Raw genomic sequence first — 57,459 nt, 5'->3', positions numbered from 1 at the left:
TGATTTTTTACTGGAACATATGGCTCTGAAACCCCAGGAAATCCTGTATGTCGGGGATAGTTATGAAAAAGATGTCCTGGGGGCAAAACAGGAAGGCATGTATGCTTGCCTGCTAACTCGCTCGAGAAGAATTTTTCCAAAAGCAGATTTGGTTGTTCGTTCCTGGGAGGAATTTTCTTCCCTCGTGTTTTGATTTGATGGGAGGTCACTATGGAATTGTTATTGCCGGTCATACTCTTCATCCTGACACTGGTCATAATTTTCTCGCTTCGAGCGGAAGACAAGAGAAACCGTCGCTATGATTTGAGCAAGCAACGTCAACAACAATATGCAAGGGAGATTGAATCGGTGCAATCCCAGTTCAGGGAAACTTCTCAGCAGGCTGAGGAGAAGATTAACCACAAGATTCAAGAATCAACGCAACTTTTACATAAGATTGATGAACAAATCTATGATTTGCAGTCTCGAAGCGATGACCTGACCAAACTTCAGGAAGTACTCAATAGTTATCGGCAGGTCTTGACTCAGCTTGGGACCACTACAGAACAGGCAGAACAACGGATTGCCGAGGTTCATGACGAGATTGCACGTGTTGAACGATTCAGGATTACCCTGGAGACCTTCGATGGACATATTGATTCCTATAGACAGGAATTTTCGGATTCCCTTCTTCAGGCCAAGGCTACCTTATCTGCTTTTCGTGAAGATATTTCTGGTCTGGAATCCGCTTCCCTCGAAAAATTGCAGAATTATGAGCAAGAAGTACAGGAAACTGAACGAAGAAACCAAATGCGGGTTATTTCTCATTCCGAGGTATTGAAAGCAAATGAGGAAGCTTCCCTGGCAGTTGTATCCGAACGAAATGAACAGTTGGAAGAATTGCGTAAGGATGGCGTTCTCGCCGTTGCCGAACATGCTGAACAGATGAGGCAAATCCAGCAAAAGGCTTCCTTGGTAATGCAGGAACATCATGATGAGCTTGAGGATCTGCAGGCTCAAGCAGAGCAGGTGGTTGTCGAAATCAAGGAAAAATTGGAAAAACTTGAAACAAGTTCGGAAAAACAAGTGTCTACCTCCTTGGATTCTTTTGTTTTGACTTGTTCAAAGCAGATGGAAGAGCTATATGACCAAACCGTAGGACGTACCGATAAGGCTTTTCATTCCATGATGGCGATAGTACGACAATTCCTTGATGAACTGGCTTTACGATTGGAAGCGGCCAAAGAATTGGCTCCAGAGGAAAGTTTGGAATTTGAAAGGCTCACCGAAGCCATACAAGAATTCCCAGAGGCTGACGAGATCCTTGAGGCTGACGAGATCCTTGAGACTGACGAGATCCTTGAGACTGACGAGATCCCAGAGGCTGATGAGATCCCAGAGGCTGATGAGATCCCAGAGGCTGATGAGATCCCAGAGGCTGATGAGATCCCAGAGGCTGATGAGATCCTTGGGACTGAGGAAATCCCTGAGACCGAGGAAATCCCTGAGGAATTGACGGAAATCGAAGACCTTCTGGAAAGTCCACAGGTAGAGGAATCTTCATCTTGGGTTGAATTTATTCCCCAAGGAGATGAAGAAGTTATCAATCTCGATGAGGAAGACGAGAAAAATACTTGACGCTTCCAATCTTCCGTATGTATGTTATCGTCATGCCCGGGGTGGGCTACTCATTATTTTTTAATCAAGGTAAACAGTATTGGCCCGGGAATAGGGTATTCCTGTTTTCGGGCATACAAATATGCATGTGCTTTTGTTTGGTCAAATGCAATGCAAAATTGGGGAATTGAATGGATATGAAAGAAAAAAAGAAAGATGCAAAACAAGAAGAAGAGAAACTGATTGTAGATGATGTTTCCTCCGAAGAGACTGCATCTTCTTCGGATGCTGAACAAAATGATTTTCAGATTGCAGCCTTACAAGCCAAGGTCGATAGCGCAGAGGCTGAGTTGGCTTCAATGAAGGACCAGATGCTTCGTGATCGTGCTGAAATTGAGAATTTTCGTAAGCGTTTGATCAGGGATAAGGATGAAGCGGTGAAATACGCAAATTCAAATCTTATCAAGGATCTTCTACAACCGCTTGATGATTTTACCCGGGCTCTCGAGGCTGCTGAATCAACCAAGGATTTTCAAAAGGTTCATGATGGCGTACTGATGGTAAGTTCTCAATTGTACGGGATTCTCGAACGAAACTGGGGACTCGAGAAGATAGATGCGAAAGGAAAGGAGTTCAATCCTGAAGAGCATGAGGCTTGCATGGTCGTTGAAGACCCTTCCTTGTCGGCAGAGACTGTCTTGGAGGATTTTTCAACGGGGTACAAATTGCATGGACGTATTTTGCGGCCTGCAAAAGTGAAAGTTGGCAAGCCAAACGTTTGACGATTTGATTTAGTATGAGTACTTTAAGGGCAAAGGTTTAGAGATCTTGTTTAGATTGATGGATATTTAGGAGAGGAGATATATAAAATGGGAAGAATAATTGGTATTGACCTGGGCACTACTAACAGCTGCGTCGCAGTAATGGAAGGCAATGATCCCATGGTTATCGCAAACAGTGAAGGACAACGAACAACTCCTTCTGTTGTTGGTTATACCGCCAAAGGTGATCGCCTTGTTGGGCAGCCTGCAAAGAACCAGATGGTAACGAATGCTGAGAATACTGTGTATTCAATCAAGCGTTTTATGGGAAGAAAATATAGTGAGGTTCCTTCTGAATTGGGAAGAATCCCGTATAAGGTGTTTGCCGGACCCTCAGGGGAAATCAAGGTTGACATCAGGGGTGAGGCTCATTCACCACAGGAGATTTCTGCTGCCGTTCTTCAGAAGATGAAGAAAACAGCCGAAGATTACCTTGGAGAGGCTGTTACCGAGGCTGTTGTCACCGTTCCCGCATATTTTAATGATGCACAACGTCAGGCAACCAAGGATGCCGGTAAGATTGCTGGCCTTGATGTAAAGCGTATTGTCAATGAACCTACCGCTGCCGCTTTGGCTTATGGGTTTGGCAAGGATGCGAGCAAGGAAGAAAAGATTGCTGTCTACGACCTTGGTGGTGGTACCTTCGATATTTCCATCCTTGAACTGGGCGATGGAGTTTTTGAAGTAAAGTCTACCAATGGTGATACTCACCTTGGTGGTGATGATTTTGACCAGAGAATCATTGATTGGATGTCTTCTGAGTTCAAGAAGTCCAATGGTATTGACCTTACAAGTGATAAAATGGCTTTGCAGAGATTGAGGGAAGCAGCTGAGAAGGCAAAGATTGAGCTTTCGAATTCAACGAGCACCGATATCAACCTTCCGTTCATCACCGCAGATGCCTCAGGCCCAAAACACCTTCAGATGACTCTCTCCCGTTCTCATTTTGAACAATTGGTTGCTGACTTGATTGAAAGGACCAAGACTCCCGTACGCAACGCCCTTCGCGATGCCGGCCTTACCGCCGCAGACATTGATGAAGTCGTTCTGGTCGGTGGTTCCACTCGTATTCCCGCGGTTCAGACAACTGTCCGTGAGTTGTTCAAGAAAGAACCCCACAAGGGAGTAAACCCCGATGAAGTCGTTGCAATGGGTGCAGCCATCCAGGGTGGTATTCTTGGTGGAGATGTCAAGGACGTGCTGTTGCTTGATGTTACCCCGCTTTCTCTCGGAATCGAGACCCTTGGTAGCGTAAATACTCGTTTGATCGAACGCAATACCACCATTCCTACCCGCAAGAGCCAGATTTTCTCGACTGCAGCGGATGGGCAGACGGCTGTTAGCATCCATGTCCTTCAAGGTGAGCGTGAAATGGCTTCCCAGAACAGGACGTTGGGTAAATTTGATTTGATCGGCATTCCTTCCGCTCCACGTGGGGTACCTCAGATTGAGGTGACTTTCGATATCGATGCGAACGGCATCGTCCACGTTTCCGCAAAGGACTTGGGTACCGGTAAAGAGCAGAAGATTCGTATTGAGGCTTCTGCAGGGCTCAGTGATGCCGAAATTGACAAGATGGTCCGTGATGCCGAGGCTCATGCTGAGGAAGACAAGAAGGAACGCGAAAGGATTGACGCTCGTAACGAAGCAGACAGCCTTTCCTATTCAACTGAGAAGTCCCTCAAGGATTACGGGGATAAGATCAGTGCCGAAGACAAGTCCAAGATTGATGCATCCCTTGCTGAATTGAAGACTGTCCTTGCCAACCAGAGTGCTACGGCCGTGGAAATCAAGGCAAAGAGTGAAGCATTGCAACAGGCAGCCTATAAACTGGCCGAGGAAGTGTATAAGAATGCTTCTGCCGCCCAGGGCGCGGAGGGTGCACAACCTGAACAACCTTCTTCTGAACCCAAGGAAGAGCAACCGAAGAAGCATACCGGTAAAGACGGTGTCGAAGATGCTGATTACGAAGTCGTAGACTAACGTTTCGTAAACAGGTTACTATGGGTAAAAGGCTTTTCATCATGTCGGCTATAGGCCGACATGATGTTTCTAAAGTACATTAGTTCGAAGGAAGTCGCACCGTGGCGAAACGTGATTATTATGAAGTGCTTGGCATTGCAAAGACAGCAACACTGGATGAAATAAAAAAGGCTTACCGAAAGCTCGCTATTGCCAACCATCCGGACAGGAATCCAGGTAATAAGGAAGCAGAGGAACGTTTCAAGGAAGCTACCGAGGCCTATGAGGTGCTCAGTGATGAAAAGAAACGTCAGACCTACGACCAGTTTGGCTTTGCCGGAATTGATGGTGCAAATGGGTCCGGACACGATTACTCGAATGTCTACCGTGATTTCAGTGATATTTTCGGTGGTGGTGGCGGTGGTGGTTTCGAGGATATTTTCAGTTCTTTCTTTGGCGGGGGATCCTCGCGTTCCCAGTCTAGGGGACAAGGTGCCCCAGATGTGGGTTCTTCTTTGCGCTATGACATAGATGTTGATTTCAAGGATGCCGTATTTGGGACCAAGGTTGAAATTGCCTTCTCTCATCAGGTTGCCTGCGATACTTGTCATGGGTCCGGAGCCAAGGGCGGTTCGGGAACCAAAGTTTGTCCGACCTGCAATGGTGCCGGGCAAGTAAGGCGAAACAGTGGGTTCTTCTCTGTTGCCAGTACCTGTCCTACTTGTAATGGGACCGGAAGGGTCATTGAAAATCCTTGTATCGACTGCCATGGTACGGGTTTGAAGAGAAAGCAACAGAAGGTCAAGGTTACAATTCCTGCCGGTGTGGACAACGGAAGCCGTGTAGTCTTGCGTGGTATGGGCGATGCTGGTGCCAATGGTGGTGCAACCGGCGATTTGTATGTGTATGTCAGCGTGAAAGCCCACAAGTTTTTTGTCAGGCAGGATTATGATTTGTTTTGTCAGATTCCTATCTCGATTACCCAGGCTTCCCTTGGCAACGATATAGAAGTGCCTACGATCGATGGTCAGAATATCAAGGTAACCATTCCTGCCGGGGTCCAGAGCGGGAAGATGCTCAGGGTTCGGGGACGGGGTGTTACCAAATTGAATTCAACCGATCGTGGGGATATGTATATCAAGTTATTGGTTCAGGTTCCCAAACATCTAAGTTTGAAAGCGAAAAAGGTTATGCAGGAGTTGTCTGAGGCCCTTGGTGAAGACGTTGCTCCAAAACCCGTTCCTTTCGAGGATTGACAGGAAAGCTACTGCAGGATTCTGTGGTAGCTTTTTTTATAGTAATGAAGTAAGCTTCGAAAATCTGTAGTTAGGAGAAGAGAATGGGTGAGAAAATATTTGGCTTTCACGCAATTGAGGAAAGCTTGAAACAGGCCCCTGCAGGCTCGACACTTTATTTGTGTCGTGGCATGGGTGGCCATACATCTGCTTTGGAAAGACAAGCCATGCTTACCGGAAAGGTAGCAGTAAAGAAAATAGCAAGTGTTGAAATGGATCGCATGGCCCCTGATTGTGATCATAGAGGGGCTCTACTTGATCTTGGTGGGGCAAGGACCAACACTTCCAGGGCCAAGGCTCTTACTGTCAAGGAATTTTGCCAGGGACTTGGAGAGGATGACAATACTATCGTTCTTGTGCTCGACGAATTGACTGACCCCCAGAATCTTGGGGCAATACTTCGTTCTTGTGATCAGTTTTCCGTTGGTTTGGTCATTATACCTGAGAGAAGAAGCGTGCAGGTAAACGAAACCGTAATCAAGGTTTCTTCGGGAGCTGCCCAATATGTACCGATATCGGTAGTGACGAACATCAATAGGGAATTGGAATATTTGAAGGCCAATGGTTTCTGGGTATATGGTGCCGATATGGAAGGCAAAGTCATCCATAAGACGGTATTCCCCAAGAAGACAGTTCTGGTGATGGGGAGTGAAGGGAAAGGCATGAATAAGTTGACCCAGCAACTCTGTGATATGCTCGTATCGATTCCCATGACAGGGCATATTGACTCTTTGAACGTATCAGTAGCCACAGGTATTCTTTTGTATGAGGTACGAAGACAACAGGCAACCGCTACTTTATAGAAATCGGTATTGTTGTTATTTTTACTATACTAATGAGGGATTTGTTGTATGTTTTGCAACAGATCCCTCTTGTTTTGTTCAATATCCAATAAAATTGTTCCAATAATTCATTCTTTTCTTGCATGGTTCTTCTTTTGCATATCATAATGGAAGTTATCAAAAAAGAGAGGTGGATTATGAAAAAGACGCTTATTATGATGCTCTGTTTTGCCATGGTCAGTGGATTTGCCTTTGCAAATGGAAGCAAGGAAGCAACTCCCGGTACTACCCCCGTTGCAACGGCAGCAGCTCCTGCTTTTCATGTAGGAATCGTGACGGGAACTGTTTCCCAGTCAGAGGACGATCTTCGTGGTGCAGAACGTTTGATCAAGGAATATGGATCTGTTGCAGATGGTGGTATCATTCAGCATGTAACCTATCCCGATAACTTCATGGATGAGGCAGAGACGACGATCAGCGTTATTTCTGGCCTTGCCGATGATCCTTTGATGAAGGCTATCGTTGTAAATCAGGCTGTTCCCGGTACCACCGAGGCTTTTCGACGTGTCAAGGAAAAAAGATCCGATGTCCTTTGCATTGCTGGTGAAGCACATGAGGATCCTGGTGTAATCCAGAGTGCCGCTGACTTGGCAGTGAATAATGATTTTGTAGCCCGTGGGTACCTTATCATCCATACTGCACATGAACTTGGATGCGATACGTTTGTCCATATTTCCTTCCCACGACATCTCAGTTATGAAACCATGAGCCGTCGTGTTGCGATTATGAGAGCCACTTGTGAAGACTTGGGTATGAAGTTTGTCATGGAAACCGCACCCGATCCTACCAGTGATGTCGGCGTTGCCGGTGCCCAGCAGTACATCCTCGAGAAAGTTCCTGCTTGGATTGAGCAGTATGGCCAGAAAGCAGCCTTCTTCTGCACCAATGATGCCCATACTGAACCCTTGCTCAAGCAATTGCTTGCTTATGGTGGGTATTTCATTGAAGCCGATCTCCCCAGTCCGTTGATGGGCTATCCAGGAGCTCTTGGTCTTGATCTTTCTGCAGAGGCTGGTGATTTCACAGCTATCCTGAAGAAAGTTGAATCTGCGATTATTGCCAAGGGTGGTGCAGGTCGTTTTGGTACCTGGGCTTTCTCCTATGGTTATACCACTACTGCCGGTCTTGGCCAGCATGCCATCAACGTGCTCAAGGGCGAAAGTCAGTTGCTGAAGCTTTCGGATTTGATGAAGGCGTATAATAAATTCACTCCAGGAGCCAAATGGAATGGTTCTTTCTATTCTGATGTCAACACAGGTGTTCGTGCTAAAAATCATGTATTGATTTATCAGGATACCTACATCATGGGCAAAGGCTTTATGGGAAATGCAGATATCGTAGTTCCAGAAAAGTATTTTTCCATTAAATAATTCTACAAAAAATGTTTTTACGGGGGAGTGTAGTACGCTCCCCCTTTGTGGCGATTAAGAGGCTTTGCATAATTGGAAGGGTTGTCTGAAAAGAATGCAAGCTTCTTCGCCCGGAACGAAAGGAATTGTAACATGAATGAAACAGAAGCTCCCTTGCTAGAGATGAAGCATATAAGCAAGGACTTTTTTGGAAACCAAGTCTTGTGTGATGTCAATTTTACACTCAAGAAGGGTGAAATCCTCGGTCTGGTCGGGGAAAATGGTGCCGGAAAGTCAACGCTGATGAAAATTCTCTTTGGAATGGATGAAATCCATCAAACAGGTGGGTTTGGTGGTGATGTGCTGCTTTCGGGAGAGAAGGTGGTATTCCAGACCCCTATCGATGCCTTGGCGGCGGGAATTGGGATGGTTCATCAGGAATTTTCCCTGTTGCCTGATTTTACGGCGACAGAGAATATCTTGTTGAATCGTGAACCTCTGAAATATAACATTTTCTCGGAGTTGTTCGGAGATAGGATGAACACGCTTGATCGAGAGAAAATGGACACTATTTCCCGAAAGGCAATTGAGCGGCTTGGCGTAACACTCGACTCTGAAATGTTGGTTTCCCAGATGCCTGTAGGCCATAAGCAATTTACTGAGATAGCCCGAGAACTCAGCAAGGAAGCCTCGGGAGAGACGGAAGGTATCAAATTGCTTGTCCTGGATGAACCCACAGCCGTTCTTTCCGAGCAAGAGGCCGATAGTTTATTGAAGGCGATGCGCCTCTTATCCGAAGCAGGTATTGCCATTATTTTTATTACGCATCGGTTACAGGAAATTATCGATGTCTGCGATACCATCATGGTGATGCGGGATGGGAAGATCATCAAGACCGGACCTGCCAAGGGTGTTGCCATTTCCGAAATTGCCCGTTGGATGGTTGGACGGGAAGTCAATACTTCCTTGGCCCAGCATCGAAAATTTTCCTATGAGGACAAGGAAACAATTCTTTCCATCAAGAATCTTTGGGTCGATATGCCCGGAGAAGTAGTCAGGGATGTTTCGCTTGATGTCTTCAAGGGAGAAATAATTGGAATAGGAGGAATGGCAGGGCAAGGGAAACTGGGTATCCCAAACGGAACCATGGGCTTGTTTCCCGCAGGAGGACACGTTGAATTCGAGGGAAAGGAAATACTCCTTAACGATCCGCGCAGGTTCCTGGATGCAGGAATGGCTTTCGTGAGCGAGGATAGACGTGGGGTGGGTTTGCTACTTGATGAATCCCTGGAATGGAATGTTTCCTTTACTGCCATGCAGGTGCAGGAGAAATTCTTGCGAAAATACCTGGGAATAATCAAATGGCGAGATCAAAAGATGATCCAGGAAGAGACAGAGAAGTATGTGAAGCAACTTGAGATCAAGTGTACCGGTACGAAGCAAAAGGCAAAGGAACTCTCCGGAGGGAATCAACAGAAAATTTGTCTTGCGAAGGCTTTCGTAGTTGCTCCCAAATTATTATTTGTCTCCGAACCGACCAGGGGAATTGACATCGGTGCGAAATCCCTGGTGTTGCAAGCCCTGAGAAAATACAACGAGGAACAAGGGACCACGATAGTAATGATTTCTTCTGAATTGGAGGAATTGAGGACTATCTGTGACCGTATTGCCATCATCTCCGATGGAAAAGTGAATGGAATACTTCCTGCCACGATAGACAGTGCCGAGTTCGGCCTCCTGATGGTTGGACAGAAGAGTGAAAAAGCCAATGGAGGTGTCGTATGAGCAAAGAAGGTCTAATTTCTTCGGTGAAATCAGCAATAAAATCATTCGGGTTGCCCCGAATTATCATTGGATTATTTCTGTTGTTGCTTTTTATCCTGGCCCCTTTTGTCGGGGTAAAGATAAGTACCAGTCTTTCTGATACTCTCAATCGATTTGGCATGAATGCTGTTATGGTATTGGCCATGGTTCCCATGATCCATAGCGGTTGTGGCCTGAATTTTGGACTTCCGTTGGGAATTATCGCAGGGCTTTTGGGTGCTACGATTTCCATGCAATTGGGATTTACGGGAAGTGCTTCGTTTGCCATGGCCATCCTTCTTGCCACCCCTTTCGCAATCATTCTTGGAGGAGCCTACGGTAAACTGCTCAATCGGGTCAAAGGTGGCGAAATGATGATTGCCACCTATGTTGGCTTTTCCTCGGTTGCCTTTATGTGCATCATGTGGCTATTGCTTCCCTACAGTAATCCTACGATGGTCTGGGGTTATAGCGGTACAGGTTTGCGTACTACGATTTCCACTGAAGGTTACTATTTGCATGTACTCAACGATTTTCTTTCTGTCAAAGTAAACCAACACTTATCAATTCCCACCGGAATGCTATTGTTCTTTGCAATCCTTGCTTTCATGATGTGGGCTTTCTTGCATACCAAGACAGGGACTTCCATGACAGCCGTGGGGTCAAATCCTGTGTTTGCCAGGGCAAGCGGAATCAATGTGGATAAGGTGAGGTCCTTGAGCGTCATAATGTCTACCTGGCTGGGGGCTATTGGAATTTTAGTTTATCAACAGAGTTTTGGATTTATCCAGCTCTATATGGGACCTTTCTATATGGCCTTGCCTGCCGTTTCGGCAATTCTTATCGGAGGAGCTTCAGTAAATAAAGCTTCCATTACCAATGTCATCGTAGGAACATTTTTATTTCAGGGTATCCTTACGATGACGCCATCGGTTATGAACTCAATGATTCATACCGATATGTCGGAGGTAATCAGGATTGTCGTCTCAAATGGTATGATCCTATACGCCTTGACAAGAAAAACGGAGGCAACACGATGAAACTCCAAAGAACCAATACCCAAAAAGTCGTGCGATTCTTGGGAAATAACACAGTACCTATCCTGTTTCTGGTAATTTGTGCCTTTGGTATCCCACTCAGCGGATATTCCGCAAACTATTTGATAAGTGAAATCGTGGTTCGTATTGCCCGGAATTCTTTTTTGATTGTCAGTCTATTGATTCCTATATTGGCTGGCATGGGCTTGAATTTCGGAATGGTCCTTGGCGCCATGGCCGGACAGATCGGTTTGATCTTTATCAGTGACTGGGGAGTGGTAGGCATTCCTGGAATGATTCTTGCAATGATAATTTCCACCCCGATTTCCATATTGCTTGGAGTCTGGTGTGGCAAGATTCTCAATATGGCAAAGGGCCGTGAGATGGTTACCAGCTATATCATTGGATTTTTCATGAATGGTATCTACCAATTGGTTGTGCTTTATGGCATGGGAAAGGTCATTCCCATACGATCCGCTGCCTTGATCCTTCCCCGAGGCTATGGTGTTCGCAATACAGTAAACTTGATAGGAATCCGTAAATCCTTGGATGGTTTGGTAGCTGTGAAGATATTTGGGATACCTATTCCGTTGGCAACCATCGTTGTCATAACTGCACTCTGTTTCTTTGTTCTCTGGTTCAAGAAAACCAAGCTTGGCCAGGATATGAGAGCGGTGGGACAGGATATGGAAGTTGCCCGTGCCGCAGGTATCAGGGTTGAACATACCCGCATTGTTTCGATTGTCATCTCAACTGTTTTCGCAGGTTTTGGAATGATTATCTATTTGCAGAATATTGGTACGTTGAATACCTATAACAGCCATTCCCAGATTGGTATGTTCAGTGTTGCTGCCCTCTTGGTCGGAGGGGCTTCTGTAAGCAAAGCAAATATTCGAAATGTTTTCCTTGGTGTAATCCTATTTCATCTGATGTTCATTGTTTCTCCGATGGCAGGAAAAAACTTGATCGGACAGGCCCAACTTGGCGAGTATTTCAGGGTTTTTGTATCGTACGGTGTCATCACGGTATCATTGGTACTCTATGAAGTACGCAAAAAACGTGATTTGGGTTTTGCCGGACAGCAACTTGCTGCGGACCAGGAGGAAAACTGATGAAAATACAATTTAATAAACGTTTTCTGGTTCGTGGCATAGCCTTGACCGTTCTCCTTTTGTTTGGCATATTGATGTACTTTGTCGGCAGACAACATACCATATTGCTGGATAACAAGACGATTACCCTGGAAGGTCAGGAATTGAAGGCCCTGCCAATCGTGGAGGTTCAGGTGGACCGGCAGGAAGTCCTTGAGCTTGCGGCCCGCGACAGGGACAAGGTGCTTGCCACCAATCAAAAACATTCGATAACGATAAGTTATACAGATTCCGCTTGGAATGAGATTTCCTTTACAAGGAAGTTCAAGGTGCCTGTCGGAGAAGATATGGTCATGGTCTCCATTCCTGCTCTTGTGGCAAACCCTGAGTCGGACCAGAGCCTTTGGCTTGCTCATTATGAAGTTCCTAAAATGGCTGTTGCCGCTACTCCCGAGGAATCTGTGGTCGTACCTGATGAGCTTTCGCTTTTGGCTCCTCTATAAGGTGTTGCGATCAGGGAAAAAGAAATGAAAAGAAACTAGGTGAATTACTCCATACGCTATAGGCTGAAAGAAATAAAAAAGAAAAATCTTTCCCCATAGCGTATTTTTCTTGGCTTTTTCAAAAGAAAATAGGGGGAATATCTATCGAAATAAAAAATAAATGATATAGTACTCATGTAAATTTCATGTTTGTATAGAGAATGTGAATTTATATGTCTTCTACTGGTTTTATTCGGAGGTTCGTATGAAGTTGAGGCGTTGTTTTGTGGTTACCCTGTTATTGGTAGTGAGCTGTTCATTTTTGGTAGCTTCTCCCTATACAAACAAACAAAAGATATTCAGTTTGGATAGCGATGTGTATGAAGCGATTTCTGCCCTCTATGTGAATCAAGGAATGTCCCTGCCCTCCACGACAGGCCCTTACAGCGAAGCTGAATTGTTGCTGATGTTGGAAAAGATTGATACTGGCAAGCTTTCGGGGGCTACAAAAAATACCTATGCTTATATTGAAAAGCAATTGGATATCCAGCCAAAGATGCAGACAAAAGGAATGGGGTTGTCCTGGAATTTCGATGCAAATCTTGAAACCTATACTCACCAGAATACTACCGACTTTACCGGAAGGGAAAATTGGAACCGTGGATATATCAGCCAGAAGCCAATGCTCTCCATAGGTTTGGAAACTTGGCCTTCCGATAACTTTTATGGATATTCTGAGTTCACTGTCGGCAATTCCTATACCCTTGAGAATGGGTTTGGAGCAACAGCTTTCAGTACAAATTTGATACTTATGTCTCCTGCCACGCTAACAGACCTTGACTTCAATATGCCTTACCGGGCCTTCATTGCCATGGGAGGCGACTACTGGACCTTCCAGCTTGGCCGGGATCGCCTGAGTTGGGGTGCAGGAGAATCGGGGAATCTCTTTGTGGGGGATAACCTGAAATATCATAATATGGCCCGTTTTACTGCTTTCGGGGAAAAATACAAGTATACGTTCGTAACTTCGTTCTTCCCTCATCCGAGTTCGTATATTAGTGATTCTCCAACCAATGGTGTGATTTTAGGGACAGGTCAGGATGATCTTCTTGAAGGACTCTATATGTTCATGGCCCATAGGCTTGAATGGCGTATGTTCAATAACAAGGTAGGCTTGGTACTGACAGAAAGCATCATGTATCAGAGCGAAGAAAATCTCTTGGACCTTCGAATTCTTAATCCAGTCATGATTTTCCACGATTATTATATCAGGAAAAATGCAAACTCCCTGTTGGGGTTGGAATTGGATTATACCCCGTTCAGGGGTATCAACGTATATGGGCAAATGGTCGTGGATGAATTTGCACTTCCAGGAGAACCTGTGGCAAGCGACACAGTTTCTGGTTTGCCTACAGCCTATGGTTTTCTTGCCGGGGTGAAGGCAATTAAACCGATAGGGAATCTCATGGGGCATGCATCTTTTGAATTTGCCTATACGGATCCGTATCTGTATCTTCGGTATTCTTCGGATACTGATCCTGATTCAGCATCTGACAATGCTTATGGTTTGAACTATGTCGTTGCTATCAGGGAATTTACCAATCATAGCGGAACTCGGTATAATTCGCAGTACCTTGGTTATGCCTATGGCAATGATGCCATTGTCTTCAATCTCAATGGTGGGGTAAAGCAGTATGGCAAATGGAACGTGGAGGCAAATGGCTTCTTCATGCTTCATGGCGTATTCGATATGTTTACTATCTGGCATTGGGTTGGTGATGGGGTTCCCATTGCCGTTACCCCGACTTCTTCCGATAGCAGCCTCGGTAACTATGCAGGGGACGTCTCCGACCGTGATAGCGTTTCCCAGACCTTGGTCATTGGTGTGAATGGTTCCTATGAATTTACTCCTTGGCTCAAGGCCTTTGGCCAAGTGGATTATATCCATATCGGCAATTATGGCAATGTCTCCGGTACAACCGTACAGGATGTACAACTGACCTTGGGTGTGACGTATCATATCTAGGATATGAGAAGAACCTGGTTTCCTGGCCCTCAGGCTCTGGAACCAGGTTTTTTTATTCCCTGCTTTTTGTCTTTTTCGCTATTTCCCTGAGGAGAGCTTTTCATGAAACGAGTAATGTGTGTAGTTTTGCTGATTCTTTTACCTCTGGTTGGTATCCTAGCTGTCCAGGAACAACAAATAATTCCCCTTGGTTCACCTGTCTATGCAGATATGGATGACTTGTACTTGGTCCTGGGTATTGGGACTCCTTCTGATTCCAGGCCCTGGTCCATGAACGAGGCGCGGGCAATTCTCTCCATTGCCTCACGACAGCCACTCTCTGGTGTTACAAAACAATTGTACGACCAAATTGCTTCTAACCTCGAGGCTCCTGTGCGGTGGTCTTTTGGTGATGGTTTTTCCGGTGGGGTGTATCTTGATCTTGCCGGGGAGTTCTATGCACATTCCAATACCGACGTTTCCGATGGCTTTACCTCCTATGAAGACTGGGGATATGGATTCGTAGACAGGAAACCCTTGGCCAAACTTCGTCTCGATATGGCAGTTTCGGATTTTTTCTATACTTATTGTGATTTACAATATGGATACGGCATTGCCCGGTATGATGATGAACTCTCAACCTTGGGCGAGAGTGGACATTCTCTGGTCGGAGCCTTGACCGAGGATACTTCGCTTACCATTGTCGACGGTGATTCCATCCTTTCCCAATATACCAAGGCCTTCTCAAATAATTTGATTGGTCCCAGCCGGGATTTTGATTTCCAATGGCCCAAGCGGGCGATTATTTCAGTTGGAGGGAGTCAATGGAATTTTACCATGGGCAGGGACAAGCTCGAATGGGGGAATTCCCATATCGGGAATTTTGTCTATGATAACCATGTCGACTTCCAAGAATATGCCCGCTTCACGGTAGTCTCCGAGTATTTCAAATATGAAGCGGTCGATATGTTCTTTGACACTTCCTATAGCGATGATGAATTTTTTCGTATGATGATGTCCCATCGGTTGGAGTTCCGCCCACTTCATAAAATCACGATTGCCGTGAGCGAAAATGTCATGTACAAGGATACGGTTCTGGATTTCAGGTTCCTTAACCCTGCCTTCATATACCACAATCTCAATGAGCGAAGTAAATTCAATGCCTTGGCCCATCTTGAGGTAAGCTATACCGCAATGCCCGGGTTGAATGTGTATGGTCAATTTTGTCTGGACCAGGCAGTGGCTCCCAATGAGAACGATTCAGAATCGACGGCTTGGGGCGCTCTGGCCGGAATTGAATATGCAACCACTATAGGAAAAGGAATATATTCCACATATCTTGAAGGAGTCATGACGCTTCCCTGTCTTTATAGGAGAGATGGCATCGATTTCGTGATGAGCAGACGGTATGCAGGGCTTGAAGCCAGTGGAAATTCCCATTGGTATACTCAAAAATTTGATTATATAGGTTTCCCTTATGGTGGCGATACCCTTGTTTTTGAATGGGGGAATTCCTATAGGGTGCCGTCCCTGGGTAAAATCGGGTTTTCACTTTCAGCCCTTTTGCATGGGGAAGTCGATATGTATACTGTTGTCTGTACAACCGGAGGTTATGCAAATTATGGATCGACACTGTTCCTCGGTGATGTTATTTACCATACCTATACGGCAACCTTGACAGGGGAGCGGGAACTTAAGGATTTGGTATCCTGGCTTTCAGGGAAAGTATATGCCCAGATTGATTGGATTGTGAGATCTGATTACACCAAGGCAACCAAGACCTTTGATAATTTCCGCCAGGATCTTCAATGTAGCATGGGAGTGACTGTCTCCCTCTAGATTGTACGACAATGATCGATGAATGAATTGACGGCTATCTCAGTGAGGTAGCCGTCAATTTTATCAATGGCTTGAAAACTGAATGCAGGTAGGTTTGGGAACTTTCAGCAGTTCCTTTTCCTTTGACAGGGAAAAATCTTCTTGCAGATTGCAGGTTGTGATCAAATCAGAATTTTGGTAAGCAAGGAACAACCGGTTTTTCTCGAGGGCAAAGAATCGGGGGCCGTCACCACTGCAAGCATGCCAGGTATCCTGAATTGAAGTGTGTACCCAGAGTGTGTTGGCTTTTCTATTTGAAACAATGATTGCTTCCTTGTAAAGTTCCATATGAGCGGCAGTGGCACCTGAAACAGGATTTTCCAAGGTTGAAAAAGTATGTGAGATAGCTTCGCTTTCTTTTTCAAGGAAAGATACGGTATTCGCCAGTTCATTGACCACGTAGAGGCTTTTCCCATCAGGGGAAAACCTGATAAGACGAGGACCGGAACCAGAAGGCATGGCAATGTTTTCCATGGGGGTGCAAGGCAGGATTTCCTCTGGATTCCAGGCAATATGATGCAACTGGTCTGTTCCTAGATCAGCAACATAGAGCGAGGTCCCCTCCTTGTCAAATAGAATGCTGTGAGGATGGGAAACCAGCTGTCTGGTCGGATGGGGTCCACTTCCAGAGAATTGCAAGAGTTGCACGACCCTGTCAGGTATCCCTGACTCTGTCAGGCTATAGATTACGACCGTTCCGCTTGAGTAATTGGTGGCAAGCAAAAACTTTTTCTGGGGATCCAGTGTCAGGAAACAAGGGTCATCCCCGAAGGAAGAGATGCTTCCCAGTTCTTGCATCGGTAATCCTGGTTTAGGCAGACTGAAGGTTTTCACCAATCCGCTTGTTTGATGCATCGGTTGGTTTCGTTCATTGACTACATACAGGATGTCCTGGGTTCCAAAACAAAGGTAGGAAGGGTTTTTTCCTGCTTGTATGGAGTCCAGAAGCTTCCAGCAGTCTTTGTCTTCTGCTTGATACACGAAGACATTTTCCTTGTCAGTCTCTCCATATCCACCGATTGCCATTATTTCTTGATGCATGAAACGCTCCTCCTCCTGGTTTTAAATGGTAAGAAGTTTTTCCTCGTTCTTGAGGAGTTTTGTCAGTGGCTCACCCCAGAACAATACTTCTATACCCAAGTCCAGGAGTGTTTCGGTAACTCCAAGGTTCGCAGCACAGGCTTTGCAGGCACTGAAAACCACTCCTTCTTGTTTGCCTTGGATTATCAATTCCTGGATGGTCTTGTTTTCGGCGACGAGCTTTGCCGTTGCACCCCAGATAATCACGGTCACTTCTTGCCACCAGGCATGTTTCTTTGCATTGATGGCGTACATCATGACCATGTTTTCTGCAGTTATAAGATTGTCATTTGTCCAAAGGATATATAAATGATTGGTGGGCATCCTGCTATTCTCCCTTTCTTTTTCTTTCCAAGTATCATACATTCCTGGTTTTTATACACCACTGAAAACCTCGTATTACCTCCAAAAGGGATTTTTTTGAGATTTCTTTTATTGTTGTTTACAATAAGTAACGGCCACCCAAAAGGGTAGCCGTCCACTTATATGCAACATGAAATATCGTAAGTGAGCATTTATTTTGAAATATATTTAGTTTTCAAAGAAACTATTTCCGATATCAGGTCGGTACCAACTTCCAGGGAAGGAGATGAATTTTACTCCCGAGTAGGCGTTTTTATTAGCATCCATGATATTTTTTCCGATTCCGACTACCGTAACACATCTTCCTCCGGTCGTCAGTAATTTCCCGTTCAAGTTGTTTACACCCCCAAAGAAATAGAAGGGTTGTCCCTGGAAGGCATTGAGCATCAAGGCCGCAGGAATTGGTTCGAGTTCCTTGCCCACCAAAGGTTCCTCAGGATAGCCTTGTGAGGCCACTACCAAGGCAACGGAGGATTTTGTCGATACCTCCAAGGTAATCTCGGAAAGCGTATTGTTCTTCATTGCCGCAAGGATGTCCATGATATCTGTTCGGATAAGTGGGACTATTGCCTGGGCAGCGGGGTCATTGAAACGCACGTGGTAGTCAACCAGGATAGGGCCTTTCTTCGTAATGATGATGCTGATGGTCAATACTCCCTTGTAAGCCATTCTTTCTACTTTCAGGCCATACAAGGTTGGTTCGATGATAGTCTCGATAATGGAATGCAGGACGTCTTCTTGCAAGGGGACAGGGCAAATCGAACCCATTCCTCCTGTTGGAAGTCCTCCGATGCCGGCTTTCATGTAATCGCTCGAAGGAGGAAGCATCAAGTATCCGTTATTGTCCAAGAGAAGGGTCAATGTTGCAGGAAGGCCTCCAAGATGTTCTTCGAGCATCAAGGAACCGGTAGGAAGCAACGAATCGGCAAAGGCCATGAGAGAGTCATAGTCGGAAGAATCAAGCATGATTCTGCTAGGAGCAATGGTATTGCTTTTTACAACAAATCGTTCACCGACATGTCGTTTCAAATAATCAGAAAGAGGCGCTTTGCTGTCGAATACATGGTGGCTGGGAGTCGGAATGTTGTGGCGATCGGTAAAGGTTCTGGAGAAGTTTCGATCTCCCTCAAGCTTAAGGGCCCTGCTTGGAGCGCCGAACGTGTCGATGCCCCGCTCATTCAGGTAGTCGATTACCCCGGTAAACAAGGGAGCTTCCGTTCCGATAAAGACATAATCAATGGTGTTTTCCAAACAGGCTTGGTATACTTGTTCGGGAGATGAGGGATTGATTGTCAGATTGGTTGCGATTGATTCTGTCCCTACGTTTCCAGGGGCAACAAATAATCCATCTATCAAACGGCTCTGAGAGAACCACCATGCAATGGCATGATCCTTGGCACCTGAACCCAACACTAGTATTCTCATTGCATTTCCTTAGCGTGAATTTTACTATAGGTAAAAATACCATTTTAGTTGTTGAGAGGTCAACAAGTACCTCCAAGCATTTCAAGTGCCTGGCAGTAGTCTTGTTTTGAGGTTGCCTTTACGAAGGCTTGTTTTATTGGTCCAATGCCAGGAAGGCCCTTTAGGTAGGAGCAAGCATGTTTTCGCATCTGCATGCAAGCGCTTTTTTCTCCATAGTGGATGATCATCAGGTCAAGATGCTTGAGGATAATGGCCTTTTTCCTTTCGAGGGAAATAGGCTTCAAATCTTGTCCTGCCAATAATTCTTTGGTTTGGACGAAAATAAATGGATTACCAATTGCTCCCCTGGCGAACATTACTCCGTCAATACCCGTTTGCTCAAGCATCTTCTTGGCATCGGAAGCGGTAAAAAGATCTCCTGAGCCAAATACTGGAACCTGATATCCATGGGAAACGCAGTAATTCTTCAATTCCGTGAGTTTTTCCCAGTGTGCAAAAGGGGCATAACCTTGTGCTTTTGTCCTTGCATGCAAGGTCAATAGGGAAGCCCCTCCATCGAGGGCTGCCTGTGCAAAGGCGAGAAAGTTTTCACTGTCCGCGTCCCAGCCAGTCCTGAATTTTACAGATACCGGTATGGAAACGGTCTCGACAATGAGTCTGACCATTTTTGTAATCATTTCGGGGTTTCTCATGATGCTTGAACCGGCTCCCGTCTTGGTTACCTTGGGTACCGGACAACCACAGTTGATATCGATCAAGGTCGGGTTATAGGGAAGCAAACGCTCCAAGGCCTTTTCGAGGGGCTCTGGGGAACCCATGAACAACTGGATGGCATAGTGTTGCTCGTTTTGCGCACGCTTCATCAAGTCCATGGTTTTTTCCCCATCACGAGAGAGTCCTTCTGCACTTACCATCTCGGTGAAAGTCAGATCAGCCCCTTCGTCGATACAAAGGGAACGAAAAGGGACATCGGTAAAACCAGCCATGGGCGCAAGGAAAATATTTCCCTTGATGGTTGTGTCGCCTACTGTTGTGTTGTGATATAAAGAGTTCTCGTTCATACATCCTTTGGAAGGGAAAATGCCCTCAGGCTGTTAGCATAAAGGGTTTCGCAGAGCTCTTCAAGGTAGGTTTCCCTGATTTCGCTCAAGGCTTTTGCCGTCTCAAGGATATAGGCCAGTTTGTTTCTCTCTCCTTTGAAGGGGTAGGGAGTCATGAAGGGAGCTTCGCTTTCAATAACCAATCTGTCGGCAGGTAATTTTCTGGCTACCTCTTGGATTGACCTGCTGTTTTTGAACGTGACATTGCCGGCAAAAGAAAAGATAAGGTTCATATCCAAGGCCTTTTTTGCAAATTCCCAATCTTCCCCGAAGCAATGCAAAATGCCTCCCTTTGGGGGGAGTTTTTCCTTCAGGATGTTCAACAAGTCTTCACCTGCATTCCTGTTATGGATGATTACCGGTAGATCAAGGCGTTTTGCAATATCCAGATGTCGTAGAAACAGTTCAATCTGTATTGATTTATCTCCACCAAACATATGAAAGTAATCGAGACCTGTCTCCCCTATTGCGACAACCCTGGGCAAAGAAGCAAATTCCAGGACTTTTTCTTCCCAGTTCCTGCCTGGATTGGCAACTTCCGTCGGAGATACTCCCACTGCATGGAATATTTCTGCGGCGCTTTCCAGATTGGCATAGGTCTTTTCAAAATCAGTAAGGCTGTTACAAATACTGACGATGTGTTTGACCGACTTGAGTTTTGCAAGTTGGACAGCCAACAGTTGTTCCATTTTTTCATTATGGAGCAACCCGAGATGAGCGTGCGTATCAAACAGTTGCATACTGGCTCCTTGAGGTTGATTCCCACATGTGCGATTGTAAAGCTAAATATACCATGGGGTTTTGTAATCGTCAAACGTAATTCAATCAGATAGAAATACTTATATGTTATTGAATACGGTTTGACAATTTTGGTTACTCGTGGTAGCGTAATCACAACACAAAATTGCCCGGACCTTGCGAGCAAAGGATTTGCATGAAAAAAGATCGTTTAAGGGCATCAGAAAGTGCACCTGTGCAAAACAGGCCTGCTTTTGCCTATATATATTTGGTCAAGAACCCCAGCTCCAATGAAATTTCGATATGTGCCTGGGATTCTGTATTATATCCAGGGACCTCTGTGGTAGCTCCTACCAGATATGGTTTGGACCTTGGGGTTGTTGTTGCGAATGCGGATAAGATCGGGAAACCTTATGAGAAGGGGAATGATCAATGTCAGGGTGCATGCCTGCAGAGCGGTTGCTGTGCTTCCCCTGTTGCTGAGGAGGAGGTTTCGGTAACTGGTGATTTGGATGAAAATGGCCAGGTAGTCCTTGTGGAGCAGGATACAACAATCCAATGGAGTGAAGATCCTGATGAAGATGAATGCAGTTCCTGCCCGGGTTGTTCGGCCCATGCCCCTTCGGATATGGTCGCGCTTTCAGGCGATACCGTCTGGATTGATAGATTGGCGACTCCCTCTGACTTGAGCCGGTATCAGGAATTTGCCACCAAGGAAAATGAGGCAATGAAAATTTGCCGTGAAAAAATAAAACTCCATAAACTTGACATGAAACTTGTAACTTCCCATTTTTTGCTCGGGGAAGCAAAAATAATATTTTTCTTTACTGCTGATGTTAGGGTCGATTTCAGGGAATTGGTCAAGGATTTGGTATCAGTTTTCAGGATCAGGATTGAGCTTCGCCAGATAGGAGTTCGCGATGAAAGTCGAGTTCTTGGTGGGCTGGCTGTTTGTGGGAGGGATTATTGTTGCCATAGTGTTACTGATAAATTGAACCCGGTATCAATCAAAATGGCGAAGGAACAGAACCTTTCTCTTAATTCCATGAAGATTTCAGGCCCCTGTGGTCGATTGCTTTGCTGTCTTTCCTATGAATTTGATTTTTATGTAGAGGAAAAGCAGAAATATCCGTCAGAAGGAAGTAAACTGAAAGTTGGCTATGATATGATGAAGATAACCGAAGTAAATATTCTGTCGAAAAAATTATCGCTTTTAGGCTCGGAGGGAAGGATGCTTTCCATCCCGTGCAGTGCTGTTTTTTTCAATGAAGAAAACAGTAGGTGGGAGATAACGGAGGAGTATGCAAGCGAATTTTTGTCAAATTGATATAAAGCATTGTATTGACCGATTTTAGAGTCTGTGATATTTTGTTAGACCGTCGGCTATGACTGACAACATTATAATTCAAGAATGAAAATACGTATTCAAGGTAATATGTTTGGAGGTGCTACGTGATTAATAAGTCTGCTGAAAAAAGAGAGCGGCAAAATAGCGTTCGTAGAATGAGGAACCGTGCTGCAAAGAGTACTATGCGCACTGCAATCAAAAAGTTTGATGCTGCCATTGTTGCCGGTGACAAGGACGCTGCCACTTCTGCAATGGCATTGAGCTTCAAGTTGCTCGATTCCACTGCAAGCAAGGGCATCATCCATAGCAACACTGCCAGCCGGAAGAAAGCTAGGCTTCATGCCCAGTTTAACAAGCTGAACAAGGACCAGACCCCCGCTCAGGCGTAATCAAGTTTCCTGGGAATTATTTGCCGGTATGGTATTGCCGGCATTAACTTGTATTTTGTAAAGATGAGTTGAAGGAGTAACCATGGCAGAACCTAAGTTGACGAAGGCAGCGATAATCGAAAGTCTTCATGAAAAGCATGGGCTGAATAGGTCCGATATCCATATGATTATTGATGAGTTCTTTGAGGAAGTCAAAGAAGGATTAAAGCACGACCAAGTTATTGAGTTGCGTGGATTCGGTACTTTTGAAGTACGAACTCGTAAAGGACGTGAAAAAGCTAGAAATCCAAAGACTGGGGCAATTGTTGCAGTTGAAACCCATGGAGTAGCTATTTTCCGTCCAGGAAAGGAACTCAAGGATTATGTCTGGGACTTACGCGATAATAAACCAGTCAATGAATAATTATTTCTTGTTGTTTAGGAGAAATTCTCTTGATTGAATTGCAAAAAGAGCGGAGCCTCAGGACAGTATGTTCTGAGGTTCTTGTTTTGGTGGTAACCGCTTTTGTCTTTTCGCTTGCTTTTCCCGGTTTTGCCACAAAGAACGGATTGGGCTTCATTGCATTTTTTGCCTTGATTCCCATTTTCTCCATTATCAGGAATACGACCTGGAAATTAACTCCCTTGTATGGGTTCCTTTTCGGTTTCGTGTTCTATATATGTTTCAATTATTGGCTCAAGGCCTTCCATCCGTTGGCAATCTTGATAGCTCCGATTATCAAGGGCTTTGAATTGATGGTAGCTTTTCTCTGTCTGAAGGCCGCTGACAAACTGTTCAAACGGTATGGATATCTTGCCCAGTCAATAATTTGGGTTGCATATACCTACATCAGTCAATCTTGGTTTGCCGGGTACCCTTATGGAACTTTGGGATATGCCATTTATCAATACCTTCCCCTGATACAAATTGCTTCCATAACCGGGGTGTGGGGCATTACCTTCCTGATGATTCTCCCCCAGACTTTTATCGGCAACTGGCTTTGTACGTATTATCACAAGAGAGCTCCGTCCTTCACTGATTATATAAAAACCCATTTGGTAGATGTCCTGGTCTATGGAGTCCTTGTCCTTGCTTCCCTTATCTTTGGTTTTGCCAGCATTCATTACTGGAACAATCAGAAGCCCGATCGAACCTGGCGGGTAGCGACGGTCCAGCATAGTGCCGATACCTGGAAGGGTGGCTATACTACCTATAAGCAGAATTTCAATACCTTGAGAAAATTGAGCTTGGAGGCCTTGCAAGAAAAACCTGATATGATAATCTGGTCGGAGACCGCCTTCGTTCCGTCTGTTTCCTGGCATGAGAAATATCCCTCTGATCCGAAAACCTCCGCTTTGGTCGAAGAATTTGTCGATTTTGGGAAATCGCTTCCCATACCCTTGCTCACCGGTAATCCTGAAGGGGTTATTGATGATCCTTCCAAACCGGCACTCTTGACTGATGGCACGTGGAATCGCAAGGATTACAATACAGTCATTTTCTTTGAAAACGGTGAGATCAAGAACACCTATAGAAAACAACATCTAGTGCCCTTTACTGAACATTTTCCTTACAAGAAGGAATTGCCGTGGTTGTATAACCTTCTATTGGCAAATGACTACAACTGGTGGGAAACTGGCCATGACCCGGTTGTCTTTACGACCGACCAAGGAGTCAAGTTCTCTACGCCCATCTGTTTTGAGGATGTCTTTGGTGCCTTGAATGCAAGATTCGTACGCAATGGTGCCGATGTTATTCTCAACATGACCAATGATGGTTGGTCAAAAGCCGAGTCAGCAGAGATGCAACACCTAGCCATGGCTGTCTTCCGGTCTGTCGAGAACCGCAGGACTACCGTAAGGGGAACCAATAGCGGCATGACTTGCCTGGTCGACCCCAAGGGTAAGATCATCGATCCAATGGAACCGTTTACAGTAGGATGGCATATCTATGATGTCCCTGTTTATTCACAGGAATCCCAAGGCATGACGGTCTACACGAAATATGATGATTGGTTTGCCTATGTTTCTGTCTATCTCTCCTTGATCCTTCTTCTTGGAGGGCTCTTGTACAAGGTATTCTCTTTTATTGGAAAAAAGAAAAAGGACTGATCATGCTTTATAAAAGTGTTGCGGTATTTGTAATAGGGACAGAATTGACCCGTGGGGTCATTACGGATAAGCACTGCCAGGTCATTGCCTCGCAATTGACGCAATTGGGATATCGCATAGACCGTATGGTAATTGTTCCAGACGATGGAACGATTGATCTGGTCATCCGCGAATGCATCGATACTTGTGATGTCATATTGCTTACCGGCGGACTTGGTCCTACCAGTGATGATTTGACCCGAAGTATCGTGGCCTCCATTGCAGGAGTGCCTTTGGTGAGAAATCAAGAGTGTTTTGAAACACTTTACAAACGAATTGGCGAGCGAATCTGGGGCGCGAATGAACAGCAAACCATGATTCCCCAAGGATTTGAACCTGTTTCGAATCCAAACGGTACTGCTCCTGGGTTCAAGGGATTCTTCCCTGTAGGGGAACGTTTGGTAGCCTGTGCTGCCATGCCTGGACCTCCCCGGGAGATGGACCCGATGTTTTTCGATCAGATATTGCCTTGGCTTGCCGAATTGCGTGGGCATGATGATTTCTCCCGTGATGAATACTCAACTTTCATGATTGCAGAGGCAAAGCTTGAAGAGCTATGTCAAACTGTAGCCCAGGAAGGTATCCAATGGGGAACCCGTTTTCAGGACTTGAAGATCAGTTTGTACCTTGTTGGGGCAACCCATGAGGCCAGGGTTCAGATGATCGAACGTCTCCAAGCCTTGGTAGGTCCCTCCTTGATTGTTCCCGGTGATGTTTTGCCTGTTGATCTTCTCACTGACCTCTTGAAACAAAATCAGCTTTCTGTAAGTTGTGTAGAAAGTTGCACTGGTGGCTATGCAGCCAAGCTCTTGACAGACGAAAGTGGTAGCTCCTCCTGGTTCTGGGGTGGGGCGGTGACCTATGCCAATGCAGCAAAACAGGCTATTGTAAAGGTCAGGCAGGAAACCCTCGATTCTGTAGGACCGGTGAGCAGGGAATGCGTAATCGAGATGGCGGAAGGAATGCGTTTGCTTTCAGGAAGTGATATTGCCTTTTCCATAAGCGGAATTGCCGGACCGTCAGGAGGAACCGAGACGAACCCAATCGGTACCGTTTGGTTTGGGTTTTCTTCACAGAATAGGGAAAGTCAGGCAGTGAAAGTGCAACTTTCTTCTTGGGGAAGAGAATCGGTAAGACGTAAGGCAACAGTTATTTCCTTTATTCTTGCCTCTCTCTATACTAAGGGAGATGACTTGCTTGACACTGTGCGAAAGTGGCAATATATTTAAGATACTAACAAACAGCGGGAATTGCATTGTCAGAATATTCATTTAATATTCCCGCGCATTCTTAACAATATGTTTATGATTAGGAACAGGTGATGCTACTGTACCACGGCAATGTCGTCGGGTATTGATGCAAGCAGACTTTTCCGCTGGAGTTTATCCTATGTCTTCTGAAGAAATAATGAATGATCAAAATGATGCAAAGGCAGTTTCCGTCCAGGAAACAGTAAAAAAAACCATACGTCGCGTAACTCGAAAAAAGAGTGAAGTAATGGCCAAAAATTCTGAAACACCTCTGGTTAAGGAAGAGAAAGTGGAGCCTTTTGCCCCTGCTGCACAAGATCTTGAGCAAAAGAAGCGTAGGGGGCGTCCTCGAAAAGCTGTTGCTCCACCCCCCAAAAAGGAAACCAAGCAAGGGCGAGAAGTTGCCATGACAGAACAACCCCAACTTGATTTTGCAACGACGGAGATTCCTTCGGCTAAACGTGTTGCTTCTCGTTCCAAGCAAAGTGTTCCTGAAAATTCGACTCAGCAGACTTCCAACGAAAGAGAACGTGAACGAGAACCCCAACAATTTTCCAATCAGAGCCTTTCTGCCATGCAAAACAATTTTGGTAATGCAAATAGCACAAATAATGCAAGCAATCAGAACAATTCAAATTCCCAGAACAATAATCAAAACAGTAATCAAAATAACAGCCAGAACAATAATCAGAACAACAACCAGAACAATAGCGCAAATAATGCAAATAGCCTGAATAATCAAAGTAGTCAGCCCAGTACCCAAAGCAATCAAAATCAATATCGAAAGAATAATTCAACCTATGGCAATAACCGAAATACTGGACGACCTCAACAGAATCGTCAGCATCCACGTGCAAATTTCCAGAAGAACCAAGCCTATCAACCAAATCGCGGAATGAGACAAAACCAACAAGATGAATCCCTCAATGATTTGAATATTGAAGAACATCCAGAGGCTCCTGTTCTCAATGTAAATGATTATGCTTCCATGTGTATTGAAGACTTGCGGAAAGTTGGCATTGAAAAAGGCATGAATGCAGAGGGTATCCTGGATTTGCGTAAGCAAGAGATCGTTGCCGAGATACTTAGAGTCCATAGTGCCAAGGGTGGAGTGATCGTAGGTGTAGGTACTCTTGAAATCCTTCCTGATGGATTTGGTTTCCTTCGTTCTTCAAATAATAGTTATCTCTCTGGTTTGGAAGATATTTATGTTTCTCCTGCGCAGGTAAAATCCTTGAGTCTGAAAACTGGCGATGTCGTATACGGCCAGGTAAGAACCCCCCGTGACACCGAACGTTTTTTTGCCATCCTGAGAATTCTCAAGGTAAATGACGATGACCCGATCGTTGCCAAGATGAGGGCACCCTTCGATAGCCTTACCCCGCTTTTCCCGGATGAAAGACTTCGGTTGGAGACAACTGACGAAGACATGTCTACCAGAATCATCGACATGTTCTGTCCGATTGGAAAGGGCCAACGTTCCTTGATCGTTGCCCCTCCCCGTACCGGTAAGACTGTCCTCATGCAAAAGATGGCAAATTCCATTAGCACGAATTATCCTGATGTGGTTCTTATGGTCCTATTGGTAGATGAACGCCCTGAGGAAGTAACGGATATGCGTCGCCATGTAAAGGGAGAGGTCATTGCCTCCACCTTTGACGAACAGGCTTCACGACATGTCCAGGTTGCGGAAATGGTTATTGAGAAAGCCAAGCGATTGGTCGAACACAAGAAAGATGTAGTAATTCTCCTTGATTCGATTACCCGACTTGCCCGTGCCTATAACCAAACGGTGCCTGCCAGCGGAAAGATACTCAGTGGTGGTGTCGACTCCAACGCCTTGCATAAGCCCAAGAGATTTTTTGGAGCTGCAAGAAATATTGAATTTGGCGGAAGTCTTACTATTATTGCAACAGGTTTGATCGAAACCGGATCTAGAATGGATGAGGTTATCTTTGAGGAATTCAAGGGAACCGGAAATAATGAGATTATTCTTGATAGACGACTGGCTGATAAGCGTCAGTTTCCCGCAATCAATATCAAGAAAAGTGGTACCCGACGGGAAGACCTTTTGTTGCCAGCCGATGAGGCCGCCAGGATTTGGCTTTGCAGGAATGCAGTCAATGATATGGACGACCAGGAGATGACTCCTTTCCTCATTGACAAAATTAGGAAGACAAAGGATAATGAGGCGTTCTTGCGTTCAATAAATACAGGCATTCCTACGAATTCTGCAGGTTATTAGTACGGAGACGGCAAAAGAAACTTGTCTGCTGTATTATCAGCGGAAAATACATATTCCTGGAGGGAATCATTATGAAAAAGGGAATTCATCCCCGTTATGAGCTTGCTGAGATCCATTGCTCCTGTGGCAACGTAATTAAGACCAAGACGACATCAAAGAATCTTGAAGTCGAAATTTGTTCTGCTTGCCATCCGTTTTTTACCGGTACCCAGAAAATGGTTGATACCGCTGGACGTATTGAACGCTTCAAGAGAAGATACGGACTGGAGAAATAATCCATTGCAGAAATCTGAAAGCCACCGATATGGTGGCTTTCTGCTTATATAGTGCACTTGTATTGGTGCATGTATAGTTGTTGCGAAAAGATGTGTGGAAGGTTCATACGATGATGATTTCTACAATTAGTGGTTTTTAGTTGCATTCTGGCGGTAAGTATCCTAAAATTACTGCATAAAAACTAGGTTGGGGCATGGATAACGTAATCATTCAGCATAAAAATGAGTTCGGCGAAACACCATCGGTAGTAGTTGAAGTGCCCGGTGCCTGCACCTTGCTCGGGTGTTATGCAGACGCGTGCAAAGGCTGGGCCCTTGAGGGCACTGGAGAGTCTCTGCTATATGTTGCCATATCACTCAGGGATGACCAACTTGTTCGGCTTTCCAATGCTACCTTGAATGATCATAAACGCTTTGTCCTCGGGAATATCAAATTCCGTAAAGAGGATCGTTGGGGAAATTACATCAAGGGCGTGGTTGCAATTCTTTCCAATGAAGGAGTTTCTTTCTCTGGGTTGAATGTTACCGTAGAGGGCCCTCTTCTGCTAAGCGATAACCAAATGATCAGTACTTCCCTTGCCTTGGGAGTCTGCCTTGCCTTGGATACCCTTTTGGATCTTAAATTAAGCATTCCTTCCATTATCCGTATTGCCTATCAGGCAAATACCGTATTCAACAACGAGATCTGCAAAATCAGTGATCTTCTGACGATAATAAACGGAAGTCGTGGCAAAGTACTTTTCTTTGACCTGCAGCATGTTACCTTCCAGGAAATAGATTTTCCTTTTTCGGATACGAATGAAGAGTATATTGCCCTCATTGTCGATAGCAAGATATCCCCGAACGCAATGCGTGAGGAAATCAATTTGAAGCGGAAAGCCACGAACATAGCTTTTTCAAAGCTCAAGGAATTCAAACCAGGTGGATTTATCCGGGATTTCCCGGAAAGTGAATTATCGGCCAGGATCATCCCCTTGGATGAAGATTTCCGTCATATTTGTGAATATGTCTTGATGGAGTCACGCTTGACCAATGACGCAGCAACCCTCTTAAGCCAAAAAGAAGCGATTCTTTACGGAAAAACCATGAATAGGGTGCAGTCAGGGCTCCGTGACTTATTCGAGGTTACTTGTCCTGAAGTCGATTGGTTGACAAAGAGAGCCTCAGAAACTTCAGGCTGTTTGGGCTCGGTATTGATCTGCAATGGGTTCAGTGGCAATGTAATGGTCCTCTTGAGCAAACAGTCACTTCCAAGCTATATTAACCGTCTGGAGGAATACGAGCATATTTTCGGTTTCCATCCACGATGGTATATTTTCCAGAGTGGCGGTTGTGCGAAGGTTGTGTTCTCAGACAATACATGACAATATTACTGACAAATGACGATGGATATCAGAGCGAGGGAATTGCGGTCCTTGAATCGGTTTTGAAACGTGCAGGTCATGAGATATGGGTATGCGCCCCTTCCCATGAACGTAGTGCAAGCAGCCATTCCATGACGCTTCGTGGTGAAATTATTGTCACTGAATATTCTTCGATGCATTTTCATTGCAGTGGAACTCCTTCGGACTGCATCCTCTATGCCCGCAAGGGAAATTTATTCCCGAGGCTTCCTGATCTTGTGATCAGCGGCATAAACCATGGTTACAACATCTCCACAGATATCCTCTATTCCGGCACTGTAGGCGCTGCAAGCGAAGCTGCCTTGATGGACATGAAATCCATCGCCATCAGTTGCATGAAGGATTCTGAGGGCATTTTCCCCTTTGTAAAGACTGCCCAGTTCCTGGTTGACCACCTTTCAGCTTTTTTCCCCCTTTGCAACGTTGATACCATCATCAATATCAATGTGCCCCCAAATTGGAACGGAAATTGGAAGGCAAGCAGGATGAGCCATCTTGATTATCATGATGCCGTGGAGCAAAAAGAAAAAATCGACCAAAAGATATTCGATACCAAGGATGTTCGTTTTGGGACTTCCATTGTCCTGTCCCTGAAGGGGGGGATTTCTCCTGTGCAGAAATGCGAGACGGAAGGAACGGATTTCCAGGCTATTACCCAAGGCTTTGCCAGTGTTTCGGCGCTATCGGTACTTCCTCCCCTTAACCAGGCAATACAGGCTAAGCTGAATGCCATGGATATAGGATCTTCCCATGTGTAAAGCCTGCCAGACCCCATGGGAGCAGAAATGTTCTTGTTGCGGTCTCTGTTGTCATGAAAAAGCAGTCTATGGGCATGTCTTGGTCATTGATCTAGATTCTTGGTGCGAGTTTTTTGATCCTGAGACCAAACAATGCAAGGTATATGCCCAAAGATTTTCCCAAAGTACCCGTTGCAAGAAAGTAAACTATCTTCGTGCGATGTTTTCTGCCTATCTTCCTTCGAGCTGTTCCTATGTGCAATGGGCAGCCGAGAACCATATAAGATTTTCTCCTAACAGGATGCTTCGTCTTATTCACAGCAAAAATTGCCCTCCTGATGAGAATGACAAAGAGCTCTGCGATATCTTTGTAACATAAGAGGTAGGTTGCTTGACCCTAGGGTCAGGCATGAGTATTTTTGCAATGAGGTTATACTATAATGGATAATCAGATGATATATCTGGATAATAATGCGACGACCCGTATGGCGGACGAAGTCATACAGGCAGTCTGTGATGCTTTGGTATTGTTTGGAAATGCTTCGAGCATGCACGGTTATGGCCGTGATGCCGAAGCAGCGATAGAACAGGCACGGTCCCAAGTGGCTTCGCTTGTCGATTGCGATCCCAAGGAAATTATATTTACCAGTGGGGCAAGTGAATCAAATAATACAGTCTTTAATATTTTCAGGGATAAAATTGACTTGGGTGCCAAAAGAAATAGGATTGTTACGACAACCATAGAACATCCTTCCATCATCGAGACAGTAAAATTTCTCAAGGCCCGAGGGTATTTGATTGATGAAGTGCCTGTGGATAGCACAGGTTTGGTCGATGTAAAAAAACTTGAAGCCTATTTAGGGGATGACGTTGCCCTGGTTTCTGTAATGACCGGGAACAATGAAACAGGAACGATCCAACCGATCAAGGAAATAGCCGCCCTGGCCCATTCTGCCGGTGCCTATATGCACACCGACGCTACGCAGGCCATCGGGAAAATTCCCGTTTCCCTTAGGGATATGGATGTTGATTACATGAGTCTTTCTGGGCATAAGTTTTATGGTCCCAAGGGAGTTGGTGTCTTGGTCGTGAAGAACAAGTCTCCTTTCGAGGCGTTTGTTCATGGTGGTCATCAGGAAGGCGGGAAGCGTGCAGGCACCTATAACACTCCTTCCATCGTGGGACTTGGTGTAGCCGCTGAGTTGGCGCAGAAACACCTTGTAGACGAGAGGGAAAAACTTTGGCATCTGAGAGAGATGCTCCGAGTCGGGATACTTGAGAAGATTCCGAATGTCGTAATAAACGGAAACCCAGAACATTGTCTGCCAGGAACCCTGGATGTCTCTTTCCCGAGTGCAGAGGGAGAATCCATTCTTCTCTATCTCGATCTGGATGGAATAGAAGTCTCGACAGGAAGTGCATGTGCCAGCGGTTCTTTGGAACCCAGCTATGTATTGCTTGCTTCCGGACTGGATATTGAACTTGCCCATGGCTCGATCAGGTTCAGTTTCGGACATTACAATACAGAAGATGATGTCCGGTATGTATTGGAAAAATTGCCGCCGATTATCAAGAGATTAAGGGAGTTATCTACAAGATGAATAATTTTATGAGTCAATGGGTATATACCCCTATAGTGAAAGATCATTTCATGAATCCCAGGAATACCTGGAAAGAAGAAGAACACTTCGAATCAGATGGCGTCGGTGAGGTAGGTTCCCTTGCTTGTGGGGACCAGATGAGAGTGGCTATCAAGGTAAAGGATGATACTATCATTGATTTGCGTTGGTTGACCTATGGTTGTGCCTCTGCGATTGCCAGTACTTCAATGATGAGCGAGATTGCAATTGGAATGACTTTGGATGAAGCCTACCATATGACTCCCAATATGATCACCGAAGCTCTTGGAGGACTTCCTGAGCATAAATTCCATTGTTCTGTATTGGGGGATAAGGCCTTGCGGGCTGCCATTGATGATTATCTGGAAAAACAGGGAAGGGATAATCCTTTCAAAAAGAATGTTGCCAAGGTAATTTGTGAATGCATGAATGTCACTGATGTCAGGATAGAGGAATTGGTAAAGAGCGGGGAAGCCAAGACTCTGGAAGATTTGCAAAGATTGACGGACTATGGGACCCAATGCGGAAAGTGCAAGTCAAAGGTTTCTGATTTGTTTGACGAGTACAAACATATTTACAATACTTGAAATAGACGAAAAGGCGGCAATTTTGCCGCCTTTACTATATCTTGACTAATTTTTCATCTTTCAAATGACATTGTATTCGCTACCACCGATAAATTCCCTGAGCAGGGAGTCCTGGGGAACCAGGGTGCTTGCAATGGGATTTACATTGTCCAGGAATCGAAGAAGCCTTCTTGCTGTTTCGTAGGTCGCTTCCTGTGAAGGCTTGACCATCTTCAAAAGAGGTTGGGCAAAGGGTGCCAAAACGCCCAATTCATAATCGAGAGCTGAGTTTATCATGATATCCGCATTATTCTGGTAAGGGAAAATATTCCGGTTCTCACCCCTTTGCACCGACGGCCACATGGAAAGGGTTGCTTCTGCATTCGTTCCCCTCGTCCTGTTGTCCCTGACTATACGCCTGATCAATCGGTTATCAGTGGTACTTATCCTGTTGTGGTCATCCAGATTCAGCTGGGTCAAAGCAGAAATATATATCCTGTATACCATATCCTTGTCGATGTTGCTGATCAGCTTTGGATTCATTCCATGAATCCCTTCAATGACCAGAAGCGTCCGTTTATCCATGATTGCCTCGTCAGGTTCATAGACACGAGTTGTCGTCTTGAAATCAAAGAGGGGAAGATGAACCGGCTTGCTCGAGCCCAGGTCATTCAAGGTTTTTTGGAATTGCACTACATCAATGGCTTCCAGGGCTTCGAGGTCTGGTTTGCCTTCTTCATCCTTGGGCACAAGATCCGTATCCAGATAATAATTGTCGAGGGATATCTTGATGGTTTTCTTTCCCAGGACCTGTAACTGGGTACAGAGTTTATGGGCAAATGTAGTTTTCCCGGAGGACGAAGGTCCGGCGATGAAAATAAACTTTATATTTCCACGGTTGTTTATCTGATCGGCGATGTTCGCAATCTTTTTCTGTTGCAAGGCCTCGGCCAGCCTGATAAAGGATCCAATGGTATTTTGGTTACCCATCGTATTGAGTTGCCCCAAGGACCGGATGTCGAGGATGTTTCCCCAAGCCTTGTACTCCTTGAAAACCGAGAACAAAAGAGGATTGTCCTTGAAAGTATCCAATTGCTGGAAGTCATAGGATCGCGGATATCGCAAGAGCATGCCCTTTTCCTGATAGGGCCTGAGTTCCCAGACTTGCAAAAGTCCTGTTCTGCCCAGCAAGGGTTCATAGGAGATATCCAGATACCCAAGCAGTCGGTAGAGTTCAATCACCGGGTCATTGCGGGTTGATAACAAGGCTTCTGTCTGCTTGAATTGCCTTTCATTGAAATAGGATAGGGCCTCATTGTAAGGTAGGGTAACCAATTCAATGGGTAGGTTCTGGGAAACCAGGTTATGCATGGTGTTGGCTATCGTTTCAATATCGCTTGATTCCAAGGTGTATTCATCATCGAAACTAAAATAATAACCATCGCCCAGGGAGTGTCCGATTACCAGCTTCCTGTCAGGATAGAGCATTGATACGGCACTGCAGAGCAAATAGCAAAGGGTATGCCGATACATCCTCTTGCCCATATCGCCAAACAGTTTCACCGGCTCCAAGGTGCATTCGCTCATCAAGGGTTTTGAGCAGGAGTGCAATTCATGGTTGACCAAAGATCCTATGTAGGGGTTGTCGAAATAGGAACATTCCTTATCCCCATCGAGGAGTTTGGCCTTGCACAAGAGCCCTTCAACCGTGGTCCCGATGGGAACCTCAAAGGTTTCCCCATCAATTGTGACATTGATCGTTTTCATATAAGATATAATACTTCAAAGAAAAGCCAACTAACAAGGGAAAAGAGACAAGCCTTGAAGAGAGACAAACAACAGGTTATGAAAAATAGTCAAATGGTTATATCTGGCACCGATATATCATTTATTGGTAGGCGACATTGACAGGCCGAGTTTCAGTGGATACATTTTACTCCATGGAACATAAGCAACCAATTACGTTTCCTTATCGCCAACGTTACTTCTTGCTGGTAGATGTAAGCCAAGAGACCTGGCAAAAAGTTCCTTTGGGCGAAGAAGAATCCAAGTCTTTGCTTGGGGGTAGATTTCTTGCGCTCGGACTTTGGGACAAGTATGCCCATTATGATAACCTTGATAGTCAAGCCTATGAAAGTGGCAATCCCATTGTCATCGCCGCAGGCTCCGCTTGCGATACTTCCTTGGCTTGTTGTGATTCCTATACTCTTGTTACCCGTTCCTTGCTGACAAAAAGATTATCAGTCAATTTCTGTAATGGTGCCCTGGCAAAGGTTCTGTATGGTTGTGGCTATTCGGCTATAGTCATTATAGGACGCTTCAGGAGGTTGTCCGGATTATCGGTTGATTTCCAGTCGGTACTTTTTTCCAATGCAGAGAAGTTCCATGACTATACGACTTCGGATATGGCTTCGCAATTTCCGGGGAATACAAGCATTGCCCTTGGTCCTGCCGGAGAGCACCAGGTTCCCTATGCCTCAATTTGGATCGATGGTTCCAATACGGGACGAGGGGGAGTGGGCACCATTTTCGGTTTGAAGAACATCAAATACATTACTTTCTCTTCTTCAATCTCGGGAAGGGGCGCGTATGATCCCAAACGATTAGGAACGGCAATGCATCACTATCAAAGAGCCTTCAAACACAGCAAAGTAGCAAATATGATAGCCCAGGAAGGCTCAGTTACGCTTATAAACCAAGCAAATTCCCTTGGATGGGCAGCCGTTGATGATTTCTCCCTTCGATCTGATGGCAGGCTCTGGGCGCTCGCTTCCTATCCCCGTGATTATGATTTGGAACCAGTGGAGCAAGGATGTGCGCAATGTCCCCTCAAGACTGTTTCTTCGAAAAAGGGGCCTCTTCCTGATTTCTCCTTGGCTCTTGCCTTGGGGGCGAACCTTGAGTTATTTGATTACCGAAGTGTCTCAGATCTTATGCAACGGTGTTCTTTGCTGGGATTGGATTACTATTCTGTCGGGGCAATCTTTGCCTGGGCAAGGAAGACCAGGGGCTTGGGAACCCTTCCATTTCTTCCTGATCTTGGGAAAGCCACTTCGGCGCAGCCCTATCTGCATCTCCTCGACTCCATCGCTTATAAGAAGGGAACAGGGGAACAACTGGCAAATACGTTGGATGCACTGGTTCTCCAATATGGGGGACAGGAATATGCCTACCAGGTAAATGGACAGGCCTTGGCTCCCTTTGATGTACGGGCTTTGCCTGCACAGGCGCTTCTTACCTCCCTCGGTGATGATACCGTTGTCATCCCAGAATTACTGAAGGGGGTTCATTATCATCGAGGTCAAGAACGAAAGATTGCAAAATGGGCTGTCTTTTGCCAGGATTATCGATATGCGATGGAATCACTGGGGCTGTGTCCTTGGTTTTCTCTTCCTTTCTTTGATGGTCCTCTCTTTTTACAACCTTGCAAACTGTATACAGACAGGGCCTTTTCTTTCTTGGCAAGTCTTGCCTCGGCAACTGAAGGGTATGAGGTAACCGCCAAGCAGATGGCCGCGTGGGGGAAAAAAGCCTGGGCCCTTCAAATGAAAATAGACCAACTACTGGTAGAAGAAGAGCTTGTGGCAAATCTTCCTGAGCAGATGTTGGTAAATTCGACGAGTAACCATCCTCGTGCACGGGTCGTTCCGTTGGCCAGGCTCTTGGATGCCTATTATGTATTGCGTGGCTTGAAATAATAACGAAGGCCCTCAAGGGGGCTATCTGTTGAAAAATCCCTGATTTCCAATCGCTCATTATCGAGAAAGCCATAGGTTGCTCCCCATCTGCTTCTTGGATAGGTTGGGGAACCGGGATTTACCCTCAGTATGCCTTCTGCATTTACCGAAAGGGAAGGACAATGGGTATGCCCACTGATAAGGATATCATGTTCGTGCAAATCCAGTACGGTCGAAGGCATGTATACATCTCCATGGATGAGTACGATGGTACGCCCGGCAAAAGAAACTCTTCTGATAGCCGGGGGAAGGTTCAATCCTGCTGATTGAAATGTATATTGATTATCGCAATTTCCCCTTACCATGAGCAGAGGAATCGTACTGGTTTTCAGTATTTCGCTGAAGGTGCCACCCTCTGTCGGGCAAGTGTCTCCGGCAAGCAGAATTTTCTGTGCTTGAAAGGTACTGGCTTTTTCCAATAGGGATATAAGACTCGAAGTACCGCCATGTAAATCTGAGCTGAAAAGCAATCTATCCATGGCAAATACTCTATCATACTTTACATTTCATTTGTAATTTGATTTATGTATGAAAAAGCTTCTTGTCGGTGTAGTATATTACTGTTACTATGATACGGGAATTATATAAAATTGCAATCGTTTAGGAGGGCTGTCGATGTCTGACATCAGGGAATTGTCCTGTAGTGACGGGCACATGTTGTATTATCGTGTATGGTTGCCTCAAGGGGCTCCGAAAGCGGTATTGCATATTCTTCATGGAATGGCCGAATATAGCGAACGATATGATCGTTTTGCAGTGTATCTAAACACAAAAGGGATAGCTGTTTATGCACAGGACCATCGTGGACATGGTTTGACAGCTATGAAAGTCAAGGAACAACTTGGATGGTTTGCACAAAAAGATGGTTGGATGCGTATTGCAGAGGATGCTTTTGAACTTTCCAACATCATTGCCTCGGATTATCCCAATACCTCCTTGTTCTTGATGGGCCATAGCATGGGGTCATTTTTGGCAAGAACCTTGATGGTCCAGCATTCTGATATGTATGATGGGGTCATTGTCATGGGAACAGGTTGTTCCATGGGGGTGCTTGGCAAAATCGGCAAGATGATTGCACGACATCATGTAAAGAAGAATGGCATGTATTTCCAGGATACGATGATGGACAAGATGAGCTTTGGTTCCTATAACAAGAGAATTCCCGATGCCCGCACCTCCTTTGATTGGTTGAGCAGCGATCCTGAGGAAGTCAAAAAATATGTTGATGATCCTCTGTGTGGTTTTGTATGTACCTCAAAATTCTATGAGGATATGCTTGAGGGCATTGAATATGCGAATGATGTCAACAAAGCCCGGGAAATTCCCAAGGATCTTCCAATTCTTATCATCAGCGGGAGTATGGATCCTGTTGGCAATTATGGCAAGGGAGTTCAAAAAGTATACGATTTATACAAGGACATGGGCATTTCCGATATTACCCTGCATCTCGTGGAGAACGGAAGACACGAAATACTTAATGAAACTTCACGAAAAGAGACCATGCAATATTTGTATACTTGGTTGAAAAAGAGAATTTGATAGATGGCAATTATTAAAATCGTTAAAGCCAAGTTTATGTCCGCCGTGAATCTGGCTTCAGTGGCAATGAATCAGTCCTTGCATGATAATGTTTTTCAATCTGCTTCCAGTATGGTCTATTCGACCTTGATGGCTTTGGTTCCTGGTGTTACGTTTATTTTTACGTTTTTTGGTGCCTTTGGCGTACTGCAACCGGTCACTGATTTTCTTTCACAATGGTTTACGGAACTTTTTGGAGCTAATGCAGGAACTCAGTTGATTTCTCTGTTGGAAAAATATACGGCGAATGCAACCAGTCTTGGTGTTGTTGGCTTGATCTCCTTCCTTATTACCATGGTATTGTTGATCAACAAGGTCTGGTCGGTGATAAACCAGATTTTTCGTACCTCGCAGGACAAGAAACCACTTACTCGTCTCGCGGGATTCATTACGTTCCTTATCATTTCCTGTTTGCTTGCGGCAGCGTACATCAGTGTCCAATCCTTGATGAACTCCTGGTATTCCAAATTACTGGGTTTATCGGTCGAGGGTTGGTCAAGGGTCATCGGTATCGTAGTCCCCTTGTTGATAGTCTGGGCAATATTTTTTATGCTCTCCTATTTTGTCCCGAATATCAAAGTACATTTTTCCTCAGCTGCAATCGGGGCTCTTACTGGATTGATATTGATTAATATCTTCAGCAGGATTATGTCCAAGTTGACTGGAATGGCAACAAACTTCTCCGTGATATACGGATCTTTTGCTGTTATCTTTATTTTTCTTTTTTGGTGCTACTATTTTTGGACCGTGGTTTTCTATTGCGTAGAATTGACCTATGTCCATCAGTTTCGACCAGATAAACAAGTGTTCAAGGGATTACCGCAGAGCCCTGCCCTGCAATTGTCAGAAGGAATGAATATCATGATGCTCATCGGGAGCAATTTCCGTAAGGGATCTGGTTCGACGACCACCAAGGAAATCATCGAAAGGCTTGCCATTCCCGATAACCGGTTGTATGGCTTTCTGGATCTTCTTTCCCAGCTGGGCTTCATTACCCCAACCAACAATGGTCATACTGAATTCATTCCCAAGCAACCTTTGGAAAATATGCGGGTGCAAGACCTTGTATTTTCATTGTATGGATTGGACAATATCAATGCCAATGAAAAGAATACAGCAGGTGAAGCCATAGCCTTGCAAGTCAAGGACCATGGAATTGCTTCATTGGGAAATCTGACCATAGAGAATCTCTTGCAGAGAGTCTAGCCCAGGGCAACATCCAGTACCATCATTACGGTAAACCCTATCATGCATCCAATGGTAGCATAATGTGCGCCTTGATGGTTGTTGCCTTGTGACTCAGGGATCAATTCCTCAACGACGACATATATCATTGCCCCTGCGGCAAAGGCGAGGGCATAGGGAAGGATTGGTCTTACCTGGGTGACGAGCAAAGCTCCCAGAACTCCCGCAATCGGTTCAACGAACCCCGAGGCTTGGCCATAGAAAAAACATTTTGCACGACTGATATTCTCGCCACGCAACGGTATGGAGACTGCAGCTCCTTCAGGAAGATTCTGTATTCCGATTCCGATTGCCACTACGATGGCACTGGCAAGTGTCTGGGGATTTCCTGCTATTACGGCCCCGAAGGCAACCCCTACTGCAAGGCCTTCTGGAATGTTATGCAAGGTAATGGAAAAGACAAGAAGGATGCTTCGCTTGAGATGAGAGGGCAGTCCTTCTGTTTCACCTTTCTTTGCTCCAATATGGGCGTGAGGTAATAATTGATCGCTTACCCAGAGGAAAAATCCTCCGGCAAGGAATCCTATGGCCACGACCCAATGTGCACCAAGAGGTCCCTCCTGGGACATCTCTATTGCCGGTGCCAAAAGCGACCAGAAACTAGCAGCGATCATGACCCCGCTTGCAAAACCAAGCATACTGTTCAGTATATGTGGTTTTATGGTTTTGAAGAAAAAAACCAAAGCAGCCCCGAGGGCTGTCATTCCCCAGGTTCCCAAAGTTGCAATCAAGGCCATTCCTATTGGATTATTCATACGAATACGATAAGATACCAATCTTTCCCGGTCAATGAAAAAAAACTTGCAAAAAGGTAGGGTTCGAGAATACCCTATCCTTGGGAGCCCGATATGTTATTAGATGCTGTTACTGTTGAACCGATCGATACGTTGTCTTGGCATTCACTTCCTGATAATAAGGATGGTGTCATGAAAGGTGAAACCTGGAAATGTGGCGACTTGGTCTGTACCTTGTTGAACCATCCGCGTTGCCTGAGTGGAGAAGATTTGGTTTCCATTCCCTACGCAATGAGTGTAAAGAGAGGAAAGGACTTGATCTTCGTAGTCTCCCTGGAACAGGAGGATCTGCGCTCCTTGTCTTTGCAACTGGGATGTTCCCTGCGCGAGATGCAGGAAGACTATGAGACGAAAGCAATCTTCGGACCTTTGCATGGGTTTGTCTATGCCCAGGAACGAGAAGACCTCGGCCTGTATGACGAAGGTCTTGATATCCAGCATATAAGGTTGTTTTTCCTGGAAACAATTTGTGATACTTTTGATATCGTAGAGCCTCCGGTCCAGGTCCAGCCCTGAACAGGGAAGGACTGGGTCGGTAACGAGCAGAACTAAAATTTCAACTAACCGAGGTGTCGTATGATTCCAAACCAATGGTATGCAATTCTTCCCTCAAAATCTGTACAAAAAGGTGTTCTTTGTGCTGTGAAACGGTTGAATCTTGAATTGGTCCTCTTCAGGGATGAGGAGGGGAAACTCGGTTGTGTCGTGGATCAATGCCCCCACCGGGGTGCCGCCCTGAGTGCCGGCAAGTTGGTCGGATCCCATGTTCGCTGCCCCTTCCATGGCATTGAATTTGATATTGAAGGAACTTGCAAGGTAATTCCTGCCCTCGGAAGAACTACGAAGGAAGATCTTTTTCGGTATAATGTCAAACACTATGCAGTACAGGAAGAAATGGGAATTATTTATCTTTGGTATGGAAAAAGCGAGGAGGCTACGCCCTCTGTTCCGTTTTTCCATGACCAGCTTGATGATTCCTTTTCCTATAGTGAGTTTCCTGACCTCTGGAATGCCAATTATTCCAGGTGCATCGAAAATCAACTCGACGTAGTGCACGTTCCCATCGTGCACTACAATACGATTGGAAAGGGCAATAAGACCGTGGTCAACGGGCCAAAGGTTGAATTTGACGGAACTCTGCTCAAAACCAGTGCCAACAATGAGGTTGATGAAGGCCAGAAGCCCAAGCCTCCCGAAGATTGCACAGTCAAGCAGATATATCTTGGGTTCCTGTTTCCCAATATCTGGTTGAACCATATCTCGGACAAATTGATGATACTCATCTATTTTGCTCCTGTCGATGAAGAGAATACTATTCTCTATATCCGGTTTTATTGCAAATTGAGCCGTCTGCGGATAGTGAATAATTTCATTGCATTCTTTGGAAAATTTGCAAATAAGCGTATAGAGCGGCAGGATAAGCGAGTAGTCATCACACAAAAACCTTCATCTTCAAGTCTTAAATCCGGAGAAAGGTTGCTTGTCGGTGATGGTCCGATCATTACGTATCGAAGGCACCGGGAAGAGTTGATGACCAGACACGGAAAATAGAACACTAGAACAGCAAGTGCAGACGATGCAAGGATCAATGCCACTGTACTTGCCATTTCCTATTCATTATTCTCGATCTCTTTCAGGGTAAAGCCATTCTTATGATAGTCCAACAACCCCTCAAAGCGCATTTTGCTCAATTCATTGGACATGGCGCTTCTCTCGACACAAAGATAATCAGCGAGTTGTTGTCGGTCGAAGGGAATAACGAAGGATTGGTTGTTGGCTTTGATCGATTCCTCACTGAGATAGGACAATAGTTTTTCCCTGGTACTTCGCTTGGTTATATGGGCCATCTTTTTCATGAGCATTTGGTTTTTTTCTGCAAGGATCGTAACCATATTCTCGATGAGCTTAGTATGGAACACACAATTATTGCTGCATGAAGTAATGATCTTTTTCACGTCCAGAAACAATACCTGGAGGTCAACTTCTGCGATGGCCCTGATTTGGCTCGGTTCTCCTGAGCAGGCAAGGGTTTCTCCAAATAAATCTCCCACTGAAAATCGCGAAACCAAGGTTTTGTTTCCCCAGAAATCGTTACGCACTATTTGCAGGGAACCCGAGAGTATGATTCCCACTTCCTTGACGGTATCGCCTTCATGGATAAGTGTTGCATCCTTTGCAAAATTTGCTTTTCTGGGTTGCAGGCAGGATAGGAGCAAGGGTAGTTCCTTCTCCGATACTTGTTTGAACAGCAAGCAGTTGCCAGGTAGGGGAAAATATTCCATAAACTCCTCATTTGTTGGAAAAACAACATAATATATAGTTTGGGTATGGTAGCATGGGTGTAGAAAATAGACAATGGAGGATTGGTAATGATTAGGCAGATGATCAAGATAGACAAAGAGAAATGCAATGGCTGTGGTTTATGTGCTTCGGCCTGTCAGGAAGGAGCCATTGGTATGGTTGAAGGAAAGGCTACCTTGCTCCGTGAAGATTACTGTGATGGACTGGGAAATTGTCTTCCCGTATGCCCAACTGGGGCTATAACCTTTGAAAATCGTGAGGCGCCTGCCTTCGATCATGAAGCAGTAGGACAGGAAGAACCGACAGGTTTCAGTTGTCCGGGATCTCGCATGCAGGTGTTGAAGGAGCCTACACGGAAAAAAGAAATTGCCTCACCAAATGCGTCGGTACCAAGCCAACTTTCCCAATGGCCTGTCCAGATTCAGCTGGTCTCTCCAAAGGCCTCTTTTCTTCAGGGAAGTGACTTGCTCATAGCCGCCGATTGCGTTGCCTATGCCTATGGGGATTTCCATAGGAAATTTATCAAGGACAAGGTAACTCTCATAGGCTGCCCGAAACTTGACAGCCCTTCATATATCGAGAAATTCACCGAAATATTCCAGCAGAATGATATCAAGAGCATCACTGTCGTGCGGATGGAAGTTCCTTGTTGCGGGGGCTTGTCCTATGCAGTACAGGAAGCCCTGAAGGCTTGTGACAAGATTATTCCCCTTGCACTGGTAACTATTTCCACCAATGGGGAGATTCTTCGGTAGGCCATCATTCTTATTTACTGACCAATTTTCTAGAAAATCCAGGAAGCCCCTACGGAAAAGGTCAGGGCATACAAGGAATTCCAGACGAACAAATCTCCTGTGTCCCCTAGGTTGGTACTAAGATATCCGGCGAGTGTAAACCCTTCGAATACATTCCAGCTTGTTGCAAAGGTGGTCATGGCAGAGAGGTCCAGGGGCGAGAAGATCGACCGTAGGGAAAAGGAAACGGAAGAGGTTGCGGCATATACTATCTCTGGATAGATCAACAGGGCACAGGAGTTATCGTTTGCAACTGGGCCAAAAGCCCAAGTTCCCAAAGGCCTTGCAAGAAATTCCAGACGCACTGAGAGCGATTTGCTCTCTTGCAGATACTTAAGGTAAAACAATCCTCCGCTGATATCCCAGGTGGTATTGCCTGTCTGGGGTATGCTGAGGGAAGTTCCAAGATACCAATCGGCTCCCATATTGCCTTGCACGCTTACATAGGGTTTTTGGGTGCGTACGTTGGATCGTTCGATACTTGCATAGCCACCTTCAACCTTCAAACCCTCTATAGTGGTATAAAACCTGCCACCAAATGATGTTTTCTCCAGATTTCCATCACTTGGAGGCATCGTTACCACCTCAATAAAGGAAAAGGCATCGAGAGGAATGTTCACACTGACTAGCCAATCTGTCTTGGTCCTGAGTTCCTCTTGTGTGAGGTCAACGGCGATATCCGAACTTCCGAACAACACATCGCCTGCATTGAAGAGTGCCCCTTCTCCCCAGGAGAGTCGGGTTTTTCCCAGAGTCAGCCTGAATGACGGGAAACGAGCTTTCAGAAAAGCACGCTGAATATAGTCCTCCGCAGTTGCTGCAGGATAGGTAAGGGCAATCTCTCCCCTGACATTTCCTGAGTTCTTGGATTTGATGGACAAGGTACCTGAATTCGACATTCCCAGCAGCCAGGAATTGTTGGAGGGCGAATACGTACTTATGGGAAAAAAATTGAGCTTTACCACAGGATTTTCCGCTGCTCCGAGCAAAAACAGGGAACAGGTCATCAATAATAAAAGATATGCACCAAGTTTCTTTACCATGTGAGGTTCTCCAGGGAAAAGAGGTTTTTATCCAGGGGAATGTCAACTTCAAGGCTCTCGATTTTCATGATGGTCTCGGAGTCTTTTTTCATCTTGTCAGAGATCCTGGACTCTGAGGCAACGACCTTTTCTCCTACTTGCATGGTCTCAAGGGTTTCCATCTCCTTGAGCAATCGGCCTTCCTTGGTTGAATACTCTCCCTTCCAAGTCAGAAAAGTTTCGCTGTCGACCCAGATTTTCTGGATTGGATAGGCAACTGATCTGGTTTTTGCTTTCAGTGTGATAACATAACAAGGTCTTCCTTTGTAGATTTCATTGCCATTAAGGGTAGCTGTATAGCGTGATAGGGTATCTTTTTCCTCAGTCATATCCTCATAGGATACATCGGAACCGAGCAAGGATTGCCTGAGAGCCGAGCCCTGCATCCTGATCAATTGTTCGGCATCAGGATAAAACAGATACAGGCTATCATTGGTTTTCAATATTTTTTGGCCTTGTTCGGCTGTGCTGGTAAATTCGATCAAGGATTCAGCATTGCCTTGGGACCAAGCCTTGAAAGTGCTGGTCTTCAGTCCAAATCTGTCCTTTGTCTGGATGGAGCCTATCGAATAGCTGGTCTTGTATTGGGTATTGTAATCCATTTTTCCGATGATTTCTTCTGCTGTCAGGGCAAAGAGCGAAGTAGGGATACAGAGGAGCAAAAGAACGGTAATCAGAAAAATTGGCTTGGAAAAGCATTGGTTCCTACACATATCTGAGAGCCTCCACAGGTTCGATTTTTGAAGCACGACGGGATGGAATAAATGTTGCTGCCGAGGAAATGAGTACTGAATACAGATAAATCAAGATTATTTTGCCAAGGCTCAAGGAAGGATAGAGGATTGAGGAAATCTCCAGGTCTATGCCACTCATGGCATCGGTGAAATTCATTCCCACCACTCCAAGATATTGTACCAGTCCCGTTCCTATGAGCACTCCTATTCCTGCCCCGATTATGCTGATGAACAAACCTTCCAAAAAGAACAGCAAGGTGAGTTCGCTTCCTTTCATGCCCAAGGCAGAAAGGGTGCCTATCTCTCGCATCCGTTCAAAGATGATCATCATGGTAGTGTTGATGATGACCGTGCTGCCAAGGAACAAGAAAAAAGCCCCAATGAAATAATAAATGACATTGGCCATTTCAAATAGTCCATACATGGAGTTGATGTCCTTCCAGGCTTTCACCTCGGTTTGCACATTGGTTTTTGCAAGGATTTCTTTTTGTATCGTCAGCGCTTCCTGCCTTTCCTGTATTCCTTCCTTGACGTTGATGAGTATTTCCTGGGCAGAGGTATCCATCTTCAGAAAGTGCTGTATGCGGTCCAAGGGAGCCCATAGGGTGGTCGTATTGAGCGAAGCTACGGGAAAAGCTGCGATTCCGACAAGAGTCAGGGTTATTGCATTGCTTCCCCTGGCAGCCGTAGTCGAAAGGAGAGTCACCTTGTCTCCGATGGATAGGTTCAACTCCTTGGCCAGGGCGATGCCCATAAGCATTTCATTTTTTCCTGCTTCCGGCAATTTTCCTGCCTTCAGTACCGATGGGAAATCAATAAAGTCCGATTCCCGGGAAAAATCAACGCCGACTCCCTGTACCGCCTGGTTGTTTTCCCCAAGATACATGCTTGCCGGGAAATTGATCCTGGCGGTAGCCGCCTTTATCGAGGGGTTTTTGTCCAGTATGGGTTGTATTGTTTTCCAGTCGACTCCCAGGTGCAAGGGATTATATCGTTCATATTTTTCGAATTCAGTATTTCGTATCCTGATTTCCCCGGTGTAATAGGATTTCAGGTTGTTTGCCATATCGGTTTGCATACCTCCAAGCAGGGCGAAAAGCAGGATGATGCTCATTGATGAAACAGCAATTGCTGAGCCGGAGAGGATTGAACGTCGTATATTCCTGGAAATATTACGGAAAGCAATCTTTGTAAGTTTCATAGCCATGGAAGGAACCTCCTATTGGTGTCTCAGACAGGAAGGGATATCCATATGCAGGGCCCTTCTTGTCGGAATCCAGGCCACCATCATCGAGAGTACGATTCCCGAGACAAAGGCTACGATGATTGATCTGAAGCTCCAGGCTCCCCGAAGGATGTTCTGGATTCGGTATCCAACATCAATATCGCGAAGCATCGAACCATAATTTATACCTATGTTCACCAGATAGATATTTCCCAGTATCCCGAGCAAGACCCCGACAAGGGAGCCTATCAAACCGATGCCTCCGGCCTCAATGAGAAAAGCCCAGCGGATTTGCTTGTCTGACATCCCCAAGGCACGCATCATTCCCAATTCACGGATACGTTCATACATGGCCATGAGCATCGTATTGGAAATACCGACAGCTGCTATGAGGAATACCAGAAAGAGAATGGTGGAAGATCCTCCTCGTTTCGCCTCGGCAATGGCAAGATAGTCCTTGGCTAAATCTCTCCAACTATAGGTTTCCAATTGTCCATCAACTGAAGTGACTATTGTCCCTATGTCCTGGGTTGCCTTGTCTATCTCTTTATTGTCGGGAATAAATACATCCAGTTCCGTTACGCTGCCTTCCATGCCGAGATGTTCGTTCGCACTTTTGATGTCCATCATCAGCAGGGTACGGTTCACGTTCGGGTTCGGACAATTTAGGATGCCCACTACCTGCATGTCCATGGCCTCGTAGAATCCTCCGTTACCCCGGGTGACAAGCGTGACCCAGTAGCCTACCTTGGCCCCGATGTCCTCTGCAAGCCAGGAGCCGAGGAGTATCCCGTTCTCATCCCCTGGCTTGAGAAACCTGCCCTCTGCTAGAGTGTCGGCGAAATGGAAAACCTGGTTGTCTTTCTCTGGATCGATGGCCGTAACCAGCACCGGTAGGTTGCCATCCTCACCGAAGTCGTCACTATAGAGTATCATATCGGCGGAAAAGACGGTGCGAGGAGTAGCCTTCCATCCATTTTTTTCCAGAGAGGCAAGCACCTTGGAAGGATCCTTGATAGCCTTGTCCACAGGATACTGGAGTCGTTCGTCCCAGTATCCTTGCCGGTATATCCTGGCCGAGGAGGTCTCATACCATTTCAGGTTCCTGACCGATTCTTGTTCTGCTCCCATGAGCATGGAATCTACAATGATATACATCATCAATCCGACGGCAATGGCGAAAGCAGTGATGAGGGTACGTCGTTTGTATCTGAAAAGATTTTTTAGTGCGAGCGAGAAGATGAATTTCACCTACTTTCTCCTTTCATCACGTAGTATGTTACCGTCATGAAGCCAAACCAATCTATCGGCGTAGTCCATTACCATTTGGTCATGAGTGGAAAAAATGAAGGTTGTCTTGTATTTCTTGTTCATATCCTTCATGAGTTTGAGAATGTCCTCTCCTGTCTTTGAGTCGAGATTTGCCGTAGGTTCATCAGCAAGGATTATCTGTGGATGCTTTACCAAAGCCCGGGCAATGGCAATTCTCTGTTGCTGTCCCCCGGAAAGCCTGTTAGGTCTTCTGTTTTCCATTCCTTCCAGTCCAACCTCTTTGAGGATGGCGTAGGTTCTTTCCTTGATCTCCGGTTCAGCAATATTCAGTATTGAAAGTACAAAAGCCACATTCTCATAAGCCGAAAGTACGGGAATAAGGTTGTAGGTCTGGAAAATGAAACCAAGATTGGTCCTGCGAAAGATTGTCTTTTCATTTTTCCCCATGGCTGTGACTGGTTTTCCATCGATGTATATTTCTCCTTCATCCAGGGCATCGATGCAACCTATGAGGTTGAGTAGCGTTGTTTTTCCTGATCCTGAAGGTCCTGCAATGGAAAGAAACTCACCGTCGTTTATCTGGAGGGAAACCTGTTTCAATGCCTTGACTACGGTTTCTCCGGCCTTGTAATTTCTCGATACCTTCTCAACGCTGATCATTGGCAACTCCTTCGGCTTTCTTGTTTGATTGTTCTTTTGTCTCTTGGATCTTTTGCAAGGCCGCTGTGCCCAATACAGAACCCATATCCATATGGTCAAGAATGGAGGCGGGAATCAACATCATTGAATTATTTTCTCTGATTCCTTCATAGATCATGTTCATGGACCTGAGTTGCAAGGCAATCGGGTCATTGGCGTACACGGCAGCAGCTTCGGTAAATTTCTTGGCAATCTCCACTTCTGCAGCACCGAGGATGACCCTTGACTGTTTTTCCCGTTCCGCCTGAGCCTGTTTGCTCAAGGAATTCTCAAGTTCCTTGGGAATGATGATATCAGTTATCTCCACGGAAAGTATTGAGACTCCCCAGGGATTGATTTTCGTATCCAAGGCAGTCTGGATCTCTTTGCCCAGCTCCTCCCGTTCAGAGAGCAATGAAGATAGTTCATGCTTACCGATGGAATCGCGCAAGGCTGTCTGGGCGGAGAGTATGACTGCTTCCGTATAATCCTCTACCTCAAGGACAGCTTTTTTTGCATCCCAGATCATCCAGAAGGCAAGGGCATCGACATGAACAGGAACGGTATCGCTGGTAAGGGTTTTTTCGGCGCTGAAATCGGTTGCCCTGATTCTCATGTCAATGGATTCTGCAATCCTGTCAACTATCGGGATCAAGAAAAACAGGCCGGAGCCATGTACTTTCCTGAATTTGCCGAGACGCAGTACAATGACCTTATCCCATTGATAAATCAACTGAATGGAAGAAGAAAGCAGCAAACCCAGACTTGCACAGATAGCCATGGGATACAGGGCCAGACCAAAGGAACCCAATACATAGAGCCAGAGGAAGATAATGAGTATGATTGAGGTTGCCCACATGGGGAAAAAGGCCAGAATCAAGCCTGAGCAAATGATGGCAAGAGAAAATTGCAGGATGGCCTTGATTGCTATATAGGGAAATACAACAGACTGTAACCAAACCCCGAGAGCCATGCAAAGGGCAAGGAGCAAGAAAGACACGGCCCCATATCGGAAATCTGTTTTCAAGGTAAAAGCCGGTGAATTCATGATACGATTGATTTTTTTTCTATAGATGTTCATTTGGTTCCTTCTTTCAGTTTCAAATCTGTTCCCATTTCCTGGATATTTTGTTGGATTTCCTCAAGGGAAAAACCATAGGAGGCTGCTTTTGTAATATAGGTTCTGGTAAGTTGGGTGAGGATTTTTTCTCTTTCAATGGCATTGATATTGATCTCTCGCTCGCTGATGAATGTTCCTGAGCCTTGTTGCGTGACGACGATTTGCCGGATTTCCATCTCATTATAGGCCCGTGCCACCGTATTCGGGTTGATACTCAAGTCTACGGCAAGACTCCGTACCGTCGGCAATTGTTCCCCTTTGCTGAGCCGACCATCGGCAATTGCCATCTCGACTTGAAAAATGATTTGCTTATAGAAAGGAACCCCACTCTTGAAATCCAGGATAAAATCGAGTTTTGGTTCATTGATAGGTTTCACGTCCGTCTTCCTTTTGTACTATTGTATTATTTCATTAGTACAAATGTCAAGGAATTTTTTATCCCACCCATTCAGGGACCTGCAGGCCCGTCATTGATGATGCAGACAGGAGGGAATGTCTTTACGCAAAGCTTGCCTTACAGGAAGGATTGCTACGAACATAGAGAGGATGATTCCTGAAAGAAAGGCGAAAAGGAGGGTCCTGAAATTCCAGGTTCCCCGAAAAATGCTTTGTATTCTGTATCCGATATTGAAATCCCTCATCATCCAGCCAAAATCGATACCGACCTGTACCAGATAGATGTTGCCCAAAATACCGAGCAAGATCCCGAATAACGAGCCGATCAGGCCGATACCTCCGGCTTCAAAAAGAAAAGCTAAACGGATTTGTTGATCTGATACTCCCAAGGTACGCATCATTCCCAATTCACGAATTCGTTCCTGCATGGCCATGAGCATCGTATTGGAAATACCGACAGATGCTATGATGAAGACCAGAAAGAGAATGAGGTAGGAGCTTCCTTTATCAGCGGAAAGTGCAGCCAGATAATCCCTGGCAAGATCACTCCAACTATAGGTTTCCAATTGTCCATCAACTGAAGTGGCTATTGTCCCTATGTCCTGGATTGCCTTGCCTAGCTCTTTATTATCGGGAATAAATACATCCAGTTCCGTTACGCTGCCTTCCATACCGAGATGTTCGTTCGCACTTTTGATGTCCATCATCAGCAGGGTACGGTTCACGTTCGGGTTCGGACAATTTAGGATGCCCACTACCTGCATGTCCATAGCCTCGTAGAACCCTCCGTTACCCCGGGTGACAAGCGTGACCCAGTAGCCTACCTTGGCCCCGATGTCCTCTGCAAGCCAGGAGCCGAGGAGTATCCCGTTCTCATCCCTTGGCTTGAGAAACCTGCCCTCTGCTAGAGTGTCGGCGAAATGGAAAACCTGGTTGTCTTTCTCTGGATCGATGGCCGTAACCAGCACCGGTAGGTTGCCATCCTCACTGAAGTCGTCACTATAGAGTATCATATCGGCGGAAAAGACGGTGCGAGGAGTAGCCTTCCATCCATTTTTTTCCAGAGAGGCAAGCACCTTGGAAGGATCCTTGATAGCCTTGTCCAGAGGATACTGGAGGCGTTCGTCCCAGTACCCTTGCCGGTAGATCCTGGCCGAGGAGGTCTCGTACCATTTCAAGTTCCTGACCGACTCTTGTTCAGCTCCCACGAGCAAGGATTCAACCAGGATATAGGTCATCAAGCCGACTGCAATGGAAATGGCGGTAATAAGGGTACGTCGCTTGTACCTAAAAAGATTCTTGAAAGCAAGGGAGAGAATGAATTTCATGATTTCTCCCTATATAATTCTGCAAAGACAAAATAAGTGAGATTGTTGTTTTTATAGGGGAAGAGCATTCTTTTGGGAAGATCCCAGGTAGGTGTATACATTGTTTTCAAGGTAACCTCTTTCAATAGGATAGCAAGCCCTGTCAAGAAAACAATCCTTCTGTCTGGTTTCTTTTCATTGGAATTTTATAACGATTCCCGTCTTTCAAAGAAAAACCCCGTTTCAAATCTGAAACGGGGTGTATTCGTGATTATATGCTATATAACAAGCGTTGGTGGGGCATATACCCTGGCCTTGAGTTCTTGATCCAACAAATACAAAGCCTTGGCATCCGAACCATACATGTCATACTTCAAGATGTTGTCTTCGGAATTCTTCTCTTCCTCTCCCTGTTCCTTGATGAACCAATCCAGGAATTGGATGGTTCTGTAATCCTTGACCTGCATGGCTGCATCATAGATTGCATTGATCGATGATGTGATATATTGCTCATGTTTCAAAGATTCTACCAAGGGAGCCTTGAAGTTTTCATATTTCTTGGTTGGGTCCGCGATGGAACCGAATTCGACGGCATGTCCGTTGTTCAGTAGATAGGTCTTGAATAGCAAGGCATGGTCCCTTTCTTCCTGGGACTGGATGACGAACCAATTCTCATATCCTATCAAACCTTTTATGGCATAGAAATTGGCCATATCCAAGTATAAGTATGCAGAAAAGAATTCTTTGTTGATTTGTTCGTTTATCAGTTTCACAATTGTTTTATCTAACATGTAAAGTCTCCTTCTTTTGTCATGTCTTCAATATACTGCGAGAATCACCATAAGGCAAACAACAGTATTTCTATTCAATATCGAAAAAAAAGGGGTAGAGTTGCTGAATTTGGGTGCGTATGATAGAATCGTTGCCATTATGAGATTGGAACAAAAAAAATCGTTATTGCCGAACCAATACCTTATTATTGGATTCTGTTCAATTATAGCTTTTGGTTCTTTGTTGCTCTTCCTTCCTTTTTCTCATCGCCCTGGTATACACATACATTATCTTGATGCCTTGTTTACTTCCGTAAGCGCCGTATGCGTTACCGGTTTGGTTACTCTGGATGTAGCAGCGACCTTCAATTTGTTTGGTCGCACCGTCATTGCTTTATTGATCCTGCTAGGTGGTTTGGGATTTGCCTCTTTTGTCTTATCCTTTTCCATGTTGCTTGGATGGAATATAGGAATCTCCAAGCGAAGCGTGATTCGAGAAGCCTATAACCTGGGGTCCTTGAAGGGCACTACGCAGGTAGTGAGGACAGTAGCCTTTGGTTCCTTGATTTTTCAAGTCACGGGAACATTCATAGAATATTTTGTATTCAGGAAAAATTATCCTCCGTTGCAGGCTTTGGGGCATGCAGCTTTCAATGCCATCTCTGCATTCAACAATGCAGGGTTCGATTTGATGGGAGGGTACAAAAGCTTGACAGGCTACCGAGGGAATATTGTCATGAACCTCACGACAGCCTTCTTGATCATTATCGGTGGCACGGGCTTTTTTGTCCTTTCCGATGTTGCCAGGAATCGCAAATGGAAGAAATTATCCATGCATAGCAGGATAGTCCTGCTGATGAATACTGTCTTGATTGTCCTGGGAACCTTGGTGTTTCTTTTTCTTGAACATACTGATGTACTTTCCTCCTTCTTCCAGAGTGTGACAGCTCGTACTGCTGGCTTCAACACCATAGACATTGGCAAGATGTCTGAACCAGGGCAATTCTTCTTGATGATTTTGATGTTCATCGGGGCTTCCCCCGGTTCCACCGGTGGTGGTATCAAGACAACTACTGCCTTTGCCATACTTATCAGTCTCGGCAGTATGATTTTCCGTCGTGAGCCGTCCGCCTTCCAACGTAGGATCAGCAATGAAAGTATCATCAAGGCCTTCCAGGTATTTTTGCTTGCCTTGTTGGTTGTCATCCTGGGAGTCTTCTTGATTGCAATCGCAGAAGCCGGGCACTTTTCTTTCTTGCAGATTTCCTTTGAAGGGGTTTCCGCTTTTGCCACGGTTGGATTGTCTACGGGCATCACCCCTTTCCTTGGACCATTCTCAAAAGTGATTTTAATGTTTATTATGTTCATTGGAAGACTTGGACCTTTTACGATAGCCTCAAGTCTACGTGCCAAGGAATCAGTTCTGAAATATGTGGATGAACCGGTATTTATTGGTTGATTAAGGAGATATGATAATGAAGCCTGGATTTAATGCAGATTCCTATGGAATAATTGGATTGGGTAGGTTCGGTACGTCCCTTGCCCTTGAACTGGCCAAGGCTGGAAAAGAAGTCGTAGTCCTTGAAATTGAAACGGAAAAACTTGATGCCATCAAAGATCAGATATCCAATATTTATCCAGTCAAGAGCATAACCCGTGATGTCCTGAGGGAATCGGGGATCTCCCATTGCGGTACAGTTATTGTATGCATCGGCAAGGATGTCGAGTCAAATATCCTGGTAACCATGGGAGTCCTGGAATTGGGAGTTCCCAGGGTAATCGCGAAGGCAACAAGCATTGACCATGGAAAAGTCCTTGAAAGAATCGGCGCCGAAGCCGTATTTCCGGAGATAGAAATGGGAACCCGGCTGGCTCATTCCCTGACCTCCACGGGAACCTTGAACTTCCTTGAATTGTGTGAGGATTTTTCAATTGCCAATATCAATCTTGCAAGTAAATTTACTGAACAGACCATAGCCGATTTGAATCTCCGTAAGAAATATCACTTGAACATAATCGTAGTGATAAGGGACGAAAAGGCTATTTCCGAGGTAACTCCCGACATGGTTCTCAAATCAGGTGATGTTGCAGTCGTTGGTGGTTCCAATGAGGCAATAAAGGTATTTGAAAAAGCAAACGAAGCGTAATCTAGCAATTTTTCTGTGAGTCTAGCAAGAAAAGCGCCATTTTTTGGTAATGGCGTGTATTTTCATGCATTTCCTCGATTTCTTGATTGGTAAGCTCCCTGACAGCCTTGGCAGGGGAGCCGATTAAAAGACTTCTTTTGGGAAAAGTCTTGCCAGGGGAAACCAAGGCTCCTGCTCCTACCATGGTGTCCTCTTCAAGGACAACCCCATCAAGGACAATGGCTCCCATTCCAATAAGACAACCATCGGCAATCGTGCAGGAATGGAGAATTGCCCCATGCCCCACGGTGACATTGTTCCCGATGACCGTAGGAATAGCTTTTGATACATGAATGACGCAGTTGTCCTGAATATTTGTTCCCTGTCCTATTTGAATGGGAGCTACGTCGCCACGAAGCGTTGCGTGGTACCACACGGAAGCACCTTTTTTCAAGGTGACATCCCCTATGATATCTGCACTCGGGGCAATAAAGGTATCTGGTTCCAAGATTGGGTGTTTTTCAAAAAATGTCAGTATCATGGGCGAGGCCTCTCTTTTTACTCTCAGATGCATTCAATCATACATGCAAAAATAGGTAAATAAATAGAATTCCCTGAGAAACTGTTCTGTTTGGTTAGTTATAAGAATTCCCCAAGGTATTTTAGAATGGTAGGCAGGAAGTATCTTTTTTTGTATAAAAAATGCAAATGACTTGCAAATTTAAATCCGCGATTGTATAGTGTGTCTCACAAATCATTATTTTGGAGAATAGTCATGAAACAAAAAATTCGAATAGTACTTGCAATGAGCTTTTTCCTGGCAGTCCTTCCTGGGCTCTTTGCCAATGGAACGAAAGAAGTTGCCTCGGTTTCTGAAAAACCCATGATAGCCGTGAGCATCCTGCCCCAAAAATACTTTGTAGACCGTATAGCGGGCTCTTTGGTGGATGTTGTGGTTCTTGTCGGGGAAGGGCAGGACCCCCATTCCTATGAACCTACTCCTCTTCAGATGACCCAGTTGGCAAAGGCCAGTTGCTGGATTCTTTCAAAAACAGATTTTGAGCTATCCTTGCAACCCAAGATAGCCTCGCTCTATCCCAAGTTGGATATGATTGATGGTACCGAGGGAGTAAATCTTAGATATCTTGAGCACCATGTAGAGGAAAGCGGGGAGGATGTTCCCCAAGGTACGGAGATCGATCGCCATACCTGGCTTGGCTTGCAAGGTTCTTTAGTCCTTGCCGGCCATATCAAGGACTCCCTTGTTGCCCTGCTTCCCCAAGATAAAGCCCTTCTGGAAAAGAATTATGAAGAACTTGTTTCAGATATCCAAACGACCTTTACTGAGTTGAAAGCAAGTCTTGCTCCTTTGAAAGGCCGTACGGTATTTGTGTATCATCCTGCTTTCGGGTATCTACTCGATGATCTTGGAATGATTCAGGAAGCAGTTGAGACCGGAGGCAAGGAACCTACGGCAAAAGCCTTGGGACAACTCATTGCCCAGGCGAAAGCCGACAAGGCGGCGGTCATTTTTGTACAGGCACAGTTCCCTGTCAATGCCGCCGAGACCGTAGCGAAAGCTGTCGGTGCAAAAGTGGTTTCCCTCGATCCCCTGGCCGAGAACTGGTTGGATAATATTCACCTGATTGGCAATTCCTTGTTGACCGCATTGGAACCTACAAGGTAATGTATAGGCATGAATGAAAGGAATTTGGCTTCTCCTACCTCCTCTCAGGAGGTTTTGGAGAAAGCTGCGGTAGTACTTCGGTTTTCCCAGGTAGGTTTTTCCTATGGATCGCTGGCAGTCCTTGCGGATGTACATTTTCATATCCATGAAGGTGAATTCATTGCGATGGTTGGTCCCAATGGGTCAGGAAAGACCACCCTACTTAAATTGATTCTGGGTTTGGAACAACCCTCGGGGGGCACCGTTGAGCTTTTTGGCCAAAATCCTCGATATGCCCGAAACCAGATAGGCTATGTCCCCCAGCATGTTACCTACGATCCTACCTTTCCCATTACCGTGGGAGAGGTGGTCAGAATGGGAATGGTCCGTTCTACTTCCTTCAGAAAGAAACCAAAGGATGACCCCCAAACCCTCAGGGCCCTGGCACAGGTGGAACTCTCGGATTTGGTTGACAGACCCTATAGTGCTCTCTCCGGTGGCCAACGTAGGAGAGTCCTGGTTGCCAGGGCTTTGGTTGCAAATCCCAGAATGCTGATTCTCGATGAGCCGACTGCAAATATGGATAGCGAAAGTGAAACCCGTCTTTTCGCAACGCTCGGAGAACTGAAAAAGAAAACGACCATTCTTATTGTCACGCATGATATGAGTATGGTTTCCTCTCTTACCGATCGGGTGTTTTGCATTGGTGGCCACCATCTTTCAGGGACTTCGGCCCATACGGTTGTCCAGCATGTCCTGGAACCAGCGGATGCTCCCGAGGATTTATATGGAGGAAAAGTATTGCGTGTACTCCACCAAGTGGAGCTATCCGCCGATATGTGTGAGAACCCCCAAAAAGGAGCCCTCGATGACTAGTTTCCTTGGGTTTTTCACCGCGTTGGTCAATCCTGATTTCCCGTTTCTCAGAAATGCCTTGTTTGCCGGTTTGCTCTCCTCTGTTCTCTTTGGTGCCTTGGGAGCTATTGTAACCGTAAAGCGTATCGCCGGGCTTGCCGGGGCAATTTCCCATGCAGTGCTTGGTGGTATCGGGATAGCGTTGTATCTTTCGGTGACAGGTAAGGTTCCCGGTCTCCAACCCTTGGTGGGAGCTATCATCTTTGCAGTCCTTGCTGCCGGTATCATCGGTTTTGTCTCCTTGAAGGCCAAGCAGCGTGAGGATACGGTTATAAACGCAATCTGGGCAATCGGGATGAGCATAGGAGTTTTATTCATGGCGAAGACTCCGGGGTATACCGATCCATCAAGCTATTTATTTGGGAATATCCTGTTGATATCCAAACAAAATCTGGTCATGCTTGCCATTCTCGATTGTATCGTCGTGTTTCTGTCTTGGCGATTTTATCCCCAGATCGAAGCTTCTTCCTTTGATGAGGAATTTGCTCAGGTAAGAGGAATTCCTACGCAAACGGTATTTTTGCTTATCCTGAGTATTACGGCCATTGCCGTAGTCTTGCTACAGACTTTCGTTGGAATTGTCATGGTCATCGCCATGCTCACGCTTCCTGCAGGTACTGCCGGATACTCTGCTCGGAACCTGTCAGGCATGATGATTCTCGGGACGCTGTATGCCATGCTATTCTCTGTTGGTGGCCTTGCCACCGCCTGGGCGTTGGATGTGCCTGTTGGTGCCATGGTCGTGGTGTTTGCGGGTGCAATTTTTCTCGGGGTTGCCATAGGTAAATTCTTGGTGCAACGCAGAAAGAAATCTTGAAAGGAGGGGAATAGATGACCAAGGCGAGAAAAGCAGTACTTGCAATATTGGAACGGTCGACAGAACCACTTTC

Annotated in this window: 56 protein-coding genes (2 of these 56 only partly in view); 37 read left to right on the top strand and 19 right to left on the bottom strand. The window is 45.5% G+C overall.

The genetic code is table 11. The annotated features are described in order from the left end of the window. From ACHZBG_RS13585 to ACHZBG_RS13525, 13 genes are all read left to right on the top strand, one after another. Nucleotides 1-193, top strand: partial view of an HAD family hydrolase gene (locus ACHZBG_RS13585; protein WP_320130009.1) — the final stretch only. It extends 566 nt beyond the left edge of the window; only the last 193 of its 759 coding nucleotides appear in the window; the start codon falls outside the window, past its left edge; its stop codon occupies nt 191-193. 17 nt (nt 194-210) lie between these two features. After that, entirely contained in the window at nt 211-1,617 is a 1,407-nt protein-coding gene (locus ACHZBG_RS13580) for a SpiroCoCo family coiled-coil protein (RefSeq protein ID WP_320130008.1), read from the top strand. Between the two features lie 176 nt (nt 1,618-1,793). Continuing rightward, on the top strand, nt 1,794-2,378 hold the full coding sequence (gene grpE, locus ACHZBG_RS13575; protein ID WP_320130007.1) for a nucleotide exchange factor GrpE: 585 nt from the start codon (nt 1,794-1,796) through the stop codon (nt 2,376-2,378). An 87-nt stretch (nt 2,379-2,465) separates the two neighbouring features. Next, on the top strand, nt 2,466-4,400 hold the full coding sequence (gene dnaK, locus ACHZBG_RS13570; protein WP_320130006.1) for a molecular chaperone DnaK: 1,935 nt from the start codon (nt 2,466-2,468) through the stop codon (nt 4,398-4,400). A gap of 101 nt (nt 4,401-4,501) precedes the next feature. Beyond that, nucleotides 4,502-5,635, top strand: coding sequence for a molecular chaperone DnaJ (gene dnaJ / locus ACHZBG_RS13565; protein ID WP_320130005.1), 1,134 nt, complete (start codon nt 4,502-4,504; stop codon nt 5,633-5,635). An 83-nt stretch (nt 5,636-5,718) separates the two neighbouring features. After that, on the top strand, nt 5,719-6,477 hold the full coding sequence (gene rlmB, locus ACHZBG_RS13560) for a 23S rRNA (guanosine(2251)-2'-O)-methyltransferase RlmB (protein ID WP_320130004.1): 759 nt from the start codon (nt 5,719-5,721) through the stop codon (nt 6,475-6,477). A gap of 176 nt (nt 6,478-6,653) precedes the next feature. Beyond that, nucleotides 6,654-7,886, top strand: coding sequence for a DUF3798 domain-containing protein (locus tag ACHZBG_RS13555; protein ID WP_320130003.1), 1,233 nt, complete (start codon nt 6,654-6,656; stop codon nt 7,884-7,886). 132 nt (nt 7,887-8,018) lie between these two features. Further along, on the top strand, nt 8,019-9,650 hold the full coding sequence (locus ACHZBG_RS13550; protein WP_320130002.1) for a sugar ABC transporter ATP-binding protein: 1,632 nt from the start codon (nt 8,019-8,021) through the stop codon (nt 9,648-9,650). Then, nucleotides 9,647-10,708 (top strand): ABC transporter permease, encoded by a 1,062-nt coding sequence (locus ACHZBG_RS13545; RefSeq protein ID WP_320130001.1) that lies wholly within the window; start codon nt 9,647-9,649, stop codon nt 10,706-10,708. The genes ACHZBG_RS13550 and ACHZBG_RS13545 overlap by 4 nt, the downstream gene beginning before the upstream one ends. Beyond that, a complete protein-coding gene (locus ACHZBG_RS13540) occupies nt 10,705-11,817 on the top strand; it encodes an ABC transporter permease (protein WP_320130000.1) in 1,113 nt (370 codons plus the stop codon). Before ACHZBG_RS13545 ends, ACHZBG_RS13540 begins: the two co-directional genes overlap by 4 nt. Further along, entirely contained in the window at nt 11,817-12,299 is a 483-nt protein-coding gene (locus tag ACHZBG_RS13535) for a DUF6672 family protein (RefSeq protein WP_320129999.1), read from the top strand. The genes ACHZBG_RS13540 and ACHZBG_RS13535 overlap by 1 nt, the downstream gene beginning before the upstream one ends. Before the next feature lie 244 nt (nt 12,300-12,543). Further along, complete coding sequence (locus tag ACHZBG_RS13530; protein ID WP_320129998.1) at nt 12,544-14,304, top strand: hypothetical protein; 1,761 nt, start codon at nt 12,544-12,546, stop codon at nt 14,302-14,304. 102 nt (nt 14,305-14,406) lie between these two features. After that, entirely contained in the window at nt 14,407-16,122 is a 1,716-nt protein-coding gene (locus ACHZBG_RS13525) for a hypothetical protein (protein ID WP_320129997.1), read from the top strand. A gap of 63 nt (nt 16,123-16,185) precedes the next feature. On the opposite strand, the gene ACHZBG_RS13520 is transcribed toward ACHZBG_RS13525, so the two are convergent. From ACHZBG_RS13520 to ACHZBG_RS13500, 5 genes are all read right to left on the bottom strand, one after another. After that, nucleotides 16,186-17,202, bottom strand: a complete 1,017-nt coding sequence (locus tag ACHZBG_RS13520; RefSeq protein ID WP_320129996.1) for a beta-propeller fold lactonase family protein — start codon at nt 17,200-17,202, stop codon at nt 16,186-16,188. Between the two features lie 21 nt (nt 17,203-17,223). After that, nucleotides 17,224-17,565 (bottom strand): DsrE family protein, encoded by a 342-nt coding sequence (locus ACHZBG_RS13515; protein ID WP_320129995.1) that lies wholly within the window; start codon nt 17,563-17,565, stop codon nt 17,224-17,226. 207 nt (nt 17,566-17,772) lie between these two features. Continuing rightward, a complete protein-coding gene (gene purD / locus ACHZBG_RS13510; RefSeq protein ID WP_320129994.1) occupies nt 17,773-19,029 on the bottom strand; it encodes a phosphoribosylamine--glycine ligase in 1,257 nt (418 codons plus the stop codon). Between the two features lie 59 nt (nt 19,030-19,088). Next, nucleotides 19,089-20,090, bottom strand: coding sequence for a tRNA dihydrouridine synthase DusB (dusB, locus tag ACHZBG_RS13505; protein WP_320129993.1), 1,002 nt, complete (start codon nt 20,088-20,090; stop codon nt 19,089-19,091). Beyond that, entirely contained in the window at nt 20,087-20,869 is a 783-nt protein-coding gene (locus ACHZBG_RS13500) for a TatD family hydrolase (RefSeq protein WP_320129992.1), read from the bottom strand. The genes dusB and ACHZBG_RS13500 overlap by 4 nt, the downstream gene beginning before the upstream one ends. A 194-nt stretch (nt 20,870-21,063) precedes the next feature. On the opposite strand from ACHZBG_RS13500, the gene ACHZBG_RS13495 reads away from it, so the two are divergent. From ACHZBG_RS13495 to ACHZBG_RS13440, 12 genes are all read left to right on the top strand, one after another. Beyond that, the gene (locus ACHZBG_RS13495; RefSeq protein WP_320129991.1) at nt 21,064-22,194 is read left to right on the top strand and encodes a regulatory iron-sulfur-containing complex subunit RicT; all 1,131 of its coding nucleotides are present in this window, start codon (nt 21,064-21,066) and stop codon (nt 22,192-22,194) included. 125 nt (nt 22,195-22,319) lie between these two features. Then, nucleotides 22,320-22,604, top strand: a complete 285-nt coding sequence (gene rpsT / locus ACHZBG_RS13490; RefSeq protein WP_320129990.1) for a 30S ribosomal protein S20 — start codon at nt 22,320-22,322, stop codon at nt 22,602-22,604. An 82-nt stretch (nt 22,605-22,686) separates the two neighbouring features. After that, complete coding sequence (locus ACHZBG_RS13485; RefSeq protein ID WP_320129989.1) at nt 22,687-23,007, top strand: HU family DNA-binding protein; 321 nt, start codon at nt 22,687-22,689, stop codon at nt 23,005-23,007. A 29-nt stretch (nt 23,008-23,036) separates the two neighbouring features. Then, nucleotides 23,037-24,695: an apolipoprotein N-acyltransferase gene (gene lnt, locus ACHZBG_RS13480; protein ID WP_320129988.1), complete on the top strand. Its 1,659-nt coding sequence runs from the start codon at nt 23,037-23,039 to the stop codon at nt 24,693-24,695. 2 nt (nt 24,696-24,697) lie between these two features. Continuing rightward, on the top strand, nt 24,698-25,963 hold the full coding sequence (locus ACHZBG_RS13475) for a nicotinamide-nucleotide amidohydrolase family protein (protein ID WP_320129987.1): 1,266 nt from the start codon (nt 24,698-24,700) through the stop codon (nt 25,961-25,963). Nucleotides 25,964-26,123: 160 nt separating this feature from the next. Next, nucleotides 26,124-28,229: a transcription termination factor Rho gene (rho, locus tag ACHZBG_RS13470; protein WP_320129986.1), complete on the top strand. Its 2,106-nt coding sequence runs from the start codon at nt 26,124-26,126 to the stop codon at nt 28,227-28,229. Between the two features lie 71 nt (nt 28,230-28,300). Beyond that, on the top strand, nt 28,301-28,504 hold the full coding sequence (gene rpmE / locus ACHZBG_RS13465; RefSeq protein WP_320129985.1) for a 50S ribosomal protein L31: 204 nt from the start codon (nt 28,301-28,303) through the stop codon (nt 28,502-28,504). A gap of 194 nt (nt 28,505-28,698) precedes the next feature. Beyond that, entirely contained in the window at nt 28,699-29,868 is a 1,170-nt protein-coding gene (locus tag ACHZBG_RS13460; protein WP_320129984.1) for a galactokinase, read from the top strand. After that, nucleotides 29,865-30,665, top strand: a complete 801-nt coding sequence (gene surE, locus ACHZBG_RS13455; RefSeq protein ID WP_320129983.1) for a 5'/3'-nucleotidase SurE — start codon at nt 29,865-29,867, stop codon at nt 30,663-30,665. The genes ACHZBG_RS13460 and surE overlap by 4 nt, the downstream gene beginning before the upstream one ends. Further along, nucleotides 30,658-31,023 carry a hypothetical protein gene (locus tag ACHZBG_RS13450; protein ID WP_320129982.1) on the top strand — a complete coding sequence of 122 codons (366 nt, stop codon included), beginning with the start codon at nt 30,658-30,660 and terminating at the stop codon, nt 31,021-31,023. The genes surE and ACHZBG_RS13450 overlap by 8 nt, the downstream gene beginning before the upstream one ends. A 61-nt stretch (nt 31,024-31,084) precedes the next feature. Then, nucleotides 31,085-32,245 carry a cysteine desulfurase family protein gene (locus tag ACHZBG_RS13445; RefSeq protein WP_320129981.1) on the top strand — a complete coding sequence of 387 codons (1,161 nt, stop codon included), beginning with the start codon at nt 31,085-31,087 and terminating at the stop codon, nt 32,243-32,245. After that, nucleotides 32,242-32,850 carry an iron-sulfur cluster assembly scaffold protein gene (locus ACHZBG_RS13440; RefSeq protein WP_320129980.1) on the top strand — a complete coding sequence of 203 codons (609 nt, stop codon included), beginning with the start codon at nt 32,242-32,244 and terminating at the stop codon, nt 32,848-32,850. The genes ACHZBG_RS13445 and ACHZBG_RS13440 overlap by 4 nt, the downstream gene beginning before the upstream one ends. A 60-nt stretch (nt 32,851-32,910) precedes the next feature. Here the strand turns inward: ACHZBG_RS13440 and ACHZBG_RS13435 are convergent, their stop codons facing one another. Next, nucleotides 32,911-34,596 carry a nucleoside kinase gene (locus ACHZBG_RS13435; RefSeq protein ID WP_320129979.1) on the bottom strand — a complete coding sequence of 562 codons (1,686 nt, stop codon included), beginning with the start codon at nt 34,594-34,596 and terminating at the stop codon, nt 32,911-32,913. Nucleotides 34,597-34,769: 173 nt separating this feature from the next. Here ACHZBG_RS13435 and ACHZBG_RS13430 point away from each other — a divergent pair, with 173 nt between their 5' ends. Next, nucleotides 34,770-36,527: an aldehyde ferredoxin oxidoreductase C-terminal domain-containing protein gene (locus ACHZBG_RS13430; protein WP_320129978.1), complete on the top strand. Its 1,758-nt coding sequence runs from the start codon at nt 34,770-34,772 to the stop codon at nt 36,525-36,527. On the opposite strand, the gene ACHZBG_RS13425 is transcribed toward ACHZBG_RS13430, so the two are convergent. Further along, nucleotides 36,503-37,045 (bottom strand): YfcE family phosphodiesterase, encoded by a 543-nt coding sequence (locus tag ACHZBG_RS13425; protein ID WP_320129977.1) that lies wholly within the window; start codon nt 37,043-37,045, stop codon nt 36,503-36,505. The genes ACHZBG_RS13430 and ACHZBG_RS13425 overlap by 25 nt on opposite strands. Before the next feature lie 136 nt (nt 37,046-37,181). Here ACHZBG_RS13425 and ACHZBG_RS13420 point away from each other — a divergent pair, with 136 nt between their 5' ends. Both ACHZBG_RS13420 and ACHZBG_RS13415 read left to right on the top strand, forming a co-directional pair. Beyond that, nucleotides 37,182-38,105, top strand: a complete 924-nt coding sequence (locus ACHZBG_RS13420) for an alpha/beta hydrolase (protein WP_320129976.1) — start codon at nt 37,182-37,184, stop codon at nt 38,103-38,105. Nucleotides 38,106-38,108: 3 nt separating this feature from the next. Continuing rightward, nucleotides 38,109-39,350, top strand: coding sequence for a YihY/virulence factor BrkB family protein (locus tag ACHZBG_RS13415; RefSeq protein ID WP_320129975.1), 1,242 nt, complete (start codon nt 38,109-38,111; stop codon nt 39,348-39,350). On the opposite strand, the gene ACHZBG_RS13410 is transcribed toward ACHZBG_RS13415, so the two are convergent. Further along, nucleotides 39,347-40,144: a ZIP family metal transporter gene (locus ACHZBG_RS13410; RefSeq protein ID WP_320129974.1), complete on the bottom strand. Its 798-nt coding sequence runs from the start codon at nt 40,142-40,144 to the stop codon at nt 39,347-39,349. The genes ACHZBG_RS13415 and ACHZBG_RS13410 overlap by 4 nt on opposite strands. A 93-nt stretch (nt 40,145-40,237) precedes the next feature. Here ACHZBG_RS13410 and ACHZBG_RS13405 point away from each other — a divergent pair, with 93 nt between their 5' ends. Both ACHZBG_RS13405 and ACHZBG_RS13400 read left to right on the top strand, forming a co-directional pair. Then, entirely contained in the window at nt 40,238-40,699 is a 462-nt protein-coding gene (locus ACHZBG_RS13405; RefSeq protein ID WP_320129973.1) for a hypothetical protein, read from the top strand. A gap of 60 nt (nt 40,700-40,759) precedes the next feature. Then, on the top strand, nt 40,760-41,734 hold the full coding sequence (locus ACHZBG_RS13400; protein ID WP_320129972.1) for an aromatic ring-hydroxylating dioxygenase subunit alpha: 975 nt from the start codon (nt 40,760-40,762) through the stop codon (nt 41,732-41,734). A gap of 59 nt (nt 41,735-41,793) precedes the next feature. Here ACHZBG_RS13400 and ACHZBG_RS13395 read toward each other — a convergent pair whose 3' ends face one another. Next, on the bottom strand, nt 41,794-42,465 hold the full coding sequence (locus ACHZBG_RS13395) for a Crp/Fnr family transcriptional regulator (protein ID WP_320129971.1): 672 nt from the start codon (nt 42,463-42,465) through the stop codon (nt 41,794-41,796). Nucleotides 42,466-42,552: 87 nt separating this feature from the next. Between ACHZBG_RS13395 and ACHZBG_RS13390 the strand changes: the two genes are divergently transcribed. Further along, nucleotides 42,553-43,239 carry a 4Fe-4S binding protein gene (locus ACHZBG_RS13390; RefSeq protein ID WP_320129970.1) on the top strand — a complete coding sequence of 229 codons (687 nt, stop codon included), beginning with the start codon at nt 42,553-42,555 and terminating at the stop codon, nt 43,237-43,239. A 29-nt stretch (nt 43,240-43,268) separates the two neighbouring features. Here ACHZBG_RS13390 and ACHZBG_RS13385 read toward each other — a convergent pair whose 3' ends face one another. The 9 genes from ACHZBG_RS13385 to ACHZBG_RS13345 all read right to left on the bottom strand — a co-directional run bounded on the left by ACHZBG_RS13385 (nt 43,269) and on the right by ACHZBG_RS13345 (nt 51,883). After that, the gene (locus ACHZBG_RS13385) at nt 43,269-44,321 is read right to left on the bottom strand and encodes a hypothetical protein (protein ID WP_320129969.1); all 1,053 of its coding nucleotides are present in this window, start codon (nt 44,319-44,321) and stop codon (nt 43,269-43,271) included. After that, nucleotides 44,315-45,073 carry an outer membrane lipoprotein-sorting protein gene (locus ACHZBG_RS13380; RefSeq protein WP_320129968.1) on the bottom strand — a complete coding sequence of 253 codons (759 nt, stop codon included), beginning with the start codon at nt 45,071-45,073 and terminating at the stop codon, nt 44,315-44,317. Before ACHZBG_RS13380 ends, ACHZBG_RS13385 begins: the two co-directional genes overlap by 7 nt. Beyond that, a complete protein-coding gene (locus ACHZBG_RS13375; RefSeq protein WP_320129967.1) occupies nt 45,066-46,301 on the bottom strand; it encodes an FtsX-like permease family protein in 1,236 nt (411 codons plus the stop codon). Before ACHZBG_RS13375 ends, ACHZBG_RS13380 begins: the two co-directional genes overlap by 8 nt. Nucleotides 46,302-46,313: 12 nt before the next feature. Continuing rightward, nucleotides 46,314-47,570 (bottom strand): FtsX-like permease family protein, encoded by a 1,257-nt coding sequence (locus ACHZBG_RS13370; RefSeq protein WP_320129966.1) that lies wholly within the window; start codon nt 47,568-47,570, stop codon nt 46,314-46,316. Beyond that, complete coding sequence (locus ACHZBG_RS13365; protein WP_320129965.1) at nt 47,571-48,251, bottom strand: ABC transporter ATP-binding protein; 681 nt, start codon at nt 48,249-48,251, stop codon at nt 47,571-47,573. Then, the gene (locus tag ACHZBG_RS13360; RefSeq protein WP_320129964.1) at nt 48,238-49,350 is read right to left on the bottom strand and encodes a slipin family protein; all 1,113 of its coding nucleotides are present in this window, start codon (nt 49,348-49,350) and stop codon (nt 48,238-48,240) included. The genes ACHZBG_RS13365 and ACHZBG_RS13360 overlap by 14 nt, the downstream gene beginning before the upstream one ends. Continuing rightward, nucleotides 49,347-49,766, bottom strand: a complete 420-nt coding sequence (locus ACHZBG_RS13355) for a GntR family transcriptional regulator (protein WP_320129963.1) — start codon at nt 49,764-49,766, stop codon at nt 49,347-49,349. The genes ACHZBG_RS13360 and ACHZBG_RS13355 overlap by 4 nt, the downstream gene beginning before the upstream one ends. A gap of 90 nt (nt 49,767-49,856) precedes the next feature. Then, the gene (locus tag ACHZBG_RS13350; protein WP_320129962.1) at nt 49,857-51,113 is read right to left on the bottom strand and encodes an FtsX-like permease family protein; all 1,257 of its coding nucleotides are present in this window, start codon (nt 51,111-51,113) and stop codon (nt 49,857-49,859) included. Between the two features lie 257 nt (nt 51,114-51,370). Next, nucleotides 51,371-51,883 (bottom strand): ferritin, encoded by a 513-nt coding sequence (locus ACHZBG_RS13345; RefSeq protein ID WP_320129961.1) that lies wholly within the window; start codon nt 51,881-51,883, stop codon nt 51,371-51,373. A 139-nt stretch (nt 51,884-52,022) separates the two neighbouring features. On the opposite strand from ACHZBG_RS13345, the gene ACHZBG_RS13340 reads away from it, so the two are divergent. Continuing rightward, nucleotides 52,023-53,321 carry a potassium transporter TrkG gene (locus ACHZBG_RS13340; RefSeq protein WP_320129960.1) on the top strand — a complete coding sequence of 433 codons (1,299 nt, stop codon included), beginning with the start codon at nt 52,023-52,025 and terminating at the stop codon, nt 53,319-53,321. A 16-nt stretch (nt 53,322-53,337) separates the two neighbouring features. Continuing rightward, nucleotides 53,338-54,009: a TrkA family potassium uptake protein gene (locus ACHZBG_RS13335; protein ID WP_320129959.1), complete on the top strand. Its 672-nt coding sequence runs from the start codon at nt 53,338-53,340 to the stop codon at nt 54,007-54,009. A gap of 1 nt (nt 54,010) precedes the next feature. On the opposite strand, the gene ACHZBG_RS13330 is transcribed toward ACHZBG_RS13335, so the two are convergent. After that, nucleotides 54,011-54,529 (bottom strand): gamma carbonic anhydrase family protein, encoded by a 519-nt coding sequence (locus ACHZBG_RS13330; protein ID WP_320129958.1) that lies wholly within the window; start codon nt 54,527-54,529, stop codon nt 54,011-54,013. 234 nt (nt 54,530-54,763) lie between these two features. Here ACHZBG_RS13330 and ACHZBG_RS13325 point away from each other — a divergent pair, with 234 nt between their 5' ends. The 4 genes in view from ACHZBG_RS13325 to ACHZBG_RS13310 are tightly spaced (at most 14 nt apart) and all read left to right on the top strand, a layout consistent with a single transcriptional unit that may run on beyond the window. Beyond that, nucleotides 54,764-55,675: a metal ABC transporter solute-binding protein, Zn/Mn family gene (locus tag ACHZBG_RS13325; RefSeq protein ID WP_320129957.1), complete on the top strand. Its 912-nt coding sequence runs from the start codon at nt 54,764-54,766 to the stop codon at nt 55,673-55,675. 9 nt (nt 55,676-55,684) lie between these two features. Further along, nucleotides 55,685-56,530 (top strand): metal ABC transporter ATP-binding protein, encoded by an 846-nt coding sequence (locus ACHZBG_RS13320; RefSeq protein WP_320129956.1) that lies wholly within the window; start codon nt 55,685-55,687, stop codon nt 56,528-56,530. Continuing rightward, on the top strand, nt 56,523-57,386 hold the full coding sequence (locus ACHZBG_RS13315; RefSeq protein ID WP_320129955.1) for a metal ABC transporter permease: 864 nt from the start codon (nt 56,523-56,525) through the stop codon (nt 57,384-57,386). Before ACHZBG_RS13320 ends, ACHZBG_RS13315 begins: the two co-directional genes overlap by 8 nt. 14 nt (nt 57,387-57,400) lie before the next feature. Beyond that, nucleotides 57,401-57,459 carry the 5' end (the start) of a transcriptional repressor gene (locus ACHZBG_RS13310; protein WP_320129954.1) on the top strand. The gene runs 346 nt beyond the window's last position, so the window shows 59 of its 405 coding nt (coding positions 1-59); its start codon is at nt 57,401-57,403; the stop codon falls past the right edge of the window.

This window comes from uncultured Sphaerochaeta sp., from assembly GCF_963676625.2.
Classification (GTDB): domain Bacteria; phylum Spirochaetota; class Spirochaetia; order Sphaerochaetales; family Sphaerochaetaceae; genus Sphaerochaeta.
Note: the sequence above shows the minus strand (reverse complement) of the source record. Positions and strands in the feature narration are given on the sequence as shown.

Excerpts from the sequence above, each read along its gene's own strand:
- rpmE (WP_320129985.1), top strand. The coding sequence starts at position 28,301 with ATGAAAAAGGGAATTCATCCCCGTTATGAGCTTGCTGAGATCCATTGC.
- ACHZBG_RS13520 (WP_320129996.1), bottom strand. The coding sequence starts at position 17,202 with ATGCATCAAGAAATAATGGCAATCGGTGGATATGGAGAGACTGACAAG.
- ACHZBG_RS13410 (WP_320129974.1), bottom strand. The coding sequence starts at position 40,144 with ATGAATAATCCAATAGGAATGGCCTTGATTGCAACTTTGGGAACCTGG.
- dnaK (WP_320130006.1), top strand. The coding sequence starts at position 2,466 with ATGGGAAGAATAATTGGTATTGACCTGGGCACTACTAACAGCTGCGTC.
- ACHZBG_RS13315 (WP_320129955.1), top strand. The coding sequence starts at position 56,523 with ATGACTAGTTTCCTTGGGTTTTTCACCGCGTTGGTCAATCCTGATTTC.
- ACHZBG_RS13350 (WP_320129962.1), bottom strand. The coding sequence starts at position 51,113 with ATGAAATTCATTCTCTCCCTTGCTTTCAAGAATCTTTTTAGGTACAAG.
- ACHZBG_RS13580 (WP_320130008.1), top strand. The coding sequence starts at position 211 with ATGGAATTGTTATTGCCGGTCATACTCTTCATCCTGACACTGGTCATA.
- ACHZBG_RS13400 (WP_320129972.1), top strand. The coding sequence starts at position 40,760 with ATGATTCCAAACCAATGGTATGCAATTCTTCCCTCAAAATCTGTACAA.
- ACHZBG_RS13405 (WP_320129973.1), top strand. The coding sequence starts at position 40,238 with ATGTTATTAGATGCTGTTACTGTTGAACCGATCGATACGTTGTCTTGG.
- ACHZBG_RS13440 (WP_320129980.1), top strand. The coding sequence starts at position 32,242 with ATGAATAATTTTATGAGTCAATGGGTATATACCCCTATAGTGAAAGAT.
- ACHZBG_RS13450 (WP_320129982.1), top strand. The coding sequence starts at position 30,658 with ATGTGTAAAGCCTGCCAGACCCCATGGGAGCAGAAATGTTCTTGTTGC.
- ACHZBG_RS13415 (WP_320129975.1), top strand. The coding sequence starts at position 38,109 with ATGGCAATTATTAAAATCGTTAAAGCCAAGTTTATGTCCGCCGTGAAT.
- ACHZBG_RS13340 (WP_320129960.1), top strand. The coding sequence starts at position 52,023 with ATGAGATTGGAACAAAAAAAATCGTTATTGCCGAACCAATACCTTATT.
- ACHZBG_RS13555 (WP_320130003.1), top strand. The coding sequence starts at position 6,654 with ATGAAAAAGACGCTTATTATGATGCTCTGTTTTGCCATGGTCAGTGGA.
- ACHZBG_RS13435 (WP_320129979.1), bottom strand. The coding sequence starts at position 34,596 with ATGAAAACGATCAATGTCACAATTGATGGGGAAACCTTTGAGGTTCCC.
- ACHZBG_RS13530 (WP_320129998.1), top strand. The coding sequence starts at position 12,544 with ATGAAGTTGAGGCGTTGTTTTGTGGTTACCCTGTTATTGGTAGTGAGC.
- ACHZBG_RS13325 (WP_320129957.1), top strand. The coding sequence starts at position 54,764 with ATGAAACAAAAAATTCGAATAGTACTTGCAATGAGCTTTTTCCTGGCA.
- ACHZBG_RS13485 (WP_320129989.1), top strand. The coding sequence starts at position 22,687 with ATGGCAGAACCTAAGTTGACGAAGGCAGCGATAATCGAAAGTCTTCAT.
- rlmB (WP_320130004.1), top strand. The coding sequence starts at position 5,719 with ATGGGTGAGAAAATATTTGGCTTTCACGCAATTGAGGAAAGCTTGAAA.
- ACHZBG_RS13345 (WP_320129961.1), bottom strand. The coding sequence starts at position 51,883 with ATGTTAGATAAAACAATTGTGAAACTGATAAACGAACAAATCAACAAA.
- ACHZBG_RS13395 (WP_320129971.1), bottom strand. The coding sequence starts at position 42,465 with ATGGAATATTTTCCCCTACCTGGCAACTGCTTGCTGTTCAAACAAGTA.
- ACHZBG_RS13515 (WP_320129995.1), bottom strand. The coding sequence starts at position 17,565 with ATGCCCACCAATCATTTATATATCCTTTGGACAAATGACAATCTTATA.
- ACHZBG_RS13460 (WP_320129984.1), top strand. The coding sequence starts at position 28,699 with ATGGATAACGTAATCATTCAGCATAAAAATGAGTTCGGCGAAACACCA.
- ACHZBG_RS13365 (WP_320129965.1), bottom strand. The coding sequence starts at position 48,251 with ATGATCAGCGTTGAGAAGGTATCGAGAAATTACAAGGCCGGAGAAACC.
- ACHZBG_RS13425 (WP_320129977.1), bottom strand. The coding sequence starts at position 37,045 with ATGGATAGATTGCTTTTCAGCTCAGATTTACATGGCGGTACTTCGAGT.
- ACHZBG_RS13545 (WP_320130001.1), top strand. The coding sequence starts at position 9,647 with ATGAGCAAAGAAGGTCTAATTTCTTCGGTGAAATCAGCAATAAAATCA.
- ACHZBG_RS13500 (WP_320129992.1), bottom strand. The coding sequence starts at position 20,869 with ATGCAACTGTTTGATACGCACGCTCATCTCGGGTTGCTCCATAATGAA.
- ACHZBG_RS13430 (WP_320129978.1), top strand. The coding sequence starts at position 34,770 with ATGGAACATAAGCAACCAATTACGTTTCCTTATCGCCAACGTTACTTC.
- ACHZBG_RS13360 (WP_320129964.1), bottom strand. The coding sequence starts at position 49,350 with ATGAACATCTATAGAAAAAAAATCAATCGTATCATGAATTCACCGGCT.
- grpE (WP_320130007.1), top strand. The coding sequence starts at position 1,794 with ATGAAAGAAAAAAAGAAAGATGCAAAACAAGAAGAAGAGAAACTGATT.
- ACHZBG_RS13535 (WP_320129999.1), top strand. The coding sequence starts at position 11,817 with ATGAAAATACAATTTAATAAACGTTTTCTGGTTCGTGGCATAGCCTTG.
- ACHZBG_RS13475 (WP_320129987.1), top strand. The coding sequence starts at position 24,698 with ATGCTTTATAAAAGTGTTGCGGTATTTGTAATAGGGACAGAATTGACC.
- ACHZBG_RS13335 (WP_320129959.1), top strand. The coding sequence starts at position 53,338 with ATGAAGCCTGGATTTAATGCAGATTCCTATGGAATAATTGGATTGGGT.
- ACHZBG_RS13380 (WP_320129968.1), bottom strand. The coding sequence starts at position 45,073 with ATGTGTAGGAACCAATGCTTTTCCAAGCCAATTTTTCTGATTACCGTT.
- ACHZBG_RS13550 (WP_320130002.1), top strand. The coding sequence starts at position 8,019 with ATGAATGAAACAGAAGCTCCCTTGCTAGAGATGAAGCATATAAGCAAG.
- ACHZBG_RS13375 (WP_320129967.1), bottom strand. The coding sequence starts at position 46,301 with ATGGCTATGAAACTTACAAAGATTGCTTTCCGTAATATTTCCAGGAAT.
- ACHZBG_RS13385 (WP_320129969.1), bottom strand. The coding sequence starts at position 44,321 with ATGGTAAAGAAACTTGGTGCATATCTTTTATTATTGATGACCTGTTCC.
- dusB (WP_320129993.1), bottom strand. The coding sequence starts at position 20,090 with ATGAACGAGAACTCTTTATATCACAACACAACAGTAGGCGACACAACC.
- surE (WP_320129983.1), top strand. The coding sequence starts at position 29,865 with ATGACAATATTACTGACAAATGACGATGGATATCAGAGCGAGGGAATT.
- ACHZBG_RS13420 (WP_320129976.1), top strand. The coding sequence starts at position 37,182 with ATGTCTGACATCAGGGAATTGTCCTGTAGTGACGGGCACATGTTGTAT.
- ACHZBG_RS13390 (WP_320129970.1), top strand. The coding sequence starts at position 42,553 with ATGATTAGGCAGATGATCAAGATAGACAAAGAGAAATGCAATGGCTGT.
- ACHZBG_RS13445 (WP_320129981.1), top strand. The coding sequence starts at position 31,085 with ATGGATAATCAGATGATATATCTGGATAATAATGCGACGACCCGTATG.
- ACHZBG_RS13540 (WP_320130000.1), top strand. The coding sequence starts at position 10,705 with ATGAAACTCCAAAGAACCAATACCCAAAAAGTCGTGCGATTCTTGGGA.
- ACHZBG_RS13320 (WP_320129956.1), top strand. The coding sequence starts at position 55,685 with ATGAATGAAAGGAATTTGGCTTCTCCTACCTCCTCTCAGGAGGTTTTG.
- rho (WP_320129986.1), top strand. The coding sequence starts at position 26,124 with ATGTCTTCTGAAGAAATAATGAATGATCAAAATGATGCAAAGGCAGTT.
- ACHZBG_RS13525 (WP_320129997.1), top strand. The coding sequence starts at position 14,407 with ATGAAACGAGTAATGTGTGTAGTTTTGCTGATTCTTTTACCTCTGGTT.
- ACHZBG_RS13330 (WP_320129958.1), bottom strand. The coding sequence starts at position 54,529 with ATGATACTGACATTTTTTGAAAAACACCCAATCTTGGAACCAGATACC.
- purD (WP_320129994.1), bottom strand. The coding sequence starts at position 19,029 with ATGAGAATACTAGTGTTGGGTTCAGGTGCCAAGGATCATGCCATTGCA.
- ACHZBG_RS13495 (WP_320129991.1), top strand. The coding sequence starts at position 21,064 with ATGAAAAAAGATCGTTTAAGGGCATCAGAAAGTGCACCTGTGCAAAAC.